Consider the following 56,688-nt stretch of genomic DNA (forward strand, 5'->3'; position numbering starts at 1 on the left):
GGCGCTGCGTTACCGCTCGTTTCCGAACAACGGCCAGGTCTGCGTTGCGCAGACTCGGATACTCATATCGCGCCGGCGCCACGATGCCTTCACCTCGGCGCTGGTGGACAATGTTACGGGTATGAAGATCGGGAATCCGGCCGACCCGCAAACTTTCCTCGGTCCGGTTGCTGCCGAGCGCCAGCGCCAGCGGGTCAGTGACTACATCCAGTCTGGGCTGGAAAGCGGCGCGGAACTTGCGACGGGCGGCCTTGGAATGCCGGAAGGCATCAATCACGGCGCCTTCGTGAAGCCGACGGTTTTTGCCAATGTCGACAACAACTCACGCATCGCCCAGGAGGAGATCTTCGGCCCAGTCGTCTGCGTCATCCCCTATGACGGGGTGGATGAGGCAGTGCGGCTCGCCAACGAGTCGGAGTACGGTCTCTCCGGTTCGGTTTGGACGAACGATACTGACCAGGGTCTGGCGATCGCCCGCCGCATCCGCAGCGGCGGGCTGACGATCAACAACGCGGCCTCGGACCTGCTCTCCCCCTTTGGCGGCTTCAAGCGAAGCGGCGTGGGACGCGAGTTCGGCCCGGAAGCCATCAATCACTACATCGAGCACAAGACTGTCGCAGTCTGAGGGAGTTCCGGAGCGATAATGAGCAACGGCCATGGAATATGGATGCATGTCGACGGTCAGGCCGGGCGCTTCATCGAACTGAGCGACAGGGTTTGGGAAACGCCCGAACTGAACTATCAGGAACATCGGTCGTCGGCCGAGCATCTGAAGGCGCTTAACGATCAGGGCTTCCGAGTTGCTACCGGCCTTGCCGGCATGCCGACGGCCATCATGGGCGAGGCAGGCGAAGGCGGCCCGGTCATCGCCTTCCTCGGCGAGTTCGATGCATTGCCGGAGTTAAGCCAGGAAGCCGGCGTAGCGGAACACCGGCGTCTTTCCGGCAATGGACCGGGACATGGCTGCGGACACAATCTGCTCGGGGCCGGCGCACTGCTCGCCGCTACGGCGACGAAGGATTGGCTGGCCGCGAACAGCCTGCCCGGGCGTGTACGCTATTATGGCTGCCCGGCCGAGGAGGGCGGATCGGGCAAGGCGTTTATGGTTCGCGACGGGGTTTTCGCTGACGTCGACGCGGCGCTTTCCTGGCACCCCTTCTCGTTCGCGGGCGTAATGGAGCCGGCCTCGCTCGCTTACGCGATCCTTGATTTTTCTTACACTGGACGGTCCGCCCATGCTGCGGGCTCGCCGCATCTCGGCCGCAGCGCGCTCGACGCCGTTGAGCTGATGAGCGTCGGCGTCAACTATCTGCGCGAACACATCCCCTCCGATTGCCGGGTTCATTACGCCTATCTCAATGCGGGCGGTCCGGCGCCGAACATCGTGCAGGCGGCCGCAATTGTGCGCTACATGGTTCGGTCGCCGCGAGCCTCCGAGGTGTTGATGCTAGTCGAGCGGGTCAAGCGCATCGCGGAGGGTGCAGCGCTGATGAGCGAGACACAAGTGGAGTCGCGCTTTGTCTGTGCGATGAACAGCCTGCTTGGCAATCGCGTTATGGAGGGAGCGATGGCGCAGAATTTCGAGATGCTGGGGCCGCCGGAATTCGATGCGGCTGACCAAGCGTTCGCGGGGCAGATCCAGGCCACGCTGACAAGGGAGCACATCCAATCAGCCTATGCGATGTTCCGGCTTCAGGAGAGTGACAGCGCTCTCAGCGACGGTATCGTCGGCGCCGCTTCCGGTGGCAAGCGGATGCTTGGATCGACTGATGTCGGCGATGTGAGCTGGGCCGTACCGACCGTGCAGGCATATGGCGCGACCTATGCCATCGGCACGCCTTTGCACACATGGCAAGTAACGGCGCAGGGCAAATCGCCACATGCACACAAGGGCATGATCCATGTTGCCAAAGCGCTGGCGGCGACGGCGGCGGACCTCTTTAGCCACCCCGATCTGCTAGCTTCAGCTAAGGAGGAACATGCAGCAAGGTTGGCGCGCGATCCCGCAGTACAGATCCTGCCGCCCCACCTCGCGCCCCCGTTGGACGGCTAGATGTATGATGCCGGGCATCGTGCTCATCTTTGTCGTCCTAATCAAAGGAACCGCTGGAGCGAAGCGACATACTTTGCCCGAAGATGGGATTTCTCCTGGAAGATGTGTGAACGATCCCGTGATAGTGACGGTTGATCGGCCCTCATCAAGCTGTTGCACTGCGATGGGCTTTGAATCACTTCTCCCGATCCTCGGGTTGCCCGGATCTCCATCACTGATGTCGTTCTCTCCTGCCGAAAGGGGACGTCTTTTCGTGCGACTGTCGGTCATCCTCAAGGGTGCGGCGCGCGGTAGCTTTCCTCACGCGCTATCGATCCGTCCTACCTTGTTGGCGAGAGCGACTGTGACCTGCCGTTCCGGTTTACGCTCAAGCAACTCGTCCGCCCAAGTGCTGACGGTCGTCACTTTTCGCCGGGTGTATCATTTCCGGCCGAGCTTGTCAGAGGGACGATCATGAGTTCGAGCGCGCCATACTCCGCAAACGAATTTCTGGCTGGGCTGAAAGGCCAGCGCGTTCTGGTGACAGCGGGTGCGGGGGGCATCGGTTTTGCCATAGCCGACACGCTGTCGCGGCTCGGCGCCCGCGTCGTTGTCTGCGACGTTTCCGACGAAGCGCTCGCCGCTGCGCCCGACAAGATCGACCTGATCGCGGCAGTGAAGGCCGACGTCTCGCGCGACGATAACGTCGACCGGCTGTTCGAGGCGGTCGAGAAAGAACTCGGCGGGCTCGATGCGCTGATCAACAATGCCGGCATTGCCGGGCCGACAGGCGGTGTCGACGAGATCGATCCGGACGACTGGCGGCGCTGCATCGACATCTGCCTGACCGGCCAGTTCCTGTGCGCCCGGCGCGCCGTGCCGCTGATCAAGGCGGCGGGCGGGGGCTCGATCGTGTCGATGTCGTCGGCGGCTGGCCGCCACGGCTATGCGTTCCGCACGCCCTATTCGGCGGCCAAGTGCGGTGTCATCGGTTTCACGCAAAGCCTCGCCAAGGAGCTTGGGCTGCACGGCATCAGGGTCAACGCCATCCTGCCCGGCATCATCGAGGGACCCCGCATCGAAGGTGTTATCTCGGCGCGCGCCAAGCAGGTCGGTATCAGCCACGAGGAGATGACCGATCGTTATCTCCAAAACATTTCGCTGCGTCGCATGACCAGCCCTTATGATGTCGCGTCGATGGTCGCCTTCCTGCTGTCGGACGCCGGCATCAACATTTCCGGGCAGTCGCTCGGCGTCGACGGCAACGTCGAAACGCTCTGAGGAGGGCCGATCCATGGCAAAGGTTGCGATTGTCGGCAGCGGTTTCATTGGGCGGGCCTGGGCGATCAGCTTCGCTCGCGCCGGCCATGACGTGCGGATGTGGGACCAGTCGCCCGCCGCGACGGGCGGCGCGCGCGACTACATAGAAGGCGTGCTTGGCGATCTTTCTTCGAACGACCTGCTGCGTGGGCAGTCCGTCGACACCGTGCTTGGCCGCATCGCCATCGCGGTCGAACTGGAGGAGGCGCTGGCTGGAGCAATCCATGTCCAGGAGAACACGCCTGAAAACCTCGATGTGAAGCGGGAAGTGTTCTCCCTGATCGACAGTCTGGCCGGCCCGCAAACGGTGATCGCCAGTTCCACCTCGGCGCTGTTGCCGTCGAAGTTCACCGACCATCTGCAGGGGCGGCACCGCTGCCTGGTCGTGCATCCGATCAATCCGCCCTACCTCATTCCGGCGGCCGAGGTGGTGCCAGCGCCATGGACGTCCGCTGAGACGCTGGAAAGAACCCGCGCCTTCCTTATCGATGCCGGTCATGCGCCGCTGGTGATGAAGCGCGAGCTCGACGGTTTCATCATGAACCGGTTGCAGGGCGCCTTGCTTGAGGAAGCCTTCCGGCTCGTCGACGGCTATGCCAGCGTCGAGGATGTCGACATCGGCATCCGCGACGGGTTGGCTTTGCGCTGGTCATTCATGGGGCCGTTCGAGACCATCGACCTCAATGCGCCCGGCGGCGTGCGCGATTATGTCGATCGCTACCAGGGCATCTACTCCAACATCTTCCCGCAGATGCTGCGCCGGGTCGACTGGGCGGGCGAGGTCATGGCAACCGTCGAGGCCGAGCGCAGCAAGCGCCTGCCAAGGAAAAAACTGGGTGACCGGCAGGTCTGGCGGGATCGCCGGCTGATGGCGCTGGCGGCACACAAGAAAAAATCGGATCAGGAGTTCGGACAATGAAAGAAACCAGCCGCAAGCCCGGCGCGACGGCGACCAGGTCATCATCACCTGTGCGGTGACCGGGGCGATCCACACCCCGACCATGTCGCCCTACCTGCCGATCACACCGGACCAGATCGCGTCGGAGGCGATCGCCGCGGCCGAGGCCGGTGCCGCGATCCTGCATTTGCACGCGCGAGACCCGGAAACCGGCAAGCCCGACCAGACACCCGAGGACTCGGAAAGACTGTAGCGCTCAACTGGATAGCCGCCCAAAGCGGAGCTGCCTATTGTGAGGTTGCGCAGCATACCAAGGCTATCAGGCCGATGTTCCTGATGCTGCACGACGCCTACGGCGTCCAAAGGGACAGCAAGCACACATACGATCTTGCGAAGGATTGCATGAATTTTTTGGGCGCCCGATACGGCCCGACGCGCCCGTTGCTGGTGGACGAATATCAGAACTTCACACCCACTGTTTTGCGGGAGCTGCTGCATCTTCAGGAGCGATGCGGCTTCGCTTTACTGCTCGCCGGCAACACTCATCGGTTAGCGGGCACGAGGCGTGATACCCATGCTATGGATCAGATCGAAAGCCGTATCGGCATGCGTTTCGAGATCGGGCAGCCGACGCGGGAGGACTGCTTGAGGATTGACGCCGAACACAACGTTGAAGGAGCCGACGCCTACGTGGCAATCGCCACCTACGGGCAAAACACCTCCCTTCGCGCGCTGTGCCATCTCCTCCAGAATTGCGCTGCGGGTACCAGCGGCTTCGGCAGCATTCGTCTTCCCCGGATAGAGACCACGCTTCGCGGCATGTCGTGCGGCAGCGATGTGCTCAAGGTTCTATACGAGTGCCGAAACGACTTCGCACACGACGTGGGCAGCCCCACTTAAATTCGGACGACGACAGATAATTCCGAACATCACACCGGAATTGGTGCAATCGCGAAGTTAGCCCGCTTGCTGATCAGCCGTATTTGCCTCGCTCCTCAATTTTTCAAGCCGTGATCGGCAGATCATTTCGATACGATCGATCAACTCGGAGACCCGCTTGGCAAGCCACTGGAGCGCTTCGCGAGTGATCTCGAAGTGCCTCGAATAGCGCGCTTTCACATAAGCCTCGTTGATGACGTTGAACCAAGCTACGAAACGCTGCTGGTCGCGGGGCCAAACTTCGGCAAGTTCCTGTGCTTGATCTTCAGCGAGGCTGCGAAGGAATTTGACGTTGTGAGAGGCAGGGCTGTAATTTGTTAGAACCAACAACAACACCGCGTAGGCCTGCTCGATTGATTGGTGAAGGAGAAAGGCCGCTTCCTTGAAATTGGATTCGCTGAGAAGAAATCCAGCTGTCTTTGCAAATACTCGGGCGTGCGGCAGCCTGTCTTCGAGGTGTTCGGCTGCTAATTGGAATGCATCGGCCGGCTTCGTAGGTGCCGGATGCGCCAGCGATTCTTCGTCGAGCTCGTAGAGGACAATTCCCTCGCGACGGATGTCGACAAAGAAGTACTGACCCTCCCTGAGGGCAGTGTTCACCTCCCGGCGGGAATGTACAATGAAGCTGACTGGCGTGCTGATTTCGCGCATCAACCGGTCTGCTGCCGTCTGCCAATAGCCGGCAAAATCGGTCAGTTTGCGATTGTTCACCACCACAAGCAGGTCGAAATCCGAACGGTAGCCCTTCCTGGTATGCGGCTCGTCGACCCAGCCACCACGTGCATAGGACCCGAAAAGTATGATCTTGAGAATGCGCCCGCGCTTTTTGAAGTCGGTCATCCCTCCCTTGAGGGCATCCTCAAACTCCTCGAGGAGCAGCTCAACCGTCTTTCTCAGCTCGCGCTGCTTTGGTGGCGGGAGGTGGTCGATGCTGGATTTCATAAACAAGGATCTGTCGTCCATCGTGTGTGCATAGCCGAGACGAGGCCCCGAATCCACACACTGCCTCGTTCGGCCGAATTGAGCAACGCACACCGTGCGACATCAAATGGAAGAGTTGTTAAGTCAGCATCCTAAACATTGCAGAGGGATTTAAGCTCATCACGTATCACTGCAATGTTGGGGGTATCGTCAATACATTGCCCCACCATTTCCCAGCGCTTTTATCTGTGGAGGGTCTGTCCCGCAGCGTCGCGCTCGGTCCTCGAATAAGCGAACAGACTTCTAGCTCGGAAGATGTCGGCGAACTCATGCGGAAGGGGGGCGGCGGTATCGGCCGCCGGATTTTCTTAAGATTTTCCCTGTCGAGCCGCGGTCGAACACCGGTATGTTCAAACCGGAGATTTCCAATGCCATTTCGATTCGTCGACACCGCCGACATCCACCTCGACTCGCCGCTGCGTTCGCTGGCGATGCGAAACCCCGACCTTGCCGAACTCGTCGGAGACGCCAGCCGTCAGGCGTTTGTCTCGATCGCTGACCTCTGCCTCACGGAACGTGTCGATGCCCTGGTCATTGGCGGCGATCTCTATGATGGCGATCAGACTTCGATGAAAACGGCCCGCTTCCTGGCGTCACAGATGACACGGCTTCATCAGGCCGGCATCAGGGTTTTCAAGATCCGTGGCAATCATGACGCCCTGTCGCGGATATCGAAACAGCTGGTGTTCCCTGACACGGTCACGATCTTCGGCGCCCAGACCGTGCTGCAGACAGCCGGCGGGCTTGACGTCATGTTCCACGGCTTGAGCTTTGCCAGCCCCAAGGCGCCGGACAGTCTACTCCCGAAGTACTCAGCGCCGCGCGAGGGCGCGGTCAATGTCGGTATCATGCATACCAGCCTGGCCGGATCGCCGGGCCACGACGTCTATGCCCCCTGCAATGTCGCTGACCTGCACGGCCACGGTTTCGACTACTGGGCGCTTGGGCACATCCATGTCCGCCAAGTCCATCCCGGGGCAAGCACCGTGGTGATGCCAGGAATTCCACAGGGCAGGGACATCAACGAGGCCGGCGAGAAATCCGTCACCCTGGTGACGATACAAGACGACCGCACCATCGAGATCGAGGAAAGGCTCACCAGTATCGCGCAATTCGAGCGGGTGAACGTCGACGTGACCGAAACGGTGGAATGGTCCGAGATCGTCGAGCGTGTCCGATCCGCGCTCGAAGATGTGCGCGCCTCCGTTAGATCCCGTCATGCTGTGGTTCGCCTCGGCCTGACCGGGGCGTCACCTCTATCGTGGGCACTGATCCGCGACCGGGATCTGCTGCTCGCGGAAGCTGAGCAGGTCGCGGACCAGGTAGGCGAAACCTGGGTGGAGAAGCTCGAACTTAACGTCTCGCCACCCGCAGCCGAAACATCCGAGGGCGTCGCCGATCCGATTTTCGAGCTCGCAGAGTCCATGCGCGCCGATGCCGGCTCGGAAGCCTTCCGTGCCGAGGCGAGGGCGTTGGTCCAAAAGATGATCGCGGATTTTCCGCCTGACGGGCGCGATTTCGCCGGCAAGGACGAGACTGAGCAGGAGTTGTTCCTGGAGAGGGTGGTTGCCAGCGGCGCCGACCTTGTTACCGCCCGCCTCAAGGCCGGTGGGTCACAATGAGGCTGCGGCGACTTGATCTCATCCGTTATGGCAAGTTCACCGACAGGACGATCGACTTCGGGCCGAAACCGGAATCCGGTCCCGACCTGCATGTCGTCTTCGGCCTGAATGAGGCCGGCAAGTCGACGGTGCTTTCCGGCTATCTCGAGATCTGCTGTTCGGCATCGAGGAGCGCAGCCGCTACAATTTCGTGCACGAGTACAGCGCAATGCGCATCGGCGGGGTGCTCGAACTTGGCGGCGCGGAGCAGATTTTCACACGCACCAAACAGCGCACCAACTCGTTGCTGAACGCGACTGGCCAACCAGTCAGCGAAATGGCGATATCATCCCATCTCGCCGGCCTGTCGCGCGACGCCTACGAGACCATGTTCTCGTTGGACGACGAAACGCTGGAAGCAGGTGGAAAATCAATCCTGGAATCGCGCGGTGACCTCGGCAAGCTGCTGTTCACGGCCAGCGCCGGCCTCGGGCATGCAAGCGATACATTGAGCCTGCTCGAGGCCGAGGCGGACAGGCTCTATCGCAAGCAGGCACACGGAACCGAGCTTGCTCTGTTCAAGAAGCGGCTTGCGGAACTGAAGTCGAGGAGGGAGGCGATCGACACCTTGGCGTCGACCTTCGAAACCCTTGAGACAGAGCGCCTGGACGCGACAGAAAACTACGACCGCAGCATCGCCGAGCGGTCGGTGCTGTCGGCCAGGCTCGATACGATCGCGAATTATCTTCGCGCGATCCCGATCCTTGCCGATATCCGACGCAAGCAAGCCCAGCTGGCCGAGTTGCCAGAGATCGCTTCACCGTCACGGACCTGGACGGGCAGCGTCGCCGACATGATCGAGATCGACGCCAGCCTGAGAACGCGTCTGCCGTCCTGATGCAGCATCATGACCCGACGAGTCGAATTCTTGCCCAGACGCCGATCGAGCAAGCCAGCTTCCCCAGCCTTTTCGTACCGATCGCGGTAGCGTCGGAATTGCCGCTCCGACATGCCAAGCAACTCGCCTGCCTCCATCATCGAAAGATCGCCGCCATTCCAGCGGCTCAAAACGTCCCGAAACTTTTGCATTCTCCGGTCCTGTAGCCATGCCGTCCGCTTCATCCCCAGCCTCCATCCGCTGGCGATAAAACCGGACAACTCACGTGCTACCTAATCCGGACAACTCATCTGCTTACGACATTGCAACCGGATGGGGTTGCGTTATTCCTTGCGGCGTGTAGGATAAAAAAGATGCTGGGAGGTCGATCGCGACGATCGTCCAACGCAGATGGCGCCCTCTGCTTCTTTAGCCTTAGTCAGCCTCACCGCGTTGATGGAACGCGGCAGCGGTAGCCCGGAAGTGAAGATCGGGCTCATCGATGGACCTGTCGTTACCCAACATCCCGATCTGACAGGCGAACACCTCCACGAGATCCTCGGAAGCAGCGGTGGCACATGCACCCAAGCTAACAGCGCGGCGTGCCTACATGGAACGTTTGTGGCCGGCATCTTATCGGCCCGGCGGAGTTCCGCTGCGCCCGCCATTTGCCCCGATTGTACCCTACTCATACGCCCTATTTTCACCGAGACGACCGCCGGGCGCGAACATATGCCCAGTGCAACACCCCGGGAGCTTGCCACGGCGATTGTCGAATGCATTGGCTCAGGCGCGCGAGTAATCAATTTAAGCCTCGCCCTTGCGCAACCTTCGGTTAAAGACGAGCAGGCGTTGGAAGAGGCGCTCAATCTCGCCGTCAGCCGCGGCGTCATAATCGTTGCAGCTGCGGGCAACCAAGGCACGCTTGGAAGTTCCGCCATCACCCGCCACCCGTGGGTCATCCCGGTGGTGGCCTGTGATTTTCGAGGTAGGCCGATCGACGAATCGAACCTGGGTAGTTCCATCGGCAGGCGGGGTTTTCGCGCGCCCGGCGACAGCATTACCAGTCTCGGCAGCGAGGGCCAGTCGCTTGCGCTCGGTGGAACAAGTGTTGCGGTGCCCTTTGTGACCGGTGCGATTGCACTTCTATGGTCGGAATTTCCTTCTGCGACCGCGGTACAAATCAAGCTCGCCCTGACCCAAGCCTCCACCTCGCGACGTGCTTCCGTCGTTCCACCTTTACTGGATGCCGCGGCGGCCTACCAAGTACTATTGGTGACAAATGGGAGGAGGCGAACAGCGTGACAAAGGCAAATGAAGGCAACGACTCGCCAAACCAGAGCGAACATCCGCCTTACCGGGTACGCCTGCCTGGATTTATCACCGACGAGGAAATCGGGTTAGGCGATGCGGTTGGACGAGCTACCTCCTATCTGGGGATACAATCCTGCGGAGGCTGTGAACGCCGGGCGGCCGCGCTAAACCGCCGGTTTGTCTTCACCGGCCGTGCCCATTAACCCAGATCCATTGATCTGTGATGTGATGAATGAGGATTACTATGGAACAAGAATCGACAGAACGGTCGACAGGTCATGATGAGGCAAGATGCGATGCCGCTGTGTTCACGGCCGCCTACGGTCCCGCTGGGGAGGAAAACCTCCGATCGTCGTCGACCTCTCCACTCTCGAGGGAGACGCCCTGCCCAACCTGCGCAGGAGGCGCGAACTCCATGTCCCTCTCTTATGTTTACGCCATTGGTCGGGTCGAAGCGCGTTTCCCGAACCTCGCCGCGGAAAAGGAATTTGCCCAGGCGACAGGACGCACGGAGACCGCCGGGAAGACCGATCAACAGACCTTCTACGCCGTGCTATCCAAGCGCGAGCACCGCTACCTAGTGCGCCAACTATGCTGGGTCCTGACCATCCAGGGGCTGGAAACTTACCTACTGCAGCCACGCGATCCGGCGGACATTGATCTGCTGGTGGAAGCCACTCGTCCCGCCCCTAGCCCTAATGACATCGATGTTGTCATCGGTATGCGCGGTCCCATCGCGCCGCCGCAAATGTGTAATGGCCTGATGGTACCCATCGTCGCATTCGATCAAATCTACTCCTTCGACCGCGACGCCCTTATCAAAGCCATCCCGAAGCCGGAGAAAACCACTGCCCAGCAGTTCGGACCGGCGGCCGAGGAACTGTTCGGCAGGATCATGCAGCTGACGGACAATGCCGGCGCGACCGACGAGCACCGCGCCTTGAACTACCTGGCCATGCGCTATCCCGCTATCTATGGCAAGGCCGCTGAGGAATTTGGGCGGGACTTTTCGTTGACCGGGGTGGAAGTGCGCCCCTCGCCCTTGAGCGCCACCCGCAACATCGTTGACGTGATCTTCTCTTATACCAACCGCAACAGCGATTTTACAGAGAAGTTCTCTACGCGCTGCGACGTAACCGAAGAATTTCCGTTCCTCGTCGCGAAGATGTCGCCGTACTATGACCGTTAAATCTAGCTAAGTGTAAGGAGATACAAAATGAATATGCCTGGATTTACTGCAGAAACATCGCTATGCAAGACGAGAGGTCACTACCAATCTGCAATAAACCAACCCTACAACAATATTGGAGAAGGAGTGATGGCTCAATTGCGCGGCGGCGGCGGAGGCATGATTGGGGGAGGTGGTGTGCTCTTTGGGTTTTGGTCATGCCTTGCATGTACTACTGCTTGTTCAATACTTACTGCTGGCGATATACCGGCATGTTTGACCGCATGTTATGCGTCTGGCTTCTGCTAAGCGCAATTCAGAAGGTTCGTTCGCAAGATCCGGATCGCCCGTTCATGCGGGCGCTCCTTGGTTAAAGCGTTCCTGCATGTTGGCGGACTGAAGTTTGTGTCGACAAATCGGGAGTTAGTCTGGTCAAATGCTATGATCGATAAAACCAACAAAGGAGGCGATCAAAATGAATATTCCTGGATTTGCTGCAGAAGCCGCTCTCTTACAAGAAAGAACCGGGCGCTACCGACTCATGCGATTTCCGATTCAAGCAGGGCCAATTACGCCGAGTCATGAAGGACGTTTGCGCAAACCGGTGAATCCCCAAGCGCTGAATTGGGGAGGAAGTCGACCAGGGAGCTGTGTGGACCGTTGTTTGGCGTCGTGCCCAAGGGACTCCGTCGGTGGAATCGAGGTCGCGTGTGCCCTCAACTGCCTTTGGATCTGCTCCGGATCTCGAGTTCTTGGGTATGCTTCCTTTGCCGCCACCTGAGTGCCGGTGCCCGTGGGCAAAGTTGGCGTCCGCGGACCCCACCCTAGTGGCAATCCGCATCGACATTTTCTTTTGAGGTATTTTGATAGTCACTTCCTCCTCTCGGCCAGCCAAACCGGTTGAGAACCGCTTCTCCATGCCGATCTCGATGTCGACCATGTTGAGCCAACTGGCGTGCTTGGGCGCATAGTGGAATTCGATGCGCCTGAGCAGGCGGCGCGCTTCCGATGACGGGAAGGCCGCATAGAGGACGGCGGGCGTGTGTCGACAGATTGACCAGCACGATCTGATGTACTCGGCCTTTGGGAAGTGGAGATCGACGAGTGCATGCAGAGCGCGAAGTCATCGGAGGTTCGCCGCTCGGTCACCTTGACGTTCCCCCATGACCGATGGGCATCGAGGCAAACGAAGAGATTGGCGGTGCCGTTGCGGCGATACTTCGTAATCGATACGCTGCGGCTTTCGCGATGCGGCGCCGTTCGGCTGGCGAAGTTCGCCGATGAGCTGGATCGGGCTCTTGTCGAACAAACGACCGGTCGTCGGGGGATCGGGAGCTGAGACGCTCGAGGCGCAGCGCCAGATGACGCATGATCCCGTCCGGTTGCAGATTTCCGACGCCGAATTCCACCACGCCATCTGTCGGGCCGGCGGCAATCCGCTTCTGGCCGATTTTCTGCACAAGATGTATTCGTTCGGCCTGGAATTCCGCCGCCGGGGCTTTTGGCGAAGGGCGCCGTGTCACTGAGCGTCCGCGATCACACCCGAATACTCGACGGCCTTGAAAAGCGCGATGCCGCCGCAGCCGTTGGAGCAATGGAGAAACACCCTTATCAGAATCCGCCGCAAGACGCTGGATGGGATGAACTCCTGATCGGATTACGGCCATTTTCCTGGCGCGATGGATCGGCACCAAGTTCAAGGCCAGGATACTGCGCGTCGACGCGCTTCATATCGGTGGTGAATTCGGTATCTATCCAATCGCAGATCTCGGAAACTACAGGAGTCTCCTGCTTGCGGGCGATGACCAGTTCGCAGGTCCGGCCGGTCTTCATGACCGGGCCTACCGGCACCAGGACACCGCGCGCCAGGTGATGCGACACGACGTTGAGCCAGCCGAGAGCGACGCCCTGCCCGAGCAGGGCGGCCTGGACCACGACTGTATAGTCCGAAAACTGCAGCCCGCCCGCCGTGCCATTTGCCGTGTTCTCCGAAAACAGGCCCGACCAGTCCGGTTCTGCCGTGCTGAGATTGATGATCCTGTCGAGCGCCGGCATGAACGTGCCGGTGGGCGCCTGTTTTTCCGGCAGGTGAGGAGCGCGGATCGGCACCAGCAATTCCGGCATCAGCTTGCGCGCGACGTGCCGGGCGTTGCTGCCATGATCGAAGCGCATCGCAATATCGACACCGTCCACGGCTCCGCCAAGCGGTCCGCTGATCAGCTGAAAGCGGATATCGACTTTCGGGAATCTCGACTGGAACAGCGCTAGCCTGGGCATGAACCAGTGCGTGGCGAAGGCAGACGACACCGAAAGAACCACTGTCCGCATTCCCGACTGCCTTGACTGCTGCACCCGCAGGACTGTTCGCTCGATTTCGTCGAAGCTGCCCGAAATTCCCGAAAAAAGCACGCTGCCCTGCTCCGTCAGGACGGCGCCGGAAGCGGTCCGGTGGAAAAGCGCGACGCCCAGATGGGCCTCCAGCCGCCCGATCGTGCGACTGACAGCCGGGCCGGTGACGCAAAGTTCCTGTGCGGCACGAGCAAAGGTCCCGCAGCGTACGGCCGCCTCGAAGGTCACGAGCGCATTGAGCGAAGGAAGCAGGTGTCGAAGGCGGGACATTACAAAATGTAAGCTCCCCGATCAGCATTTGTGGAATTGCGGCGACGCATCCTCTTCTGTTCATTGAACGCAAGCTTCCGCCGGTCGGAAGCCGGTTTCAGCGAGGAAGAGAGGCAGGTCTGATGTCCTTCAAGCAATTCAAAATTTTGACATTCGACGTCGTGGGGACGCTCATCGATTTCGAGAAAGGCATTCTCGACGCGTTCCGCTCGATCGGGGGAAAGGCTGCCGAGGGGCTGAGCGACGACGATCTCTTCGCCCCCTATCTTGAAGGGCGCGTCGATCATCCCGGCCGCTCCAGCCAGGTGATGGCGGACGTCTACCTCCATGTGGCCCATAAGCTCGGCCTGCCTGCGGACCAGCGCTCGGCCGACGCTTTCCAGATTGCCGTGCTGCGCTGGCCGGCATTCGAGGATTCCGCCGAGGCACTCAAGCGGCTGCGCCGGCATTTCCGCCTGGTCGCCATGACGAACGCCGACCGCGTTGCCTTCAGCGCCTACTCGCACACGCTGGGGACCCCTTTCCACGACGCCGTCACGATGGACGACGCCAGATGCGCCAAGCCTGACCCACGCTTCTTCTCGCATAATCTCGGGCGGCAATCCGCCTTCGGCTATCGCCAGGAGGACATGCTGCACGTTGCACAGAGCCAGTATCATGATATCGGCGTTGCCCGCTCGCTCGGTTACAAGGTCTGCTGGATCGAGCGGCGGATGCACCTGGAAGGCTATGGCGGCACACCGCATCCGGGCGAAGTGACGAAGCCGGATTTCCATTTCGCCACACTGCGCGACCTCGCCGACGCCGTCGAGCGGGAATAGCTCCGCCGGCGCCCAAGGGAGGACGATGCCGATGCAGGACCTGGCACATCCACGATCGCAGTGGCTGGAAACGGCCTCGCCGGCGCCGCCGCCGGTCGCGCTTGGAAACGCGGTCCAGGCCGATATCGCCATCATCGGCGGCGGATATACCGGCCTCAATGCCGCCTTGCGCGCCATCGAGCGCGGCCTGCATCCCGTCGTTCTGGAAGCGGTCGAAATCGGCTGGGGCGCTTCCGGCCGCAATGGCGGGGTCGTTTCCACCAAGTTTCGCGCCTCGCTAAGCGACATCGCGGCGCACCATGGGCTTGAAGCGGCGCGGCGCATGCACCGCATCGGCCATGATGCGATGGATCGCGTCGAACGGAATATCCAAGAACTGGGTATTGCCGACGCCGGCTTCATCCAGACCGGCAATTTGCGTTGCGCCCACAACGAACTTGCCCAGAAAAGGCTCGTGGCCGAAGCGGAGACGGCGCGGGGTATGTTCGGCGATGCCAGCCTGACCATACTCAACGCCAGCGCGGTGCGCGAGGAAACCGGTTCGGCCGATTTCGTCGGCGGCGTGCTTTCCACCCATGCCGGCATCGTTCATCCGCTGAACTATGCGCGGGGGCTTGCCGGCGCAGTGCGCAGCGGGGGCGGCGAGATCTTCGAGAATTCGGTCGTGGTGGCACGCCGGAAGGACGGCGACCGCACCGTTTTGACGACGGCGCGGGGCCAGGTCGCAGCCAGGCATGTCTTGATCGCCACCAACGGCTATTCCGACATTACCGCCGCCACTGCGCCGGTGCGCGGAACGGTGATCCCCTTCCGCAGCGCCATGATCGCGACCGAGCCGCTTGGCGCCGACCTCAGGGCCACGCTGATGCGGCACTGCCGCAGCTACAGCGAGACGCGGCGCATGATGCGCTGGTTTCGACCCGCCGGCGACCGGATGCTGTTCGGCGGGCGCGGGGCCTTCGGGCGCGAAGATTCCGCCTCCGCCTTCCAGGCGCTCGAAAGGGCGCTGAAGGAGATGCTCCCCCAGCTTGCCGGCACCGCGATCACCCACCGATGGTCGGGGCTCGTGGCCATGACCATGGATAGCCTGCCGCAGATCGGCATGCTCGACGAGCGGACCGGTTTCGCGCTCGGCTACAACGGGGCCGGCATCGCCATGTCGGGCCTCATGGGCCGCCGCGCCGTCGACCTGATGCTGGGAGACAGGCCGGAACTCAGCCTGATGCAACGCAACGAGCCGCAATCCATCCCCTTCTATTTCCTGCGCGAGCCGGCGGTGCGCACAGTGGCGGGCTGGTATCAGTTTCTCGACCGCATCGGCCGCTGACACCGCCGGCGCGCGCACCGTCACAGCGCGCTGCATATGCGCAAGGCGTCCAGCACCGCGGCATGGATGTTGCGGCTCGAAACCGCGTCGCCGATACGGTGCAGTTCGAAGCCGCTTTCCCGCAGGCGCGGTTGCGGCGCCGCCTTAACCATGGCGTCGAGATCGGTGACGCCATCATTCGCCGAGTGGCTGCGCAGCGCAAAATAGGTTTCGTCCATGGGAATGCTGCCCTGCTCGACGATGACCTGGTCGACAAGGATACTCGTCACCTCCCGCGAGATTTCATTGACAAAGCTGGCTTCCAGCCGGTTGTCCTTGCGCTGAACCGCGAAGAGTCGGCTCTCGAAGACTGGCCTCACGCCAAGCTGCAGGAAGCGCTTCTTCCAGCGCAGCCGCTCGGCATAGGTCAGTTCCTCCGAAAGCTGCGCGTCGATCGAGACATAGGCGACCTCCGCACCTGCATCTCTGGCTTGTTCGGCGGAAAGCGGGCCTGGATGCCGTCCGGTTCCGTCGTAAATCAGCACTTCGCCATGCAGCGGCACCTGTCCGGTCAGGACGTCCCATGTGTTGAGACAGAGTTCCGCGCCCTCCTGCAGGTCGATCTGCGGCAGGCCGCCCGTGGCGAGGATGACGACATCCGGTTCAAGCGCGGCGATATCGGCGCTTTCCATATAGGCGTTGGTATGGACGGCAACGCCGAGACGCTGCAGTTCGGCTTCGCGCCACTCCACAATGCCCATGAGGTCGCGACGCCAGGAGCCGGTCGCGCCGATCCGGATCTGCCCGCCGAGATCGCCAGCCGCCTCGTAGAGCGAAACGGCATGGCCGCGCTCGGCGCTGATACGCGCCGCCTCCAGGCCGGCCGGTCCGCCGCCGACGACGACTACCTTGCGGGCAGGTCCGTCAGTCTTCTGGATGATGTGGCGCAGCGTCAGTTCGCGGCCCGTCGCGGCATTGTGCAGGCAGGAGGGGCGATACGGCGACTGGCAATGCGTGGCGCCAACGCAAGGGCGTATCTCGGCCTCGCGGCCGCCGGCGAGCTTCTCCACCAGATGGGGGTCGGCGATCTGGGCGCGCGTCATGCCCGCCATGTCCAGCCTGCCTTCCGCCACCGCGAAGCGAGCCGAAGCGACATCGGCAATGCGCGCGGCGTGAAAGACGGGCAACCCGACCTCGTGGCGGAAGGCGCCGACCGGTTCGATCCATGGAGCCAGCGGCGAGCCCATGCCGGGCATGTTCTCCTCCGCAAGCGCGCGTGTCGTATCCATCGTGCCGTAAATGGCATTGAAGAAGTCAACGCCTCCCCCCGCCTTGAGCATCAGGGCCGCCTTGACGCATTCCTCGAAGTTCAGGCCGCCATCGGGGCCTTCGTCGACGACAAAACGTATGCCGACGAGGAAATCATCCCCCACGGCCTTGCGGATCGCTTCGTGGACCATCAGGCCGAAACGCAGGCGGTTCTCAAGCGCGCCGCCGAAACGATCCGTGCGGCGATTGGTCAACGGCGACAGGAATTGGCCGATCAGGTGCCCGGCCGCCAGGGTCTCGATCCCGTCCAGACCGCCTTCCTTGCAGCGCAGGGCAGCCTGGGCGTAAGCCTTCACGACACGGTCTATGTCGTGCTCGTCCATCTCCTTGGGGATGCTGCGGTGGAGCGTCTCGCGCACTGGCGAGGGTCCGATCGTAGAAAGCCGGTCGCCGGCATAAGGATCGCCGCGGCGGCCCAGATGGGTGATTTGGCACATCAGCGCCGCACCGAGATCATGCATGCGCGCGCTGAAGCGCTGGAAGTGCGGGATGATCGCGTCGGTGCCGACATTGAGCTGCCGGAAGATGTTGGGGGAATCCAGGTCGACGTTGGACGAGCCGCCGAACATCGATAGCGCCAATCCGCCGCGCGCCTTCTCCTCGTGATAGCGCTGATAAGCTTCCTCGGGCATGCCGCCGACTTCCAGGCCACAGGCATGACTGGTGCTTATGATACGGTTGCGCAATGTCAGCTTCTTGATGGTCAGCGGCTGCAGCAGCGGATCCCTGGTAATGGTCTTGACCGGCCCGTTCATTTCATTCTCCTGCCGAATTCCGGCCGAGCACGATCGCTCGCGCAGACGGATCGGTCCGCGCGTCGCCGTTGCCGGCCTGTTGGTTCAATTTCCGAGGCCCAAGGGTCTTGGGCCTAAACTCCTAGTCCGAGGGCCTGCGGCCCTAAAGAACCTGACTCAGGAACTGCCTCGTCCTGGGATCCTTCGCCTTGGTGAAAAACTCGTCCGGTGGGCCGTGCTCCACGATCACGCCCCGGTCGGTGAAATAGATGTGGTCCGCCACCTCGCGGGCGAATCCCATCTCATGGGTGACGAGGATGCAGGTCATGCCCTCTGCCGCCAGTTCCCTGATCGTGAGCAGCACCTCCTTCACCGTCTCGGGATCTAGCGCCGCCGTGACTTCGTCGAACAGCATGATGTCGGGGCGCATGGCCAGGCTGCGCGCAATGGCGACGCGCTGCTGCTGGCCACCCGACAGTTCTCCCGGATAGGCGTTTTCCTTGCCCTGCAGGCGGACTTTGGCGATCAGCGCGCGGGCCCGCTCCTCGACTTCCCTCTTCGGCTCCTTCAGCACCAGGACCGGCGCCATCATGACGTTCTGCAGGGCCGTCTTGTGCGGGAAGAGATTATATTGCTGGAACACGATGCCGACTTTCTTGCGCAGCGCGAGAAGATCGAGCTTGGTGTCGTTCACCTCCTGCCCTTCGACCTTGATCGAGCCCTTCTGGACAGGACTGAGCCCGTTGATGCAGCGGATCAGCGTCGATTTACCCGAGCCGGACGGGCCGATGACGCAGATCACCTCGCCTTTGCGGACATCGAAGCTGATCCCCTTCAGCACCTCCAGGGCGCCGAAGGACTTGTGCACGTCGCGCAGCGATATGATCGGCATGTCCGGCGACCAGCCTGATTTCAGCTTTGCTTCGTCGGTATTCGATTTAACTTGCAACGACATATTTTCGCTCGAGCTTCCGCGTCCAGATTGCGATCGGATAGATGTAGGCGAAGAACAGGCACAAAAGAAAAAGATAGAACGGAATGAGGAATTCCGGCCGCGCGCCCGCCGCTTCCATGGCGGCCTGGGCATTGCCGACCGCCTCGTGCACACCGAGGATCGAGGCCATCGGCGTCGCCAGCGCCAGCAATGCGTACCAGTTCATCCATGGCGGAATGGCGCGCCTGACGCATTGCGGCAGGATGATCCAGCGCAAGGTCTGGCCACGCGTGAAGGCAAGGCTCTCCGCCGATTCCCACTGACCCTTCGGGATGGAGTTGATGGCGCCGCGCAGCACCTCGCTGATATTGGCCATCACCGGTAGCGAAAAGGCGAAGGTGGCCTTGATCCAGTCCGGTATCGCCACCGTTCCGGCGCCGGGCAGGCGCATCTCGAACGGCACCAGCAGCATGACCGTGAACAGGATCACCAGCCACGGCGAATTGCGGAACAGATGCGTCACGAACCATGCGGGCGTTCGCAACAGCTTCGAGCGGCTGACCCGCAGCAATCCCAGCCCGATCCCCAGAAGGGTTGCGACCGCCATGGCGATGAAGCTCATCAGGAGATTGAGAGCGAAACCCTTGAGAATGAAAGGCAGCCACAGGATCAGCGTGGCGATGGCCGACGGGGCCTGCTGCTGGGGGTCCGATTGGGCATAGGCGAAGGCAAGCGAGCCGAAGAAGGCGAGCACCAGCCACAGCCCGTGCCGCCAATGGATGCGCGAGCAGAAGCTTTCTTCTGCGAAGCGGCCCCTTTCGATACGGAAAGCCGCGCCGCTCATTGGCCGTATCCCGGCAGGGTCAGCCTGTGCTCGATGAAATGGAGCCCGGCGGCCAGGAGCGAGACGACGAGCACATAGAACAGGAACAGGAGCAACATCATCTCCGGCACGTTCACATTGTCCGACCACACCTGGTTCAGCGTATAGGTCATCTCCGGGACGGAAATGACGTAGGCGAGCGATGTCGTCTTGGCGAGACTGACGAGATTGTTGGTGAGGGCCGGCAGGCTGATGCGGAAGGCCAGCGGTAGGGTGACATACAGGTATATCTGCCACTTGCTCATGCACAGGCTCTCGGCTGCTTCCTTCGTCGATCCCGGCACCGCCTCCAAGCCGGCGCGGAAGATCTCGACATTGAAGGCGCCGCCGAAAATGCCGAGCGAGATGATCGCCCAGGCGAAGGACGAGATCAGCGGCTGGTAATAGCCGCCAACATCGACCTGCGGCGTGAAGGCGCCGAGAGCGAAATAGAAGAACAGGAGCTGGATCATCGGCGGCGTGTTGCGGAATGCCTGGATATAGGCATCCATCAGCACCCGCAGGACGGGAGACCGGGCGCTTTGCGCCCAGGCCCCCAAGACGCCGATCACCAGCGACACGACGATCGACCAGAAGATCAGCTGTAGCGATATGCTGATGCCGGACAGGAAGCGCCCATATTCATAGCTGTCGTAGAAGACGATGAAATTGAGGCCCGTGCGGTCGTAGAGATCCTGGAAGAAGGGCGCGATCAACTGGAACATTTTAGCTCCGGCAGCCGGTCATCGATCAGCGTTTCGCAGAGCATCGGCTCAGTTGCCGCCCTTCAGGTAGCTCGTGTCCCACTCAGCCTTCTTGTGCTGCTCGGCGATCCACTGCGACGGCTTCACCTTCCATTTCTTTTCAAGCTCGACCAGCTTTCCGGACGCTTGCCAGCGATAGGCCATGCCTGCCATGAACACGCCCAAGGCCTTGTCCACTTCCGCCACGGGCACCGCGGCCGCCCAGGGATTGTCGAAGAGAACGGAAACAGGCATCTCATAACCCTTCCACTCGCCCGAAGCGAGGTCGGCCATAATGCTCGCATCGTCATAGACCCAGGCGATGCACTTGCCGGAGCGCAAGGCTTCCTTACCCTCCGTGTTTCCGGTGAAGGCGACGACCTTGGCGTGATATTCCGTCTCCACCAGCTTGTTGTAGTAGACGCCCTGCTTGGCGCAGACCGGCTTGTCGGCGATGTCCTTCCAGTCCTTGATGACACCCTCCTTGGCCAGCAGGGTCGGACCGGACGTCCAATAGGCCGGCTCGATGATGCCGACCGCCTTGCGCCGCTCAGTGGTGTCGTACATGCCGCCGATGATGACGTCGATCTTGCCCTGCTGCAGGAACTGCATGCGGTTGGCGGACGTGACCACGACCGGCTCAAGCTTGACGCCGAGCGCATCGGCTACCGACTGGGCGAGGTCCACCTCGATGCCTTGCATCGAACCATCCGGCGATGGGAAGGACCAGGGCTTGAACGCGCCGAGAACGCCGACACGCACGGCGCCTCGTTCCAGAATCTGCTGCAGATGCGATTCGGCCGCCTGCGCGCTGCTGGCGGGAAGGATCGCACTTGCGGCCAGCGTGACTGCAAGGGCGGCGATGGTTTTCAGTGCTGATCCGATTTTCATGCTTCTACATCTCCCATTTTGTGTGTTGTCGGCTGAATTGGAAGGTCCGATGCGGCGCGGAACGCCGTCTTCTGGTATCGGATGAACCCGTCGATTTCACTGACGGTCCGCTCCGGCGCCCAGCCGACCAGATCGGCAATGGCATCGGCAGCCTCCTCAACCTCGGCGCGGTCGAGATGGCGGCGCCAGGCGAGGCCTGTCCTCGTATAGAGAATACCTTTCAGGTCGCGGGCATGCTCGACCGAAACCGCTGTGCGGAAAGCGGCGCGCCTGCCTTGCGAAAGCGGCCTCGAAATTGCGAACTCCGCACCGCTGTCGCCTGTCTCCGGGATCCGCCTCGCCACGGACTTGCGCGTCGGCTTCAGTTGCTTCTCGACGATCCGCAGCATCTCGCGCCCTGCGCTCAGATGGCTCATGACCGGCCCTGCCGTCATCGCGAAGATACCCGGCCTGCCGGCAGATGCGAGATCGTGGATCTGACGCGTGCGCCGCCCCATCGGCTCGGCTGCATCGAAGGTGAGCGGCCGCACGCCGGCCCAGGTGAATTCGACGTGGCGGCGGCCGAGCCGCAGGCCGGGAAGCATGTGACTGGCTTCCGCAAGCAGGAAATCGATGTCTTCGTTGGTGGCTGCGGCACCGGCGGCGTCGCCGTCGAAAGGCGTCTCCGTCGGCCCGAAATAAAAGCAGTCGTCATGCGAAGGCAGACAATAGAACGGCATACCGCTGCGGTTGATCGTGGCGATGCCGTAGCCGCGATAGGAATCCGGCAGCCTGACCGCGATATGAGCGCCCTTGGTGCCGCGAACAAGGCAGGGCGCTGGCTTGCCGGCGACGGGATTGGCGTTCACCGCGTCCACCCAGGTGCCGGCCATGTTCAGCACGACGGACGCGCGAACCTCGGCCGCTTCCCCCTTACCGTCGCGCAGTTCGACGAGCCAGCCTTCCGGCTTCCTACGTATAACGGAAGCTTCGCAGAACAGGCGTATTTCGGCGCCGTTTCGCTCGGCGTCGAGGGCGGCATCCACGCACAGCCTGTCCGGCCAGTCCATGATGTATTCACGGTAGGTGGCAATCGACCGCAGACTTTCGGGGTCCCGCATGTCGTTTGCGAATGGCAGGTGGGTTTCGAAATCACTCTTCAGCCGACGATAGGCGAGCGCCGGTTCCGGTGGCCCGAGACGGCGCAGGATGCGGAAACCGAGATCCAAATGCCAGCCGCGGACGGGGCTCTCCGGATAAATCGGAAAGCACATGGTGAAGGGCTTGCACCGTTGCGGGCTCCGCCCGACAAGTTCGGTTCGCGCTTCCATCCCCGCCCGCGCCATGCGCAAGGCCGCGGCGAAGCGCTGCGGATGAAACGCAAAGGTGCGGATCGGGTTGGGCGTTTCGAAATATCGAAGGCCGCAATGCAGGATGCGCGAGGATCGGCTGGAGGCGCCGGCGGCGAAATCGCTCCTGTCGACCAGGAGGACGCTGTAACCCGCTGCGGCCAGTTCTCGCGCCGCGCTCGAACCGTTGATGCCGGCGCCGACCACGACGACATCGTAGTCCCGGCCCTGCATCTCGATAATTCTAGGCGACATTGGCGGCCTGTTTTCCTGGACGGTCGATCACGCCAATAAAGCGCTGATACCGAAATGTTCAAAATAGAATTATCGGCGATTGATATGCGTAGTGTGCATATCGTCCTGGTCCGGCAATTGTCTCAGGATCCGATCGCGCTTTTGCGCCATCAGCTCCAGCAGGGCATCGGCGGCGGGGTTGGGCCCGCGCGACTCCGGGCGCAGCAGGGCAACGTTAAACGGGATCTTCGGCGCGAAGGGGATCAGCCTGACCCGGTCGTCCAACTGCTCGACCGCGGTGTAGGGATCGATGATCGCAATACCGATCCCGTGCTTGACCATTTCATAGGCCGACACCGAAAAGGTCGTCTCATAGGCGGCATCCACCTTGACGCTACTGGACAGCAGCGCCTGATCGAGGAGATGCCGTGCCGAGACGAAGGAAGTCCAGGAAATGAATGGCCCCTGGCGCAGGTCGGCCGGGCCGAGCCGGCTGCGCCCGGCGAGCGGATGATCGCGCGGAACAGCCGCGATATAGGGCGCGTCACTGAAGACTTCGGTCCGGAACCCGGAGCGCTTGAACGGTGTTTCCGCCAGTCCGAAATCAATCTGCTGCGCGGCCGCCCATTCCTCGATCTTGACGGACATGCGCACGTTCAGCGTGACCTTGGTCTTCGGCCAGTTCTTCCTGAAATCGGCCAGCAGATGCGGCACGAAATTGATGCCCAGCGCCGGCATGACCGCAAGGCTGATCTCGCCGCCTTCCCCGCTTGCCAACCGTGCTGCGAAGCTGCTCAACGCGTCCAGCGAGACATAGGCTCGCTCGATCTCGTCGAGTAACAGGTGTGCCACGGTGGTCGGCGTGATCAGGCCCCTGCGGCGCTCGAAAAGCGAAACGCCAAGCTCGTATTCCAGCTTGTCGAGAAGCCGGCTGACGGCCGGCTGGCTGCGCCCCAGCAATTCGGCCGCGCCGCTGACGGTGCCGGTGAGCATGACGGCGCGAAATGCCGAGTAGTGCAGAAGGTTCAACGTACTTGTCATGGCGCACCGGTCTTCCCCGGACTCCCTGCAAAGCCATTCGTCCCGTAATCGCGATTCCCGCGATCGCGTACCGGCTGTGTAGCATCTATCCATCAGCAGGCTGTCATTATCTTTGACGGCTTCAAGGCGCGGACTGTCCTGCAAAGAGGGCATGAAACACTGCCTCTGGTGGCAGGTGGGCCCGATATTGGGTCAAGCGGGCGGATCAATGTGCAGCCGATGGGCGATAGCCTCCCGGGCGGAAGCAGCCTCCTGCCGCTTCCTCTGCGCCGACCATGAGCGCGCCTTGGCAAGCACCTCGGCTGCCAGGTCCACGTCTTCGCCAAGCGGGTCGTCGTTCCAGACGAGGCCGCTGCGGCGTACCAGCAGATCGTCGATGGTCTCGGCATGCTCGCTCTCCACGCCCCGTTGCATGATCGAAAGCTTGTCCTCGCGTGAGCTGTTCCCGGTTTCGCGCGGAACGCTCCTGGAAGCGAAATCCGGCTGCTGGCTCGGCCGTGACGGTGCCAGTCCCTTGCCCAGTGCCGTCAATGCGAGCTGCCCTGCCGAGCGATGGCTCATGATCGGCCCTGCCGTCATGGCGAACAGGTTGGGCGCTCCTTCAGGACCGAAGTCATGCAGTTGCCGCGAACGTGCGCCCATGGGCTGCGCCGGATCGTAAGTGAGCGGCCGCACGCCCGCCCAGCCATAGAGAATGTCGGACCGCCTGATATCGAGCGTCGGCAGGAGATGATTGGCTTCGCCGAGCAGGAACTCGAAATCCTCCTCGGTCGGATGGATGTCGTCGGGATCGCCGTCATACAACGTTTCGGTCGGTCCGAAATAATGCAGGCCACGCCACGGGATACAGTACAGCCCCTCATTCAGCCGGTTGAGCGTTGCGATGCCGAAACGGCTGCATTCGGGCGGCAGGCGGACCACGATATGCACGCCCTTGGTGCCGGTGATGCGACGACCGATCCGCCCAGCCTCGACGCGCGCATTAATGCGGTCGATCCATATCCCGCCCATGTTGAAAACACTGCGCGCGACGACGTGAACGGGCCGGGCGGCAGCATCCAGCGTATCGCCGAGCTCCAGCTGCCACAGATCGCCCTGCTGCGCCGCATGGGTGACTTCGGTATAGTTGCGTACCGACGCACCCAGACGCTGCGCTTCCAGCACCGCATCCACCACCACCCGTTCGGGCCAGTCGAACTGGTATTCGTCGAACATGGCGACCGACTGGAGCGCCTGCTTGTCGCGCAGATGCTGGAGAAGCGGCATCTGCGCGACTTCTGCGCCCGATAACCGGCGGTAATTCAGCGGCACCTCGCGGCCGCCCAGGGATTTCAGGATGCGGAACGCCGCATCGATCTGCCACCCGCTATAAGGGCCTCCACGGTAGACGGGAAAGCAGAACCTCATGGAGCGTATACGGTCGGGCGTGTCGCGGACGAATTGCGCCCGTGACTGCATCGCCGCCCGGGCCATCCGGCACGCGGTCAGGAAGCGCTGCGGCTGGCGCACGAATTCCCAGACGGATTTTCCGGGCGCGAGATAACGCAGACCACAATGAAGGAGCCGCGAAGACCGTCCGCTGGCGCCGGCGGCGAAATCACTCTTGTCGACGAGCAGCACCGAATAGCCGGCAGCACTGAGGCAACGCGCTGTTTCGGCGCCGTTGATGCCGGCACCAACGATGGCGACGTCGAAGACTGATCCGGAAAGTTCATCGAGTGAAAGGCGCATGATATCCCTGCTTGTTTGCAACTATGGATCCGCTTGGCGCAGGCGCCCGCGCCGGGCCGATCGAACCAAGAGTTGAAAAAAATCGACCGGAGGACCGCGTCCACCGGTCTCAAAATGGAGCTTTTCCGTCTCCGGCCGGCGGCTCGACAAAGGCTGTCTGTCGACCGCCAACCGGCCTGGCGGCGCGCCTGTCGCGTTGAGACTACTGGCTGTCCATTTTCGTGTTGTCAGCCTCAAGCAGCTTTTCGTGTTCGGCTTCGAACCACGGATCCGCGACCACTTTCCATTTCTCGGCAAGTTCGATGAGCTTGCCGGAGGCATGCCAGCCATGGCTCATGCCGGTCATGAATTTTCCCCAGATGCCGTCGCGCTCCTCCAGTGGAACGCCTGCCGCCCAATAGCTGTGATAACGGGATTTCAGGGGCATTTCGTAACCATCCCAGCCTTCGGTTCTCAACGACTGCTGGATCGCCGTATCGTCCGACAGCCACGCTGCGCATTTGCCGCTGCGCAGGGCCTGTTTGGTTTCCGTATTGCCGGAAAAGGAAATGATCTTGGCGTCATAGGCCTGAGCGATCACGGTATTGTAGAAAAGGCCTTGCTTGGCGCAAAGCGGCTTGCCGCTGAGATCCTCCCAACTCTTGATCAGTCCGGCCTTGGCCATGACATTGGCGCCCGATACCCAATAGGCTGGCTGCACCATCCCGACGACCTTGCGTCGCTCCGGCAGGTCGGACATCGCCCCGAGGATGAGGTCGATCCTTCCCTGCTGCAGGAGTTGCATGCGGTTGGCGGATTCGATCTGAACCAGTTCCAGCTTGACGCCCAGCTTTTCGGCGACATCCGCAGCGAGATCAGGCTCGATCCCGACGAGCCTGCCATCGGGGTCACGATAGGACCAGGGCGGATAGGCACCCTGCACTCCGACCCGCAGCGTGCCGCGTTCAAGGACTTCCTTGAAGCGATCATTGGCCGCGTCCGCCTTTGCGGCAACTCCCGCAAGGACCGCGCCAGCCACGACGGCGATCGACGTGAACTTCACCCATAAATCCATTGCCCAATCCTCCCATTGCAATTATTGGCGACAAATGTCGCGGTCCGGCGATTGGTCACCGCCTCATCAATCGGACTTCGCGCCGATCCCATTGTCAAATAAGGGGAATTATGGACGCTATGCAGTTCCGTTATAGGCTGCAAAGGAGAGGCGGCTTGAACATCAGGCAACTCGAAGCCTTCAAGGCAACGATGACTGCAAAGACCACCATCGGGGCCGCGGAGCTTCTCGGCGTTTCCCAGCCGGCCGTAAGCCGGCTTCTGGGTCAATTGGAAACATCTTTGTCAGTGACCCTGTTCGACCGGTCCGGCGGGCACCTCAATCCCACGCCGGAAGCCCTCCTGCTGCATGAGGAGGTTCTTCGTGCCTTCGTGTCGATCGACAAAATCCGCGAGATCGCCCGCGAAATGCAGGTCGCCAATTCCGGGATGGTCTCGGCGGCGTCGCTGCCGATGCTGGCAATGGACTTCATGCCTTCGGCGATCGCCCGCTTCACGGCAAGCCGGCCGGAGAGCCGCATTTCGCTGCGTATCCAGATGTCGCCGCGCATAGAAGAACTCGTCGCCAGCCAGCTTGTGGATGTCGGCATCGCCGAATATCCCTTCGACCGCTCCGGCATCGAAATCGAGGAATTCTGCTCCGCGCATTATCTGATGGCGGTTCCAAGCCATCATCGGCTGGCGCAGAAGGCACGGCTGACGCCGGAAGATTTACGCGACGAACGCTATATCTCCATCACCCACAATCATCTGGGGAGGCAACTCGCCGACCAGATTTTCGACCGCTACGGCGTTAAGCGCCGCATTGTCCTTGAAGCCCAGCTTTTTAGCACCATCGCCAACATGGTGGCCAAGGGGCTGGGAATCGGATTGATCGACCCCTTCACGGCGTTCGATTTTCGCGAGCATCCGGGAGTGCGCTCCATTCCCTTCGAGCCCGCGGTCAGCCTGCGTCTCGGCATGCTTTATCCGACACACCGTTCCCCCTCGCGCGTCGCGCGCGAATTCATTTCCAGCCTCAAGGCATCGCGCCGCGATGTCCTGCGTCAGATCGACGATATCTTCCACCGCAATTGAAGCCGGGCGCGCATCTATGCCGATCCGGCATAGCCCTATGCCACGCGCGGCTGCCTTCTCCTGTTATTGTCGCGGCGAAGGATCGGGCAAGGAACATAGATGGGCACCTTTCAAACGGACGTGGCCATTGTCGGTGGAGGAATTGTCGGCTGCTCGACCGCTCTTTCCCTAGCCCGCAAAGGGAGGTCGGTAACAATCTTCGAGCGCGGCAAGATCGCTTCCGAACAATCCAGCCGTGCCTGGGGTTTCATCCGCCGGCAAGGACGGCATGAAGCCGAGCTGCCGCTCGCGGTCGAAGCCTTGGAACTGTGGGCGGACTTGACCTCGAGATACGGCACACAGGCGACGCAGTTCACCCGCAGCGGAATCCTGGTCCCCGCGGAAACCGCTGCCGATGAGGATCGGATCCGCAGCGGCCACGATATTGCGCGCAGCTTCGGCCTTTCGACGCGCCTGCTGGATGCCGCGGACGTTCGTCAGACAATCCCCGAATTGGCTGGGCAATGGCGCGGCGGACTTTTCACCGCCGACGACGCCCATGCCGATCCGGCTCTTTCGACCCGGACCATCGCGGCTGCGGCACGCGAAGCCGGAGTCACTATCCTGGAAGATACACCGGTTTTCCGGCTCGACCTCGACAGGCAGGACAGACCGAGGCTCCTGGCGTCTAACGGGATCTTCGAAGCAAAAACCGTCGTTTTGGCAAACGGCATCGGCGCACCGGTGCTGGCCGCTTCGGCCGGCCTGCACCTGCCTATCCAGATCGTCAAATCCTCCGTCGGCCGCACCCGGAAGGCAGCACCCTTCACCCGCATCGCGATGTGGGGTCCCCGCGTTGCATTCCGCCCCTCTATGGGCGGCGATTTCATTATCGGTAACGGCTATCGCGGCATGGGAGTCGATTACGAAATCACCGTCGACTCATTTCGCTGCATGCGCCATTTCATACCCGCCTATCGCAACAACTGGCGTCAACTGCACCTCAGCATCGGAGCCGATTTCCGTCATCAATTAGCCGCGCGCTTCAGCCGCCGCAATGCCGTGCAGGCGCTGCCGGAGCCGAAGCCCAATATGCGCAAGGTGATGGCCAACCTTGCTGGCTTCCGGCAGATCTTTCCGCATCTGAATACGATCGAACTGCAGAACGCCTGGGCCGGCAGGCTGGATATCACGCCCGACGTCATTCCAATCATCGATCGGCCCAAGCCAGAGCTCGAACTCTTCGTGGCGGCCGGCTTCAGCGGCCACGGCTTTGCGCTTGGACCTTCCATCGGCAAACAACTCGGCGAATGGGTCACACAGGGCAGCCCCTCGATCAATCTTTCCGCCTTTGCTCTTTCCCGGTTCGAAAAGGGCATCGTTCACAAAGCGCAACAGGCGCTTTGAGATCGTGTTCGTTCACGCGGCCTCGCCTTAGACTTAACGGCGGAGCCGGGCTTGACGGACTTGTCAGACAGGCCGGAGCCGAGCTCACCGCGATAGGAAGCGCGGCCGGCAGCATGCGGCTCGCCGGCCGCGCCGAGGACGCCCTGCGCGACCCCTGGTACCTGCGCCCGGCCGGCGCCGATCCCGGCCCCGCCGGCGCGGTTCTTGGCGCCTGGCGGCAGCTGTCCGTGCAGCCGCCCGCTGGCAGCGCCGACCGACTCGAAAAGATCGTCGACCAGCTCGGGCTCCATTGCCACCGCGCGGCGCTCGCCGACCTTTGCACGGAGATCGAAAAACTGGCGGGATCGCAGCGGCCGGTGCCGTTCGCTGCAACGGCAATCGCCGCCCGCGTCGCCGCGATTCGGCCCGACCCCGAGCTTTTGGCCTGGTGGCTTGCCGACCTGGTGCTGGCAGCACCAGCCCACCCTGGAGGCTGTCGTTTCCTGTGACAACTCAAATCGCTTGCAGTATCGTTCCCGGCGTCGGCTGAAGCCGATCCGGACCCGCAAGAGTAAATACCTGAGTAACCGGATCGAACAGGACCATCGGCGCATCAAGCGCCGCATCGGGTCAATGCTCGGCTTCAAATCACCGGGATCAGCCGCGATCATCCTAAACGGCATCAAAATGGTTCACATGATCAGCGGCGGTCACGCGGTGCCTGATTGATCGGCGCGGCTCCAGCATCGTTGGCGGTAGCATTGGCCAAAGCCGGGCGCATCGATCGCCATGTGTGGCATGACGGGTCTGCGTGAACCCTGGATGATGCGGCGGCGTTATAAGATTTCTGCAACTGTCTTATAACCACCGCTTGCGTCGCTTGAGTTCATCCTGTTATAAGAGAAACTCATTTTTCTTATAACGGAGCCGGCGCATGAAGACGGTCGATCTCGTTTATCGCACGATGTATGCGGAACTCGTTCAGCGCTGCCTTGGTGCATCGTTCGAAACCGACTTCTCAACGGCGGGAAATTTCGTTCGGGTTCCGGTGAAGGGGCGGGATTATTGGTATTTTGAGGAGACCCAACCCAAGAAGACGCGGAAGTATGTCGGCCCGTCCGATGATCCCGAGATCGCGAAACGCGTTGCAGCCTTCCAAGAGATCAAGGAAGACCTCCGCGGGCGACGGAAACTCGTCTCCACGCTGACTCGCCAAGCAGGGCTGACTGCACCGGACCGGTTCACTGGCGATGTCGTTGGAGCAATGGGAGCAGCAGGAATCTTCCGCCTGAGAGGCGTGCTCGTCGGTACGGTTGCCTTCCAGACGTATGCGGGACATCTCGGCGTGAGATTGCCCGGTGCCTCATTGCAAACCGGCGATGCCGATTTCGCGCAGCACTACTCGATCTCCTCGTCAGTCGACGACAGCCGGCCGCCGATCTTGGAAATCTTGAGAGAGATTGACCCGACCTTCAGGGAGATCCCGCACAGATCGGATCCCGCACACGCGACGCAATTCGAGAATGCAACGAGATACAAGGTCGAATTCCTCACGCCGAACCGGGGATCCGATCACTACACCGACCATGCCACTCCGATGCCAGCACTGGGCAGAGCTTCGGCGCAGCCCTTGCGTTTCCTTGATTTCCTCATCCACGAGCCCATCCGGACCGTGATGCTGCATCGGTCAGGGGTGCCTGTAACCGTGCCGTCGCCGGAACGCTATGCAGTTCACAAGCTCATCGTCGCCTCTCGCAGGCAATCAGATGCAAACGGCGTCGCCAAGCGCGAAAAGGACGTCTATCAGGCCAGCCTCCTTATCGAGGCACTGGAGGCCACCCGTCGCCAGGACGACCTTGCAACAGCGCTCGCGGAAGCGTGGGGCAGGGGGCAGCACTGGCGCGAGGCGATGCTGAAGGGGCTGAGCCTGATGCCGCCGAAGAAACGACAGGAAGTTGAGGAGACAGTCAGAAAGGCCCTTGTCGAGATCGGCGAGGAGTTGGACGGCTTCAACTCGGCCGTGAAGTCGTCGCCAGAAAAAAGTGCGACCCGAAAGCCGCCCTGTCGCTTGGACTGAGGAATATCCTCGTTGATCAGGATCGCGTACGAGGGAATATACCGTAGCTGAGGTCTGTTCGCCGTGTTCGTCTAAAACAAGGCACTAAGGAACTATAAGCTGGATTGCCTCGGGCGATCGCTTGCCTACCTGGCCAATACGGTAAAGAACCCTGCCTGACCAGCCGGAAAAGTGCGTAGATCGCACCACGACCGCAGCGGCCGTATGGTGGTTTTGCGTCTTCACCACGCTGGCGAGTTGGAGCGCGACCTGACCCGTGAATGCGCCAGCTGGTCTTCCTACCGCCAGAGCACGCGGCCGCAAAGGCGGACGGAAATTCGCGCTCACCAAAGCGCGGATACGCCTCGCCCAAGCTGCCACGGGCCCGCCAGTTCCGCAATAGCATTCCGAACAGCCCGATCGACGAGAATGCTGCGCTTCGGTGGAGACGAGCGTTTGCTTTTTTCAACCCATAGCCGTGCCAGACAGCTCTACCGACCCTGCGGGGAGCCGCGCAAAAGTGTACCAATTATAGATCTGCTCGCCCGTCCAGAATGCCACGTCGCGATGAGAGGAGATATAATCCAGCAATTCCTCCAGATAGCCAATCCGATGCGGAACACCGCTAAGATAAGGATGGACGCTGATGGACATGATCCGGGGCGAGGTCGCGCTCTCCCGATACAGCCGGTCGAACTGGCGCTTGCCGCGCTCGAGCAGTTCCGCCGACGAGTGCTGCGCCACAGCCATTATTGCGACATCGTTAATCTCCACCGTATAGGGGAGTGTCACCAGCCGGCCGGCCGTCGTCTTCAGTTCGCAAGGCAGGTCGTCCATTACCCAATCGGCGACGTACCGAATTCCTTCTTCAGCGAGGATGTCGGCCGTGTCCGAGGTCTCCGTAAGCCCTGGGCTTTCCCATCCCACCGGCGGCTTACCGGAAATCTTGGACAGCGCGCCGATTGTGCGCCGAATTGCAACGCGCTGGTCTTCGAGGTTGTGCATCGGCCCTTGGAGCCAACCGTGACCCATCAGTTCCCATCCGGCGTCGTGCGCGGCATGCGCGATCCTGGGATAGACCTCGCACACTGATCCATTGATGGCCAACGTCGGAACAATTGTTCGGGATGTCAGGCTCTCGTGGATGCGCCAGAAGCCGACCCGCATGCCGTATTCGTGCCACGACCAATTCGGAATATCGGGTAGCATCGGCATGCCCATCGGCGGCGGCAAGACGGTGCGCGGCATCGGCCGCCTCGCGTCCCAATGTTCGACATTGACGATCAGCCACACCGGCATCCTGACGCCGTCAGGCAATTTCAGCGGCTGTCTATCGACGATGGCCTGGTAGTCTATTCGTTCGCGAGGGCTCAGCGGCATGCGACGGTCCTAAGGGCTTGGAACGCACTTGGATTGATCAGCTTCATAGGGTGACTCGCCGTCAACCCAGTCGCACCACCAGTGGGCCGATACGTATAGACCTCCACCACGCCGCCGCCAAGCGGATGCAACGTGGGGCGCCTTGGCTTGGCACAAAGGACGACCAGTTGCACAAGCAAGCAGACGCATGATGATGTTTAGCCTTGTTTGATCGTCAGCCCGCCGTCTACCAGCAAAGTCTGGCCCGTCACGTATCGCGCTGCGTCGGAAGCCAGAAACAGGATTACATCCGCCACCTCGTCGGGTTCGCCGATGCGACGCAATGGAATGGAAGGAGCCTGAGCCACCAGCCGCGCTTCACCCATCGAGTGCTCCTCGGAGAGGGATTGTGCCGTGCGGATGAAACCGGGCGCGACGCCGTTGACCCGGATCCCGTCGCCGCCCAACTCGGCGGCCAAGCCTCGCACCAAACCCAGAACGCCGGCTTTGGCGGCGGAATAATGGACATGCTCGGCCCAGCCATAGCTCATGCCTGAAATCGACGATACCGCCACGATGGCGCCTTTGCGACGCTCTCGCATGCGCGGCGTGGCAGCGCGTGCCATCCGGAACACGCCTTTTAGGTCAATGTCGACTGTGATGTCCCACTTGGCATCGCTCATCTGCGCCAGCGGCACCTTGTGGGCGATACCCGCATTGGCCACCACGACGTCCACGCCGCCATACTGCTTGTCGATTTCCCCCACGACGTCGTCGACCTGATCCGATCTGGTCACATCGAGTTTGCGGAAATAAGCATCCCCGCCGCCCGCCTTGATCTCTTCGGCCACCTGCTTGCCTTCGGTCTCGAGAATGTCGGTCACGCAGATTCTGTAGCCAACCCTGGCGAAAGCGAGGGCCGTGGCGCGGCCAATGCCGATGCCGGCGCCGCTGATGATTACGGTAGGCTTGGTCATGACGATCTCCCGGACACTGCGTGGTTCGATGCGATTGTGGACATGAGGCGCATCACTCGATGACGCCGATCTTGCCGTGTTCCAGCGAAAGAAACACCGCAAGGATGAGAATTAGGCCGGTGATGATCTTCTGCTTCTCGCACGAGATGCCGAGAATGATCAGGCCATTGCTCCGCATGGCCATTATGAGGGCCGATATCACACTGAGTTCGAAGGAGGTTGCGGTTGTCGGCGTCGCCGCACCCAATCTTGCGGCGACGACGCGCGAAGTCACCGAAGCAGTCTGCAACGCCATAGGCGGGTGCAACGTCCTGACAGGCTGAAAACTGTCGTTCGGCACGGCCGGCGTCTCGCTCACGGCTGGTGCAATTGTCGGAACAGCTTGAACAGTTCGGCTTTCTTCTCGAAGCCGACACCGGGAACATCGGGTAGCCCGACATAGCCATCTTCGACCGCGATGTCGTCGGCGAAGCCGCCAAAGGGCTGGAAAACGTCGGGATAGGATTCGTTGCCGCCCAGATGCAGCCCTGCGGCAATGTTGAGCGACATCTGGTGTCCACCATGCGGCACCACGCGTCGTGACGACCAGCCAAGCGCCTTCATCACCTCCAGCGTGCGCAGGTATTCCACCAGGCCATAGGAGAGGGCACAGTCGAACTGAAGATAGTCGCGGTCGGGCCGCATGCCGCCGTAGCGCAAGAGGTTGCGCGCATCCTGGTGCGAGAACAGGTTCTCGCCTGTCGCCATCGGCCCACCGTAGTGGTTCGCCAGTTCCGTCTGCAACGCATAGTCCAGCGGATCGCCGGCCTCCTCGTACCAGAACAGGCCGTATGGCTGCATCGCCTTGGCATAGGCGACGGCGGTCTTCAGGTCGAAGCGTCCGTTGGCATCGACAGCCAGATACTGGCCCCCACCGACCACCTCCAGCACGGCCTCGATGCGGCGCAGATCCTCATCCAGGGGCGCCGCGCCGATCTTCATCTTCACGACCTTGTAGCCGCGGTCGAGATAGCCCCGCATCTCCGCCTGAAGCTTCGAGTGATCCTTGCCGGGATAATAGTAGCCGCCTGCCGCGTAGACCCAAACTTTCTCGTCCGCCACGCCCGCCCGGTAACGGTCCGCCAGCAGGCGCCACAGCGGGACGCCGGCGACCTTGGCGACGGCATCCCAGACGGCCATGTCGATGGTGCCCACCGCCACGGACCGTTCGCCGTGGCCTCCGGGCTTCTCGTTGGTCATCAGCGTCTTCCAGATGGCGAACGGGTCAAGGTTGTCGTTCTCATGGTCGATCAGTGTTTCGGGATCGGCCTCGAGGACGCGCGCGAGGAAACGGTCGCGCATCAGCGCGCCCTGCCCGTAGCGGCCATTCGAGTTGAAGCCGTAGCCAACCACCGGCTTGCCATCACGCACCACGTCGGTGATCACGGCGACGGCCGAGCAAGTCATCTTCGAAAAGTCGATATAGGCGTTGGCGATGGGGGAGGCGATCGAGACGGTCTTTTCCCTGATGTCGACGATGCGCATGCTTGGTCCTATCCTTCGAGTGCCTCCGCCACCGCCTTGCCGCAGGTGACGGTATCGGCCTTGCCCCCGAGATCACCGGTGCGGGTGGCTTCGCTCTTCAGCGTGGCTTCGATGGCTTCCACGATCGCGCGGCCAGCCTCCTCGTGACCAAGATGGTCGAGCATCATGGCGGCCGTCCAGATCTGTCCGATCGGATTGGCGATGCCTTTCCCGGCGATGTCCGGAGCCGAGCCGTGTACCGGCTCGAATAGCGACGGAAAGCGGCGTTCCGGGTTGATGTTGGCCGACGGGGCGATGCCGATCGTGCCGGTGCAGGCGGGTCCGAGATCCGAGAGAATGTCGCCGAACAGGTTCGATGCCACCACAACGTCGAAACGGTTCGGATTGAGCACGAAATGGGCTGCCAGAATATCGATGTGGTACTTGTCCCAAGAGACATCCGGGTATTGGGCGGCCATCGCCTCGACGCGCTCGTCCCAATACGGCATGGTGATCGAGATGCCGTTGGATTTGGTGGCCGATGTGAGGTGCTTGCGCGGACGCTTCTGCGCCAGATCGAACGCATAACGCAGGATGCGATCGACGCCGACGCGCGACATCACGGTTTCCTGGATGACGATCTCGCGCTCCGTGCCCGGATACATCCGGCCGCCGATAGATGAATATTCGCCCTCGGTGTTCTCGCGCACGACGTAGAAATCAATATCGCCGGGCTTGCGGTTGGCGAGCGGCGAGGGCACGCCCGGCATCAACCGGACGGGGCGCAGGTTGACGTATTGGTCGAACTCGCGGCGAAACTGCAGCAGCGATCCCCAAAGCGAGATATGGTCGGGAACCATGGCCGGCCAGCCCACCGCGCCGAAGAAGATGGCATCATGGTTTCCGATCCGGGACTTCCAGTCCTCCGGCATCATGCGGCCATGCCTGGCATGGTAATCGCACGACGCAAAGTCGAAATGGTCGAGCTGTAGGTCGATGCCGAAGCGCCTTGCCGCCACTTCCAGTACACGAAGTCCCTCGGGGACGACCTCCTTGCCGATCCCGTCACCGGGAATGACCGCGATCCTGTGCTTCTTTGCTGACATCATGGTTCCTCGGCTGCAGGAATGGGACGGCGGCGATGGACGGCCGCCTTACGGAAATCAGGCGGTGGAAGAGCGGGCATCAGCCGCCGAAATATTCGATCTCCTGGCGCAGGCGTTCGCCCTCGATGCCCATGCCGAGCAGGACGGCCACGAGCACTCGTGCTTTCTGGCCGCTCAAGTCGCCGGCAAAGATCACGCCCCCGTCGGAGAGTGTCTTGCCGCCGCCATTGCCATAAATCGGCTTGACCCGGCCGCGCTGGCAACGACTGGTCATGATGACGGGAGTACCATTGGCGACAAGCGACGTCGCGGCGGCAGTGACGGCGGGCGTCGCGTTACCCCGCCCGAAACCCTCCAGAATGATGGCCTTGGCACCATCCTGGGCGGCGAAGCGGATGTAGCGGTCACCGATCCCCATGACCAGCTTGATAAGATCGACATCAGCGACAATGCCTTTTGCGTCGTAGGTGCGGCGCAGGACCGGCTTGCGGTGCAATACGATGCGGTCGCCGTCCACTTCCCCGAGCTTGCCGTGCTCGTAGGAGATGAAGGTATCGGTGCGTGAACTGTGCGACTTGCTCACGTCACGCGCAGCATGGAATTCCTGCTCGAAGCAGATCATCGCGCCCAGGCCCCGCGCAGTTTCGGACGCGGCTAGCCGGATGGCATCCGTGAGGTTGCGTGGGCCGTCGGGGTTCGCCTCATCGGCCGCGTGCTGTGCGCCGGTGAACACTATCGGCTTGTTAGTCGCGACAAGGAGATCAGCCAAAAAGGCGCTTTCCTCCATCGTATCGGTCCCGTGGGTCACCACGACCCCATCGAAGTCACCTTGAAGGTGGTGTGAAATCCGCTGGGCCAGTGCAAAGCCGAGCGGGAGGTCGATGGCATAGCTGCCGACGTTGCAGAACTCGTCGATGGCGATGTCAATGCCATCGAGCGGATCGTGCAGCATGGCGCGCAACTCCGATCCTGTGACGCTTGCGGTGACATGTCCGCTCTCGGCTTCCAGCTTGGATGCGATCGTCCCTCCTGTTGTCATCAGACAGATTTTTCGCATTTCGGTTCCTCGCTGCCGTACCCGACGTTGAATAATTTGGTCAGACCAAGAAATCAAGAAGCTATTTTTTTGTGCATGAAATGCACGAATTTTTCGCATTTTTTGTGATTGACGGTCAGGCCAATTTGTCCATTAATGTCAGTTACGCTCTTTGGTCTGTCCAAAAGCGGAAAGATAACGAAGCGTATTCGCGCAACCAATGGGGAACGAGAGATGGTTGATGATTTTACCAGAATTCGGTTGGCGCCCACGCGCCGTCAGTTCCTGAAAACGACTGCCGCCTTCGGCGGCGCCGCACTTGCTGCATCGACCGGCCGCTTGGGGGAAGCCTTCGCGCAGGACGCAAACAGTACGCTGGTGATCGCGGCGCCCGCGACGCCCCAGGGCCTCGACATCGAGTTCGACGTCAGCCTGGGCTCCATCGATTCCCTCGGTGCGCTCTACGAGTACATGCTTGGCTATGAGAAGATGGATGATCCCAATGCACCCGGCGTGCTGCGGGAGGATACCGGCGTCCATACCGACAAGCCGAACAACCTCGCCTTGCGCGGCCGGTTGGCGGAAAGCTGGGAAGTGGCCCCCGATGGCCGCAAGGCGACCTTCAAGCTACGCGAGGGTGTCGTCTCCAACTGGGGCAACAAGTTCACGTCCAAGGACGTAAAATGGACTTGGGACCGCAAGTTCAACCTCAAGGGGCAAGGCCTGTTCCAGACCGCGGTGCTCGGTCTCAAGACGCCTGACCAGATCAAGGTGGAAGGCGACTATGCGGTCTCCTTCAATCTCGAACAGCCAAATCCATTGCTTCTCAAGCAGCAGTGTAACCTCGCCAACCCGATCTACGACGCCACCAAATGCGCCGAAGCCGGTGGCTCCGACGACCCGTGGGCGGTCAATTTCCTCAAGAACGATAGTGCTGGCTTTGGCCCATATCGCCTTGCCCAGCTCGTGCGCGGTCAACAAGCCGTGTTCGAGGCGCGCGAAGACTACTGGGATGAAAAGCCCTTCATGAAGCGCGTCATCATGCGCGAAGTGCCGCAGTCGGCCAGTCGTTTCTCGCTGCTGCAGGGCGGCGCGGTCGACATCGCACAGTTCCTGCAGCCGCGCGAACTGGAGGCGCTGAAGAAGCAGCAGAACGTGGCGGTGGATGCCGTCAATTCGTCCTACATGATCTGGCTGGAGCTCAACTCCAAGATCGCTCCATTCGATAATGTCGACGTGCGCCGTGCCATCAACCTCGCTATCCCGCGCGACGAGATCATCCGCACCATCTACTACGGCTATGCCGACGAGCAGAAGGCGCCGATGCCCTATATCTACCCGATGGCGGATGAAAGCTTCTTCGCGTACGGCTATGATCTTGCCAAGGCCAAGGAGCTTCTTGACAAGGCAGGCGCCAAGAACCTGGCGACCACCTTGTCCTACAACGCCGGCGACCCGACGCAGGAGCCGATCGCATTGCTGATCCAGACCGCGCTAAAGCAGATCGGCGTGGAGCTGACGTTGGAGAAGCTGCCGGCCGGCGTGTTTTACGAGAACGTCACCAAGCGCGCCAAGCCGATGATCTTCTATCTGGATTCGCCGTGGACGCCGGATCCGGGCTACTCGACCTACCTCTACTTCAACTCCGAAAGCTACGTGAACTATTCCAATTATGACAACAAGAGCGTCGATCAGATGATCAAGGACGGTCTTGCCACGCTTGATGACAATGTGCGTAAGCAGAAATACTCGGAGGTGCAGAAGACGTTGATGGACGAAGCGCCCTGGGGCTTCATTGCTTATCCGAAATACACGCTGGCGCGTAAGGCGAACCTCAAGGGTTACACTTACTACACGTCCAATAATCTTCGGTTCCAGGATTTCAGCCGCGGCTGATGAGGTCTTGTCCCTGGAGGCTGCCGCCTCCGGGGACAAGTTAGTGTATCGGAAAGATCTTAGATGTCTTCGAAGCTTAGCCTTCTCCTGAGGCTGGCGGTCATCCGGCCGAGATTTGCGATCGGCTATCTGATCGTCATCGCGATCACCCTGCTGGCGATCTTCGCGCCGGCCATTGCACCCTATTCGCCGACCGAGGCGGATTCGGCCAGCTTCCTGCAGCCGCCGGATGCCACCCATCTCTTTGGCACCGACAATGTCGGCATGGATATTTTCAGTCGTTCCATCTACGCGCCCCGCATCGACCTGACGATCGCGATACTGGGCACGCTCCTGTCGGCGCTGATTGGCGGCTCGATCGGTGCTGTTGTTGGTTTCTACAGCAGCGGGCGCGGCATTCGCGTGTGGCTATCCTTCGCCGTCATGCGCGCGGCCGACGTGCTGCAGGCATTTCCCATTTTCGTCTTCGCCATCGCCCTGGTTGCCAGCCTCGGTCAGAGCATCCAGACGGTGGTTCTGGCCATAGCCTTCGTCAATGCGCCGATCTACTTGCGTCTCATGCGCTCGCAGGTGCTCAGCATCCGCTCCATGCGCTATGTCGAGGCTTCGCAGGTCAATGGCCTGTCGGACATGCAGACCATTCGGCGCCACATCATTCCCAATGCGATGGCGCCGGTGCTGGCGCAGCTATCGGTCAATGTCGGCTGGGGCATCCTGCTGACCTCGGCGCTGTCCTTCGTTGGTGCCGGCGTGCGCGCGCCGACACCTGAATGGGGCAGCATGATCGCCATGGGCTTTCAAAACGTGGTGACCGGCCAGTGGTGGCCGTCCATGTTCCCCGGCGCGATGCTCGCGATCACCGTATTCGGCTTCTCGTTGGTCGGCGCGTCCATCGAGGTCCTGGCCGATCCGTCCAAGCGCCGGCAGCTGCTGAGCGATGCACGCGAGCATCGCCGCCGGGTCGACCGGCCGGCGGAGGGCGCCTGATGCGCATCCTGGCCTATCTCGCCAAGCGCCTGATTTTCGTGATCCCGCAGTTGCTGGGCATTGTGCTCGTGAGCTTCCTGCTGGTGAAGAGCATTCCGGGTGACCCCGCTGTGCTGATGCTCGGGCCCACGGCGACGCCTTCGGCCATCGCCTCACTGCGCCAGCAGCTCGGGCTCGACCAGCCTCTCTACATGCAGTTCCTGATCTATGTGCGCAATCTCTTGCATGGCGACCTGGGAACCTCCTGGCAGACAACGCGGCCGGTGCTCGAGGATCTGCTTCAGCGCTTCCCGGCGACCCTCGAACTCGTCACGCTTTCGCTGCTCCTGGCTATCATCGTTGGGGTAACGCTGGGCGTCCATGCGGCGCGCAAGCCAAACGGCTGGATCGCGCGCCTGTCCGATCTCTATGGCTTGAGTGCCGGTGCGCTACCGGACTTCTGGTTCGCCCTCGTGCTGATCTTCATCTTCTATACCGTGCTCGGCTGGGCGCCTGCGCCTCTCGGCCGTATCGACATGATCGTCATACCGCCGGCGCCGGTCACCGGAGCCCTCACCATCGACGCGCTTCTCGCCGGCGACCTGCAGGCCTTCTGGTCTGCCTGCGCGCATCTGGTCCTGCCGGTGATGACGCTCGGGCTCCTGAATGCCGGTCCCATCCTCAAGATGACGCAGGCGACGATGGAGAAGATGCTGGACTCCGATTTCAGCCGCTTTGAAGTTTTGTGCGGGGTGCCGCAGAACCTTGTCGTGCGCCATGCGCTGCGCAATGCGTTGCCATCGATCGTCACCATTATCAGCGTGCTCTACGGCTTCCTGATCGGCGGTGCGGTGCTCGTCGAGATCGTGTTCTCGTGGGGAGGGGCGGGGCAATACGCGGTGCAAGGTGTGCTGAATTCGGACATCTATCCGGTTCTGGGCTTTGTGCTCTTCTCCGCCATCTTCTCCCTCATCGTCTACATCGCGGTCGACCTCATCTATTTCCTGCTCGACCCGCGGATCAGCAATTAATGTGAGAATGTCATTGGGCGCAGCAGAAATCATAAGCAAAACGCGCAACGCGTCCGGCGGCGACAAGCCGCCGTTGATCGACATCAGGAACTTGCGCGTGACGTTCCCGTCCGGAAGCGCCGAACCGAAGGCGGTGCTGAAGGGCATCGACCTTGCAGTACAGCCTGGCGAGATCGTTGGCCTGGTCGGTGAGAGTGGCGCGGGCAAGACGACGCTCGCCCGCTCCATCCTCGGGCTGCCGCCATCGCCGGGCCGCATCGCCGGCGGCGAAGTCCACTTCGAGGGCCGCCAGATCCTCAGCCTGTCCGAATCCGAACTCCGCCGTCTTCGCGGCCGCCGTCTCTCGGTCGTGGTGCCGAATCCCCGCGCTGAGCTCAATCCGCTGCTCAAGGTCGGCGACCAGATCGCCGCGATGGCGAGGATCCATCTCGGCGTCGGCGGCAAGGAGGCGCGGCGCATGGCGTTGAAGATCCTGCACGACGTGCAGATACCGGACCCGGAACGGCGCATGGATGCCTATCCTCACGAACTGTCCGGCGGCATGGCGCAGCGCGTCGTCATCGCCATGGCGCTGATCTGCAGCCCGGCCTTTATCATCTCGGATGACGCCACCAGCGGACTCGACGTCACGGTGCAGGCGCAGATCCTGGCCCTGCTGACCAAGCTTGCCTCGGAGCATGGCAGCGCCATGCTGTTCATCACCCGCGACGTCGGCATCACCGCGCATTTCTGCAATCGCATCGCTGTGCTGTTCTCGGGCGAAATCGTCGAAATCGCGCCGCGCGAGGCTCTCTTCCTCGCGCCCGCGCATCCCTACACATTGATGCTGCTTGCAGCCTTCTCCCATAGCCCCAGGCTGCGCGACAGCTGGAGCGTGCCGGACACTGGCCGGCGGCGCGAACCGCCCACCGGCTGCCAGTATGCCAACCGCTGTCCCATCTCTCAGCCGGTTTGCCGCGCACAGCGGCCACCTTTCGCCGAGATCGGTCCGGGCCACTTCGTCCGCTGCCATTTCCCCGTGAGGCACGCATGAACGCCGTCCTGACCATCGACAACCTCTACAAGCGCTTCCCCATTGCCGGCTCCAAGCAGGTGGTACAGGCGATCAACGGCGTCAGCCTGACCATCGAGCCGGGTGAGACACTGGGGCTCGTGGGCGAGAGTGGCTCAGGCAAGACCACGGTCGGCCGCTGCATCGTCGGCCTGATCGAGCCGACCGCCGGAAACATTCGCTTCCGCGGCACCGACCTGGCGCAGCGCCATCAACACAAGAGCAAGCTGGCTGGCAAGATTCAGCTTGTATTCCAGGAACCGAACGAGTCGCTCGACCCGCGCATGAAGATCGGCGACACGATCTGCGAGCCGCTCCTGCCGCTAAAGCTCGACCGCGAAACGAGGCGCCGCCGCACGGCCGACGCCTTGCGCCTGGTGCGGCTGGATACCGACTTGCTCGACGCCTATCCTTCCGAGCTGCCTTCCGGGCAACAGCAGCGTGTCGGCATAGCGCGCGCCATGGTCACGGAGCCCGAACTCGTCGTCCTCGACGAACCGACCTCGGCGCTCGACCCGACCGCCCGCGCCGAGATCATCGATTTGCTGCGGCGCATCCAGAGCGAACGCAACACCGCCTATCTGTTCATCTCCCACGACCTCTCCACGGTGCGCTTCATCAGCCACCGCGTCGCGGTGATGTATCTCGGCATGATCGTTGAGCAGGGCAGCGCCGAAACGGTCTTCAATCGCCCGCAACATCCCTATTCCAGTGGTTTGCTGTCGTCGGTCATGCTGCCGCATCCGCATCTCAAGATCGAAAGCAGCGTCAGCCTCAAAGGCGAGATCCCGAGCCCGATCAATCTGCCCCAGGGCTGCTTCCTGGCATCGCGCTGCCCGTTCGTCATCGATCGCTGCCGCCGTGAGATGCCGCCGGCTGAGACGGTCGGCGAACGGCACACGGTCCATTGCTTTCGCCACAAGGACGTCGCCGCTTCGGTGCCGGCCTCCGACACCTTCAACGTGTTCATGAAGGAAGCCGAACGCATCCTCGGCCGGCCGGCGCCCGGTGGTCTCGCGTCTTCGCTACGATAGTCAATCAACCAGGAAATGGGAAACCAAGCATGTCAGGACGTCTCGCTGGAAAGAAAGCACTGGTCACGGGAGGCGCACGCGGCATCGGTGGCGCGATTGCCACGGCCTTCGCGCGCGAGGGCGCCGACGTGGCCGTTCTCGACCTGAAACTCGAGGCCGCCGAGGCGCGCATCTCCGCCCTTGCTGATTTCGGTGCAAGGACCTTCGCCGTCGCGGCCGACGTCAGCGACGAGGCGCAGGTCGAGGCAGCCGTCAAGAAGGTGGAGGCGGCGCTCGGCCATATCGACATACTGGTCAACAATGCCGGCATCGACACGACGTCCGTCGTCGCCGAAATGAGCACCGGCATGTGGGACCAGATGATGGCCGTCAACCTGCGCAGCGTCTTTCTTTGCACGCGCGCGGTGCTGAAGCCGATGATTTCCCGCAAGTTCGGCCGCATCATCAATATCGCCTCGCAGCTCGGTCACAAGGGCGCGCCGGAAATGGCGCACTATGCGGCCGCCAAGGCCGGTGTCATCGGCTTCACCCGCTCGCTCGCCTATGAGGTGGCGCGCGACGGCATCACCGTGAATGCCATCTGTCCCGGCCCGATCGAAACGGAGCTATTCAAGGCGCTGCCGGAGGAATGGAAGAAGCGCAAGCTCGGCGAACTGCCGATCGGCCGCGCCGGCCATGTCGACGAAATCGCTCCCACCGCCGTGCTGCTGGCGTCGGAGGAGGGCGCTTACTACATCGGCGCGACCATGAATCCGAACGGCGGCGATGTCATGCTCTGATCAACCGCGGGCTGAATGGTTCCATCCAAATGTATCTTGTTCTAGCTATGTGGCGACAATTCCTGCTGACGCTGGGGCCTAGCCATGATGAAACGCAATCTTAGTGATGATGGAAAGACGGCGGCCTTACAGCCGCCCGACCTGCGGCGCGAGCGCCGGGAAGCCAGCGGCGGTGTGGCCCAGGCAACGGTGGCCGCCTTGCAGTCGATGATCCGCGACGGCAGGTTGCGACCAGGCGATACATTGCCGCCGCAGCGCGACCTGGCCCGCGACCTCAATGTGAGCCGCGCCACGCTGCGCGAGGCTCTGTCGATCCTCGCCACCATCGGCGAGATCGTTGCGCGCGAGGGAGGGCGGGGCTTCGTTTGTGCCGACCCTTCCGGCGCACCGGCAACTCCGTCCTGGCGCTTCGCGGCGCGTTATTCGCTGAGCGAGGTCTATCAGTTCCGCTACATCGTCGAATCCTACGCCGCCGAGCTCGCGGCGCTGACCCATACCGATCAGGAGATCGCCGACCTGAAGGAATGCACGATCGCCTTTCGCAACGCGGCGCGCGAAAAGGACCTCAATTCCTACGCGCAGACGGACTTCGATTTCCACAACCTCATCATGCGCATCTCGCGCAACAAGCTGCTGGTGGACATGCACCAGACATTCGCGAGCGTGCTGCTGGAGAGCCAGCGCCTGCCCACCGAGCGGCGGGGCAATCTGCTGTTCGCGGTGCAGGAGCATGATCGCATCCTGGAGGCGATTGCCATGGGCGATCCCGATGGCGCCAACTACTACATGCGCAAACATATCAGCATGGCGGGAAGCCGGGCCGGTCTTCCACCCTCGCAACTACCCTAGACGCCCTTCGGCCGGGGACATGAACAACGAAAGGAAGAGAGATGCCGAAAGAAATGTTTGTATCCTACGGAGTGGACGTTGACGCTGTCGCCGGCTGGTTGGGTTCCTACGGCGGTGAGGACAGCCCTTGCGACATCTCTCGCGGCGCCTTCGCAGGCAAGGTCGGCAGCCTCCGGCTGCTTCGGATGTTCGAAAAGTGGGGGATCAAGACGACATGGTTCATCCCCGGTCATTCCATCGAGAGCTTTTGGGACGAAATGAAGGAAGTGGCGGACGCTGGCCACGAGATCGGCATGCATGGCTACAGCCACGAGAACCCGATCGCCATGTCGCCCGAGCAGGAAGAGGCCATCTTCAACAAGTGCGTCGACCTGATCACCAAGCTTTGCGGCAAGGCGCCTCGCGGCTATGTCGCTCCCTGGTGGGAGTTCGGCTCGAAAACAAATGAGCTTTTGAAGCAGAAGGGGCTGCTCTACGACCACTCGCTGATGCATAACGACCATCACCCCTACTATGTGACGGTCGGCGACCAGTGGACGAAGATCGATTATTCCAAGCATCCATCCAGCTGGATGAAGCCGTATTCGCAAGGCGAGGAGACCGATCTCATCGAGATACCGGCATCCTGGTATCTCGATGACCTGCCGCCGATGATGTTCATCAAGGCCTCGCCCAACAGTCACGGCTTCGTCAACCCGCGCGATATCGAGCAGATGTGGCGCGACCAGTTCGACTGGGTCTACGAGAACTACGACTATGCCGTGTTCCCGCTGACGATCCATCCCGACGTGTCGGGCAAGCCGCATGTGCTGAAGATGCACGAACGGCTCCATGACTATATGAAGGGCTTCGAGGGCGTGAAGTTCGTCAAGATGGAAGAGATCGCGGCCGATTTCGGCAAGCGCTTCCCGCGCAGCGGCAAGGCACGTCCCAAATCCTGAGCGGCTTCGGCGTACTATGCCGGGATCGCCGCGCGGTCTCCGGCCCGGTTCGCTTGAGTGGTCAGACCCGATCGATCGGATTGATTATACTTTCTGTGTCATCTCGCCGATGGCAGCTCCCGTCAATTCTGCTGGAAACAGCAGAATTGATGGTGGATTTGGTGCCCTTCGCATTGCTTTTCGACCACCCATTTCCGGTCAGACCAAATGTGCTGAAAATTCAAGCTTTCTTGCAAGTTTTCTTAATTGTCATGGCGGGTAAGGCGTGCTAGCTCCAATCTTGGTCTGACCAAATAGGGAAGACTGGGAAGAGGTGGAATGAAGGATAGAACGCACAACGTCCTTGATTTCCGATCCGTGTCCAAGCGCTACGGTGCCACGATTGCGCTTGAGGATATTTCGTTTGAAATGCGCTCCGGCGAAGTGTGCGGTCTGCTCGGCGAAAATGGCGCCGGCAAGTCGACACTCGTGAAGATACTGAGTGGCGTCGTCACACCTGATACCGGCTCCATCGAATTGCGCGGCGCTCCTTTCAAGCCGCAGGGCATTGTGGACGCCCGCTTGGCCGGCATAGCAACCGCCTTCCAGGAACTCAGCCTGATTCCGACATTGTCAGTGGCCGCGAACCTGTTCCTGCCGCGCCCGGCACTCAACCGCCTTGGTCTGGTGTCGGCGCGCAACATCGAGCGTGAGGCGGCTGAGATTCTTCAAGCCCATGACGTGGCGGATATCGCGCCCCGGCGGCTGGTCGAGGATCTGCCGCTCGGCATGCGCCAGAAGGTCGAGATCGTGCGTGCGCTGCGGCACCGCCCGGCCGTGCTGGTGCTCGACGAAGCGACCGCCGCGCTCTCCGACCGTGAATGGCTTTTCAAGCTGGTCGATGCCGCTGTTCGTGGCGGCACGTCAGTGCTCTACATAAGCCACAAGCTCGACGAGATCCGCCGCTTGTGCCAGCGCTGCGTTATCCTGCGTAACGGCCGCAAGGTGCTGGAAAGCGATGTTGAATCCATGAGCGACGAAGCGATATTCAGCAGTATGGCCGGTCGCTCCGTGGTTGAATCCGCGGAGAAGGCGCCGTCGGCGGTTCGCGTCGGCGCCACGCCGGCGCTGGAGGTCGGTCACCTGATCGGCCCTGGCGTCAATGATATCAGCTTCTCGCTGGCTCCCGGCGAGATTCTTGGTGTGGCGGGTCTGGAGGGTCACGGGCAGTCCAGTCTCTTCAAGTCGCTGGTGGGCTTGTCGACGCTGCGAGAGGGCACGATCTCGATCGCAGGCAAGGCGACTTCGGTCGGCTCGCCTCGCGCGGCGCGTAGGCTCGGCATGGTGCTGGTGCCGGAGGAACGAAAGTCCGAAGGACTGTTTCACGATCTCACCACGCAGGCGAATATCTCGCTGCCGGTGATAGACAAGGTGAGCCCATTCAAGCTCGTAAACAGATCTTCCGAGCTGCGGCTGGTGGAGCAGGTAACCCCGGCAGTGAACCTTTCGAAGCAGCTCCTGCCCCTCAACGTCGGCGCGCTTTCGGGCGGCAACCAGCAGAAGGCGGTGCTGGCGCGGGCGCTGATAACGGGCGCGCGGTGCCTGCTGTTGTTCGATCCCACGCGCGGTGTCGATGTCGGCGCCAAGCGCAACATATACGCCATGATGCGCGCGTTCGTGCGCGATGGCGGCTCGATCCTGTTCTATTCGACTGAACTGGACGAACTCGTTCAGCTCTGTGATCGCTGCCTCGTTCTCTACCGCAATTCGATTGCCGGCGAGCTGGGCCGCGACCATCTCTCACAGGACCGTATGCTGTCGCTGGCATCCGGTTATCGCGACGGGTCGCGGCGGCCTGCCGCCCAAGGGGCGTAACGATGGCATCCGATACGCCTCGCGGCCGCTTGACAATTCTAGGCAACGGAGCGGTCGCCGCCATCGGCCTGCTTATCGTCATGTTCGCCGTCTATGCCGCCCACGAGCCTTCGGCACTCTCGCTGTTCGGCATCGGTAACCTCCTCAACAACGCCATCGTACTCGCCCTCGCCGCAACGGGACTGACGCTCGTCGTGGTATGCGGCGAGCTGGACCTTTCGGGCCCCGGTGTGATCGCCATCGCGAATGTGGTGGTGGCGACGGTGAGTGGCGGCGATGCGGGCGCCCTTGGCAGCTTCGGCCTGGTTCTGTTGGTCGGCCTCGTGGTCGGTGGTCTCAACGGCATACTGGTCGCCTATTTTGGACTGCAGTCGCTCGCCGTGACGCTCGGTTCTCTGATCGCATGCCAAGGCATCGCGCTCCTCATCCTTCCGGCACCTGGCGGCGAGGTGGTGGAATCCATCGCTTATGGCATCACCGGCGACATTCTACGCATTCCCGTGCCGGCGATCCTGTTGGTGCTGGTGCTCGTCTTCTGGTTTCTGCTCAAGCATTCGCGCATGGGCATAGCAATGTACGCGGTCGGCACGGATCAGACGGCCGCGCGGCTCTCGGGGCTCAATATCCGCGCCACCAGGCTATTCGCTTTCGTGGCCGCCGGCCTGTTCTATGCCATGGCCGGCTTCGTTTTCAGCGCCGAGATCGGTTCGGGCGATCCACGCATCAGCGATTCCTTCTTGCTGTTCATGTTCGCGGCGGTCGCGATCGGCGGCACGTCCCTGTTCGGCGGTCGCGGCGGGGTGGTCGGCACGCTGGCCGGTGCAGGTATTTTGACGGTGTTGCAAAAGATGCTGTTCGCGCTCGGCGTGGCTGACTTTTACACCAACATCTTCAACGGACTTATCATGATCTTGGCAATCCTTTTCGGCCAAGCCTCCGTCTATTTGGCGCGCCGTTCCGCGAGAAGGGAAGCCTGATGACCGACAAGGACATTACGACCCCGGCACAGACGTCCGAGCACGGCGCGCAGAGCGCGCGCCGCGCACTTGTCTCATCGGACCTTGTGCCGCCGATCACCGTGTTCGCCGCCACGGCGCTGCTGGTCATCGGCACGAAGATCGCCAGTCCCAATTTCGGTTCGTTCGACCAGCTCACCGCCATACTGGTTACCGCCATCTTCCTGGTGGTCGCTTCGTTCGGGCAGGGGCTGGTGATCCTTCTGGGCGGCATCGACTTGTCACTGGGCGTGGTCATCGGTGTCGGCGGCATGATGATCGCGGAACTTACGCGCGGCAGCAACGACGCGCTGCTGTACGCCATTCCGCTTACCCTCTTGTGCTGTCTTGGCATCGGTCTCATCAACGGCATCGGTGTGGCGATTGCCAAGATCCCGCCCTTCATCGTGACGCTGGCGTCCGGCATCACATTCTTCGGGGTGGCGCTGGGTTTCACCGCGGGCAATTCGCAACAATCGGTCGCTCCTGCGATCCAGCAGTTCATGAGCTCCCGCTGGCTGGGGGTACCCTACCCCGTCTATTTCATAATCGTCTTTGCGGTGTTCGCCTGGCTGTTCCAGAACAAGAGCGCGGAAGGCCGCAAGCTCTACGCCATTGGCAGCAGCCCTGGCGCGGCCAACGTGCTGGGCCTGCCGATCGCCGCGCTCACCATCGCAGTCTATGCCATCAGCGGCCTTTGTGCCGGAATGACCGGCATCCTCTTGGCCGGCTATTCCTCGAGCGCGACGCTTGACATGGGCGATGCGCTGCTGATGCCCTCCATCGCCGCCGTCGTCATCGGCGGCGCACGGGTCACCGGTGGCTCCGGCATCTATCTCGGAACTCTTGCCGGCGCGCTCTTCCTCAGCACGTTGTCCACCGTCATCACCACGCTCAGCCTCTCGCAGGGATTCCGCGACCTGGTGCAGGGCGGGATCATCATCATCGCTTTGCTGCTCCAGCGTGGGCGGCTCAATCTGCGAAGCCGTTAGTCGGCGGTCGCTTCAAATGGGAGAAAGAACATGAAGAACGCTTCGCGTAGACTGACTTACGGCCGGGCGGCCATCGCCGCCACGTTGCTTGGTCTGGGGACATCCAGCGCGAATGCCCAGGATACCTACAAGGTGTTCCTGAACATGAGCTACAGCGGCAACACCTGGCAGGCGAGCGCCGCCAACGGCATCAAGGCACTGGCTTCGACCCCGCCTTACGACAACCAGGTAGAGTTCAAGACCATTATCTCCGGCACCGACGTGCAGAAGCAGATATCTGACCTCCAGAGCATGATCGCGGCAGGCGCCAACGCCATTCTTCTGTATCCGCTCTCGCCGACTGCGCTCAACCGCACCATCAAGCAAGCCTGCGATCAAGGCGTCGTGGTGTTCACATACGACAGTACGGTTACGGAGTCCTGCGCGCACAACGTCTCCAACATCACCGCCCGTTACGGCGCCAATACGGCGCAGTGGATGGTGAACCAGATGGGCGGCAAGGGAGAGCTGATCTTCAACCACGGCGTCGCCGGCACGACCGTGACCAAGACCTATGACGAACAGGCCTATGGCGTGTTCAAGAAATATCCCGACATCAAGATCGTCGGCGATTTCTATGGCAACTGGAACGACGCGACCTCGCAGGAGGAGGTTGCCAAGATCCTAGCCGCGCACCCCAACGTCGACGGTATCTGGACGGTTGACGGCACCTTTGGCTCTTTGCAAGCCGTCATCAACAGTCGTCCCGACAAGCTGGTCGTGATTGCCGGCCAGTCCAACAACGGCTATCGTCTCGCGATGGCGGATCCGGCAATGCAGGCCAAGGGCCTGAAAGGCGTCTCCTCGAGCGCGGGTCCGGCCGTTGGCGGCTACGCCTTCAAGCTCATGATGGAAGTCGTGACCGGCAAGAAGAAGCTAACCGCTAACAACATCGAATATCCGCTGCCATGGGTTGAGCCGCAGGATGTGAAGCTCTGCCAGGGTGAGACCTTCGTTGACGGCTGCAACACTTTCCCTGCCGACAAGGTGCCACCGCTCTTCATCGACACCTCGCTGAACGGCGATCTGCTGCCCGAACTCAGCTTGAAGTCGGTGCAAGATGGTACGCCCACGCCGGGCGCAACCATCAAGGATCTGCCCGACGTGACCTACGCCGACAATTTGCCCGGCATCAACTGCGGAAAATGTGAGCCGACCAAGGGCTGGCTGGAGCCAAACAAGGTTAAGCCGATCCCGGCCCCTTGAGTTCCTCGACAGAAGAACGCGGCCTCGGCATTTCCGAGACCGCGTTCTTCTTCTGGTCGAAGCCTGCGGTAGACCAGGCAGGGGGGACTTGGCATCGCCAGGCAGGGCAACCACCTACAGAGGAACTGTAAGGCCCTGTCGGGGTCAAACGGTCTCCGAAGACGGTCATCCAAGGAGCAGATCATGTGCTCGCTATGCGGCGTTCTAGGCAGCAACGAACATTGGACCGATGCCGTGGCCCGGCCCGGCGTTTACACGCGCAACGTCGAAAACGTTGACCGGCGCCGTGAGCGCGCCAATCGCGTCAGGATAGCTAATCTCATCCTGGCCTCCTTCGGCATGCGGCTGGCGGACTGGCAGGGGACGGCCTTTGTCATTTCAACGCGAACGGGCAAGACCGAGATCATCAACGATCTCGGACACCTATGGCAGGCTGCGGAGCGTCTTTCGGGCAGGACTTGCGATCCGTTGGAGGCCGATGTCATCGCAAGCTTCGAAGCCGGTCGCGATGGCTGAACTACCGCCTTTCACCCCGGTCCACCTGCTGACAGGTTTTCTCGGCTCGGGCAAAACGACGCTTCTGAAACGGTTGCTTGATGACCCTGATCTATCGGACGCGGCCGTGCTCATCAATGAATTCGGCCAGGTTGGGCTCGACCACCACTTGGTGGAACGAATTGACGAAACCATGGTACTGCTTCAGTCCGGCTGCGTGTGCTGCACCGTGCGCGGTGAACTGGCCGACGCGATCCGCGATCTATATTCGAAGCGGGAGCGAGGCCAGATATCCCCGTTCCGGCAGGTAGTGGTCGAAAGTACGGGGCTGGCTGACCCATTTCCGATTCTTTCGACGCTAAAATCCGATCCGATGCTGAAGCACCATTTCATCGTGGGAAATGTGGTGACCACCGTCGACGTCATGAACGGGATTGCCAACCTCGACCGATATATCGAATCCAATCGTCAGGTGGCCATTGCCGACAGGCTGGTCATGACCAAGACCGATCTCGCTGACGACGCCAAAATCGGGCGACTTGCAGATCGGCTGGAGCGCATCAATCCGGATGCCCCGATACTGAATGTCCGCTCCGGGTTCTGCGCACGAGATCTGTTCGAGCAGGAGACTGTAGCCCGTGCAAGCCAGCTGCAATCGCAGTCAGGCTTCTTCTGCGAGGAGGCTGCCGTGTTGGCGACTGCCGACGGACAGGCGCATCAAGCGGCGATCGCATCCTGCGTCCTGGTCTGGGACGAGCAAGTCGATTGGACCGCGTTCGGCTTATGGCTCACCATGCTGCTCAACAGACATGGAGAGCGTGTCCTTCGGGTGAAGGGCATCCTGAACATCGCAGGTGAAGACCGCCCGGTCGCGGTCCACGGTGTGCAGCATCTCGTTCATCCTCCTGTACATATGGAGGCGTGGCCGAGCCAAGACCGCACATCGCGGCTGGTCATCATTGCCGACGGCCTCGATTTAGAACGGGTGCAGCGCTCATTCGCTGCATTCGCATTGGCCAGCCAGCCCAAAGTCATGGTGATCGGCGGCGCGTAGCCGAGCGCCAATGTACCCCACACGGACCAACCGACCGCGGCGATGGTCATTGGCATGCCGATCATGATGATCATCGTGGCGATGCTGGTGCTGCTGATGATCATGCGTCATCGGCGACCGAAGCGCGGCGGCGATGATCAGCATCACGCTGCCTTCGTCCCAAGCGAAAGCCGCTCCCCGCTCAGAAGACACAAACCGCCAAGCGCGGCGCGGCCGACGCGATGTTGAGCGCCTCTCATACACGCTGCGGCTCGGTGCGGCATCCCAGAACCACGATCACGCCCAACTGCGTCGGCATCTTGCCGATTTGGTCGCGGCCTACAATTTCGGTCGCAGACTCGAAACCCTCAAAGTCTCACCCCCTACGAGTTCATCTGCAAGGCATGAGCTTCCCAGCCCGAGCGCTTCACTCTCAATCCGCTCCAGCAAATGCCGGGACTTCTCTATTCGGTGTGTTGAAGTCAATCGCTTTCAAGCTTCCTCTACCATGGGCATTTGATGTCTTTCGCGAGGCCCTGCTTCTCTTCGGGATCGGCGCTTTGGCCCTCCCAGCATGGGATCAGTTGGAATGAAGGGGACAATCTAAACAGCGTTCTCACCACGTTGCCGCGGTGGAAACGAGTCCCGGCACGTCCTCTCTTCATCCTCCGTCCCGCGAAGGACATGTATCCGCCCTTGGCGGATCCCGTTATCGGATCTTCTCCCTTTCGTTTGGTGGACCCGGCTATATCACCCCCGTCGCTTCCTCTCGCGCCCAGCGGAACTCACCGCCGTCGGACCATATTCTGTGCATGATGACAGCCATTCTGCGAGCAAGGGCAACGGTCGCCCTTTGCCGGCCTCGACGTTTGGCGATGTTCATCCCCAAGTTTTCAGCCATGACCACTTTTTCACCACCGTCAGCAAGACTTGCGCGGCTTCATAAAGCAGCGTCCGCATCATGGCGTCACCGCACAGGGAAACACGTCCGACGCGATTGTCCTCGCCTGATTGATGCAACCGCGGCGTCAACCCGAGAGCCGGACCTACGGCTTTCGAGTTCTTGAAGCGTGCAGGAACGTCGACCGTGGCATTGAAAGCCAGCGCAACGACAGGGCCGATACCAGGCACGGTCATCAACCGCCTGCAGAACCGTGTCATCCTTCACGATCGACAACAACCTTTCATGCAGCACCGTGAACTGCTCGCGAAGTTTCTGTCGGGCGGCAAGCAACGCCTCCATAATGTCACATAGCTCCGGAATGTCGTTGGAAAGGTCCTGGATGCGATCTGCAAATTTGGCAGCGCCGACAGACTGGTGCAGCCATGGGTATCTCCCCTCGACAACCCCCTTCAGAAAAAACGCATCCAGCGGCCATTTCTCCTGAATTCCCGCACTTTGGCTTTCCAGCGATAAACTGGCCTTGGGCGATGAATGGAAACGGTCAGGTGTCTGTGCTCGAGAAGGTCCACATAATTGGCACTGTTGAATTTCGATTTCGGTCTCGAATTAAGAAAGCTGGTGCAAATCCAGCTTGATCGGCCTCTCGGGCTTCCGGACGAAAAGCGCAGATCCTGTTGCATTGCGCGCTGGATCGCCGATCGCGCTATCGCCCAGGCCCTAGCGAAGTAAGCAAAGGTACGTTCGCCTCCTGCAATCTGGGAGTTCTTGCCGACATCGGCGCGAAGGGCACTTGCGCCTTCGTAAAGCGTTCTCCTGTCAGAGATGCGGTGAAGGCTCCATGATCATGAAGAGAACGGATGGATCAGGTTCGAATGACAATGTCTCAACGGGCGTGCCGGCGTCCTTCCCCTTTGATCGGACCACCGTCGAACGCTTCCGGAAGAGTTTTCCCCGGGCCCGCTGGAGCGATCAACTCAAGGCCTGGTTTGTCCCGGGAAAGACCGCAGCTCGGCGCGTCAATCGTTGGATGGAGCAAGAACTCGCCGGATCGAGCGTGCATGCTGACAGCAGAGGACGCGACGCCTACGCCTTCGATCCTATCGTTTCCAAGTACCTGTTCGTGCACCAGGATCGGCTGGAGGTGCAAACACCATATTCTCGCTCGGTGGTGAAGGTGATGCGCGACGTGCCGTTTGCGTCCTGGGATCCCGACAGGCACGCTTGGAAAGTGCCATATCGCTCCTATGAACAACTGCATCGACGCTGGGCGGAAATTGAGGCTGCCGCTCTTCGCAACGAGCCCGAAGCGCGAAAACAGCGCGCGGCGCAGAGGCAGGGGTCTCCGCAAGAACTGGCGTCTCGCGCCCATGCCACGGAACGCCGCCGCAGGCGCTATCCGCTGGATCCAAACGATCTTCCGCCGCTTGGCCGGCCGGTAATGACACGGGGCTACGGTGTCATCGTCTTCATCGGGTGCGATGGCGAGCCCGTCGATGGCGACATTCTTGGTACCCAGTACGCCGACTTTCCAGACCACCATGACTATGTCTGGGGTCGGTGGCGTCCCGCCGCCTTCGATGAGCTCATCAAGACCTGGCCCTCGCGAACCAAGACGGAGATTGGTGACGCGCTTTGGTGGCAGCCAACTCTCGATGACCTCAGGGTCGCACGAAAGGCGGCGCGTGGGTTGGAAAGACGGCGAGGTCGAGTGTGACCCTGTTTGCCACCGTTGAGGCTCTTCTCGATGCCTCCACCGAAGTCTGCAAAGTCGGCGGGTCCATACCTCGTCGGGTTTGGACTCGATCCGTGCAAGCACGCGCGTACGGAAATTGCTGTCAGGCTCAACCAAGGACATGTCCGAAATATGCGACAAGTTTCGGACAAAGGCGTGAACCTGCTGACATCTGAACTTGGCCCCGTCAAAATCGACTAGTCGAGCTCTATCCAAGCCGGCGCATGATCGCTGGGCTTTTCCCACCCTCGCGTCCCAACATCCACGCCGGCATCGCGAAGCCTGGGCGACAACGATGGACTGACGAGCAGATGGTCCATTCGCAGGCCAGAACTCTTGTCGTAGCCGCCGCCATAGGAGTGATTCCAATAAGTATAGACCCCCTTCTCCGGGCGGATGCGCCGGACCGCATCGATCCAGCCATCCTCAAGCATCTCGGCATAGGCTTGCCGGCTCTCGGGGAAGAAAACCGCATCGCCGAGCCATCGTCGCGGCACCACGGCGTCAATCGGAGTTGGAACGACGTTGTAGTCTCCACACAGCACTGTCGGCGCTCCCGCTTTGAGCAAGTCCTGGCCGTGGCTGATCAAGCGGTCGAACCAGCGCAGCTTGTAGTCGAACTTGGGACCAGGCGCTGGATTCCCATTGGGCACGTAGAGACAGCCGACAACGAGCCGGTCCACCTGGGCTTCGATGTAGCGGCTGTGAGTGTCATCAGGATCGCCAGGCAAGCCGCGCCGGCGTTCAACCGGGTCCATCCCTCGAGTTACAATGGCCACTCCGTTGTAGGATTTCTGGCCATGCCAGATGGCGCCGTACCCCGCCTCGCGGATGGCCTCGATCGGAAATTTCTCGTCGGACGTTTTTAGTTCCTGGAGGCAGACGATGTCGTAGTTGGTGGCCGAGAGCCACTTGAGGAGCACGGGCAGCCGTCCATTGACACCGTTCACATTGAAGGTGGCAATCCGAACCATTTGTCGTGGCTCATTTCTTTCCGAGTTTGTCCTTGACCTTCTTGCGACTGTTGCCGACCGATTTCACGGCCGATTTGACGTCGGCTTTGCTTGCCCCACTCTTGCCCGCCTCGTATTTCACCTCATGATTCTGCCCGCCAGCGACCTTTGCGCGGTCCTGGCTGCGCCCGCGAGTTGTTTGAGTAGCGGCCATTTCTTCCTCCAAGGATTACGTTTCGATTTCCCAACAACGCGGCCGGACTCTTCCGGTTCAATTCATCGGCGCGTAGTGTGGAACTGAAAGTCAGGGCCGGCTATTGGATCGAACTATGTGTTCGGGTTCCGCATGCCGGCCGTAGAGGCCGCCCTCTACCCGGACATTACCCCCTGCCTCAGTTTCGTCCGTTCCAGCGCTGCGCGCTGATCGACGACATACCGGTCCATACGGGAATGACGAAGTGCAGGTGAAATGAATAGGAGATCGCGGCGATCTCTCCTCGATATACACATGGCGAGGCGAGCGACCGCGAGAAGCACGAATGTCCTCTTTGGAAATCCGGTACCCATCCGGTGAAGCAGCCTTGCTGACATAGGCTGAAGGGCTGCAAGTTCTAGTGCCAGCACTAGGAGTAGCCCTATGACGAAGCATCAGATTGAAGTGATCACCTCGGTCGAGCGGCGCCGGCGCTGGGCCGGAGGAGAA

General features: G+C 61.3%; 52 protein-coding genes and 4 pseudogenes (1 of these 56 cut by a window edge). 35 read left to right on the plus strand and 21 right to left on the minus strand.

Annotated features, from left to right (window positions below; genetic code table 11):
• The 6 genes and pseudogenes from FJ490_RS25070 to FJ490_RS25095 all read left to right on the plus strand — a co-directional run.
• Positions 1-625, plus strand: partial view of an aldehyde dehydrogenase gene (locus tag FJ490_RS25070; protein ID WP_140523199.1) — the 3' end only. The gene continues 812 nt to the left of window position 1, outside the view; only the last 625 of its 1,437 coding nucleotides appear in the window; its start codon lies off the left edge, out of view; its stop codon occupies positions 623-625.
• Between the two features lie 18 nt (positions 626-643).
• On the plus strand, positions 644-2,053 hold the full coding sequence (locus FJ490_RS25075) for an amidohydrolase (RefSeq protein ID WP_140729073.1): 1,410 nt from the start codon (positions 644-646) through the stop codon (positions 2,051-2,053).
• Between the two features lie 453 nt (positions 2,054-2,506).
• Complete coding sequence (locus FJ490_RS25080) at positions 2,507-3,313, plus strand: SDR family oxidoreductase (protein ID WP_140523201.1); 807 nt, start codon at positions 2,507-2,509, stop codon at positions 3,311-3,313.
• A 13-nt stretch (positions 3,314-3,326) separates the two neighbouring features.
• Positions 3,327-4,271, plus strand: a complete 945-nt coding sequence (locus FJ490_RS25085; RefSeq protein WP_140523204.1) for a 3-hydroxyacyl-CoA dehydrogenase — start codon at positions 3,327-3,329, stop codon at positions 4,269-4,271.
• Positions 4,268-4,485, plus strand: a pseudogene (locus FJ490_RS25090) (3-keto-5-aminohexanoate cleavage protein); the annotation flags it as partial. The gene FJ490_RS25085 and the pseudogene FJ490_RS25090, both read left to right, overlap by 4 nt.
• A 29-nt stretch (positions 4,486-4,514) precedes the next feature.
• A complete protein-coding gene (locus FJ490_RS25095) occupies positions 4,515-5,150 on the plus strand; it encodes an AAA family ATPase (protein ID WP_140523207.1) in 636 nt (211 codons plus the stop codon).
• A gap of 57 nt (positions 5,151-5,207) precedes the next feature.
• Here FJ490_RS25095 and FJ490_RS25100 read toward each other — a convergent pair whose 3' ends face one another.
• Positions 5,208-6,131 carry a nucleotidyltransferase and HEPN domain-containing protein gene (locus FJ490_RS25100; RefSeq protein ID WP_140523464.1) on the minus strand — a complete coding sequence of 308 codons (924 nt, stop codon included), beginning with the start codon at positions 6,129-6,131 and terminating at the stop codon, positions 5,208-5,210.
• A 407-nt stretch (positions 6,132-6,538) separates the two neighbouring features.
• On the opposite strand from FJ490_RS25100, the gene FJ490_RS25105 reads away from it, so the two are divergent.
• From FJ490_RS25105 to FJ490_RS25130, 5 genes are all read left to right on the plus strand, one after another.
• Positions 6,539-7,792: a DNA repair exonuclease gene (locus FJ490_RS25105; RefSeq protein ID WP_140729074.1), complete on the plus strand. Its 1,254-nt coding sequence runs from the start codon at positions 6,539-6,541 to the stop codon at positions 7,790-7,792.
• On the plus strand, positions 7,789-8,082 hold the full coding sequence (locus tag FJ490_RS33570; protein WP_246674848.1) for an AAA family ATPase: 294 nt from the start codon (positions 7,789-7,791) through the stop codon (positions 8,080-8,082). Before FJ490_RS25105 ends, FJ490_RS33570 begins: the two co-directional genes overlap by 4 nt.
• Positions 7,983-8,669 (plus strand): AAA family ATPase, encoded by a 687-nt coding sequence (locus FJ490_RS25110; RefSeq protein ID WP_246674846.1) that lies wholly within the window; start codon positions 7,983-7,985, stop codon positions 8,667-8,669. Before FJ490_RS33570 ends, FJ490_RS25110 begins: the two co-directional genes overlap by 100 nt.
• A 435-nt stretch (positions 8,670-9,104) precedes the next feature.
• Positions 9,105-9,953: a S8 family serine peptidase gene (locus tag FJ490_RS25120; RefSeq protein WP_224656360.1), complete on the plus strand. Its 849-nt coding sequence runs from the start codon at positions 9,105-9,107 to the stop codon at positions 9,951-9,953.
• Between the two features lie 424 nt (positions 9,954-10,377).
• Positions 10,378-11,151, plus strand: coding sequence for a hypothetical protein (locus tag FJ490_RS25130; protein WP_140499601.1), 774 nt, complete (start codon positions 10,378-10,380; stop codon positions 11,149-11,151).
• An 895-nt stretch (positions 11,152-12,046) separates the two neighbouring features.
• On the opposite strand, the pseudogene FJ490_RS33270 reads toward FJ490_RS25130, so the two are convergent.
• Positions 12,047-12,436: pseudogene (locus FJ490_RS33270) on the minus strand (transposase); the annotation flags it as partial.
• On the opposite strand from FJ490_RS33270, the gene FJ490_RS25135 reads away from it, so the two are divergent.
• On the plus strand, positions 12,411-12,656 hold the full coding sequence (locus tag FJ490_RS25135) for an FCD domain-containing protein (RefSeq protein WP_140523216.1): 246 nt from the start codon (positions 12,411-12,413) through the stop codon (positions 12,654-12,656). The pseudogene FJ490_RS33270 and the gene FJ490_RS25135 sit on opposite strands and share 26 nt — an antisense overlap.
• A gap of 85 nt (positions 12,657-12,741) precedes the next feature.
• Here FJ490_RS25135 and FJ490_RS25140 read toward each other — a convergent pair whose 3' ends face one another.
• Positions 12,742-13,749 (minus strand): LysR family transcriptional regulator, encoded by a 1,008-nt coding sequence (locus FJ490_RS25140; protein WP_140523218.1) that lies wholly within the window; start codon positions 13,747-13,749, stop codon positions 12,742-12,744.
• A 122-nt stretch (positions 13,750-13,871) separates the two neighbouring features.
• Here FJ490_RS25140 and FJ490_RS25145 point away from each other — a divergent pair, with 122 nt between their 5' ends.
• Positions 13,872-14,570, plus strand: coding sequence for an HAD-IA family hydrolase (locus FJ490_RS25145; protein WP_140523221.1), 699 nt, complete (start codon positions 13,872-13,874; stop codon positions 14,568-14,570).
• Between the two features lie 31 nt (positions 14,571-14,601).
• Positions 14,602-15,897: an FAD-binding oxidoreductase gene (locus FJ490_RS25150; protein ID WP_140729075.1), complete on the plus strand. Its 1,296-nt coding sequence runs from the start codon at positions 14,602-14,604 to the stop codon at positions 15,895-15,897.
• Between the two features lie 20 nt (positions 15,898-15,917).
• Here FJ490_RS25150 and FJ490_RS25155 read toward each other — a convergent pair whose 3' ends face one another.
• The 9 genes from FJ490_RS25155 to FJ490_RS25195 all read right to left on the minus strand — a co-directional run bounded on the left by FJ490_RS25155 (position 15,918) and on the right by FJ490_RS25195 (position 26,757).
• A complete protein-coding gene (locus tag FJ490_RS25155; RefSeq protein WP_140523226.1) occupies positions 15,918-17,960 on the minus strand; it encodes an NADH:flavin oxidoreductase in 2,043 nt (680 codons plus the stop codon).
• A 142-nt stretch (positions 17,961-18,102) separates the two neighbouring features.
• The gene (locus FJ490_RS25160) at positions 18,103-18,894 is read right to left on the minus strand and encodes an amino acid ABC transporter ATP-binding protein (RefSeq protein WP_281405127.1); all 792 of its coding nucleotides are present in this window, start codon (positions 18,892-18,894) and stop codon (positions 18,103-18,105) included.
• Complete coding sequence (locus tag FJ490_RS25165) at positions 18,878-19,717, minus strand: ABC transporter permease subunit (protein WP_140523229.1); 840 nt, start codon at positions 19,715-19,717, stop codon at positions 18,878-18,880. The genes FJ490_RS25160 and FJ490_RS25165 overlap by 17 nt, the downstream gene beginning before the upstream one ends.
• A complete protein-coding gene (locus tag FJ490_RS25170) occupies positions 19,714-20,460 on the minus strand; it encodes an amino acid ABC transporter permease (RefSeq protein WP_140499588.1) in 747 nt (248 codons plus the stop codon). Before FJ490_RS25170 ends, FJ490_RS25165 begins: the two co-directional genes overlap by 4 nt.
• A 48-nt stretch (positions 20,461-20,508) precedes the next feature.
• A complete protein-coding gene (locus FJ490_RS25175) occupies positions 20,509-21,369 on the minus strand; it encodes a transporter substrate-binding domain-containing protein (protein ID WP_140523232.1) in 861 nt (286 codons plus the stop codon).
• Positions 21,366-22,952: an FAD-dependent oxidoreductase gene (locus FJ490_RS25180; RefSeq protein ID WP_140729076.1), complete on the minus strand. Its 1,587-nt coding sequence runs from the start codon at positions 22,950-22,952 to the stop codon at positions 21,366-21,368. Before FJ490_RS25180 ends, FJ490_RS25175 begins: the two co-directional genes overlap by 4 nt.
• A gap of 69 nt (positions 22,953-23,021) precedes the next feature.
• Positions 23,022-24,116, minus strand: a complete 1,095-nt coding sequence (locus tag FJ490_RS25185) for a LysR substrate-binding domain-containing protein (RefSeq protein WP_224684691.1) — start codon at positions 24,114-24,116, stop codon at positions 23,022-23,024.
• A 48-nt stretch (positions 24,117-24,164) separates the two neighbouring features.
• Positions 24,165-25,703: an FAD-dependent oxidoreductase gene (locus tag FJ490_RS25190; protein WP_140523237.1), complete on the minus strand. Its 1,539-nt coding sequence runs from the start codon at positions 25,701-25,703 to the stop codon at positions 24,165-24,167.
• 202 nt (positions 25,704-25,905) lie between these two features.
• On the minus strand, positions 25,906-26,757 hold the full coding sequence (locus tag FJ490_RS25195; RefSeq protein ID WP_140523240.1) for a transporter substrate-binding domain-containing protein: 852 nt from the start codon (positions 26,755-26,757) through the stop codon (positions 25,906-25,908).
• Positions 26,758-26,912: 155 nt separating this feature from the next.
• Here FJ490_RS25195 and FJ490_RS25200 point away from each other — a divergent pair, with 155 nt between their 5' ends.
• The 5 genes and pseudogenes from FJ490_RS25200 (at position 26,913) to FJ490_RS25220 (ending at position 31,275) form a co-directional block, all read left to right on the plus strand.
• Positions 26,913-27,833 carry a LysR substrate-binding domain-containing protein gene (locus tag FJ490_RS25200; protein ID WP_181165427.1) on the plus strand — a complete coding sequence of 307 codons (921 nt, stop codon included), beginning with the start codon at positions 26,913-26,915 and terminating at the stop codon, positions 27,831-27,833.
• A gap of 99 nt (positions 27,834-27,932) precedes the next feature.
• The gene (locus FJ490_RS25205) at positions 27,933-29,219 is read left to right on the plus strand and encodes an FAD-dependent oxidoreductase (protein WP_140523245.1); all 1,287 of its coding nucleotides are present in this window, start codon (positions 27,933-27,935) and stop codon (positions 29,217-29,219) included.
• Positions 29,123-29,707 carry a DUF1403 family protein gene (locus tag FJ490_RS33575; RefSeq protein WP_140523247.1) on the plus strand — a complete coding sequence of 195 codons (585 nt, stop codon included), beginning with the start codon at positions 29,123-29,125 and terminating at the stop codon, positions 29,705-29,707. Before FJ490_RS25205 ends, FJ490_RS33575 begins: the two co-directional genes overlap by 97 nt.
• Positions 29,688-29,927, plus strand: a pseudogene (locus FJ490_RS25215) (DDE-type integrase/transposase/recombinase); the annotation flags it as partial. The gene FJ490_RS33575 and the pseudogene FJ490_RS25215, both read left to right, overlap by 20 nt.
• Positions 29,928-30,132: 205 nt before the next feature.
• Positions 30,133-31,275, plus strand: a complete 1,143-nt coding sequence (locus tag FJ490_RS25220; RefSeq protein WP_140523249.1) for a GSU2403 family nucleotidyltransferase fold protein — start codon at positions 30,133-30,135, stop codon at positions 31,273-31,275.
• Positions 31,276-31,719: 444 nt separating this feature from the next.
• On the opposite strand, the gene FJ490_RS25225 is transcribed toward FJ490_RS25220, so the two are convergent.
• The 6 genes from FJ490_RS25225 to FJ490_RS25250 form a co-directional block, all read right to left on the minus strand.
• Positions 31,720-32,634 (minus strand): polysaccharide deacetylase family protein, encoded by a 915-nt coding sequence (locus FJ490_RS25225; protein ID WP_140523252.1) that lies wholly within the window; start codon positions 32,632-32,634, stop codon positions 31,720-31,722.
• Between the two features lie 197 nt (positions 32,635-32,831).
• The gene (locus FJ490_RS25230) at positions 32,832-33,590 is read right to left on the minus strand and encodes an SDR family NAD(P)-dependent oxidoreductase (protein ID WP_140523255.1); all 759 of its coding nucleotides are present in this window, start codon (positions 33,588-33,590) and stop codon (positions 32,832-32,834) included.
• 52 nt (positions 33,591-33,642) lie between these two features.
• On the minus strand, positions 33,643-33,948 hold the full coding sequence (locus tag FJ490_RS25235) for a hypothetical protein (RefSeq protein WP_140527984.1): 306 nt from the start codon (positions 33,946-33,948) through the stop codon (positions 33,643-33,645).
• Positions 33,945-35,114 carry a mandelate racemase/muconate lactonizing enzyme family protein gene (locus FJ490_RS25240; protein ID WP_140523261.1) on the minus strand — a complete coding sequence of 390 codons (1,170 nt, stop codon included), beginning with the start codon at positions 35,112-35,114 and terminating at the stop codon, positions 33,945-33,947. The genes FJ490_RS25235 and FJ490_RS25240 overlap by 4 nt, the downstream gene beginning before the upstream one ends.
• A gap of 8 nt (positions 35,115-35,122) precedes the next feature.
• A complete protein-coding gene (locus FJ490_RS25245) occupies positions 35,123-36,199 on the minus strand; it encodes a tartrate dehydrogenase (protein WP_140523264.1) in 1,077 nt (358 codons plus the stop codon).
• A 79-nt stretch (positions 36,200-36,278) separates the two neighbouring features.
• A complete protein-coding gene (locus FJ490_RS25250) occupies positions 36,279-37,256 on the minus strand; it encodes an asparaginase (protein WP_140523267.1) in 978 nt (325 codons plus the stop codon).
• A 213-nt stretch (positions 37,257-37,469) separates the two neighbouring features.
• Between FJ490_RS25250 and FJ490_RS25255 the strand changes: the two genes are divergently transcribed.
• The 15 genes from FJ490_RS25255 to FJ490_RS32820 all read left to right on the plus strand — a co-directional run bounded on the left by FJ490_RS25255 (position 37,470) and on the right by FJ490_RS32820 (position 52,645).
• Entirely contained in the window at positions 37,470-39,131 is a 1,662-nt protein-coding gene (locus tag FJ490_RS25255; protein WP_140560030.1) for an ABC transporter substrate-binding protein, read from the plus strand.
• Positions 39,132-39,194: 63 nt separating this feature from the next.
• Positions 39,195-40,118 (plus strand): ABC transporter permease, encoded by a 924-nt coding sequence (locus FJ490_RS25260; protein ID WP_140523273.1) that lies wholly within the window; start codon positions 39,195-39,197, stop codon positions 40,116-40,118.
• Positions 40,118-41,128, plus strand: coding sequence for an ABC transporter permease (locus FJ490_RS25265; protein WP_210239472.1), 1,011 nt, complete (start codon positions 40,118-40,120; stop codon positions 41,126-41,128). The genes FJ490_RS25260 and FJ490_RS25265 overlap by 1 nt, the downstream gene beginning before the upstream one ends.
• A gap of 97 nt (positions 41,129-41,225) precedes the next feature.
• Positions 41,226-42,161, plus strand: coding sequence for an ABC transporter ATP-binding protein (locus FJ490_RS25270; protein WP_181165428.1), 936 nt, complete (start codon positions 41,226-41,228; stop codon positions 42,159-42,161).
• The gene (locus FJ490_RS25275) at positions 42,158-43,213 is read left to right on the plus strand and encodes an ABC transporter ATP-binding protein (RefSeq protein ID WP_140523278.1); all 1,056 of its coding nucleotides are present in this window, start codon (positions 42,158-42,160) and stop codon (positions 43,211-43,213) included. Before FJ490_RS25270 ends, FJ490_RS25275 begins: the two co-directional genes overlap by 4 nt.
• Positions 43,214-43,242: 29 nt before the next feature.
• Positions 43,243-43,992, plus strand: coding sequence for a 3-oxoacyl-ACP reductase FabG (fabG, locus tag FJ490_RS25280; protein WP_140523280.1), 750 nt, complete (start codon positions 43,243-43,245; stop codon positions 43,990-43,992).
• A gap of 84 nt (positions 43,993-44,076) precedes the next feature.
• Complete coding sequence (locus tag FJ490_RS25285) at positions 44,077-44,841, plus strand: FadR/GntR family transcriptional regulator (protein WP_224656196.1); 765 nt, start codon at positions 44,077-44,079, stop codon at positions 44,839-44,841.
• Between the two features lie 41 nt (positions 44,842-44,882).
• The gene (locus tag FJ490_RS25290) at positions 44,883-45,782 is read left to right on the plus strand and encodes a polysaccharide deacetylase (RefSeq protein ID WP_140523283.1); all 900 of its coding nucleotides are present in this window, start codon (positions 44,883-44,885) and stop codon (positions 45,780-45,782) included.
• 318 nt (positions 45,783-46,100) lie between these two features.
• A complete protein-coding gene (locus FJ490_RS25295) occupies positions 46,101-47,636 on the plus strand; it encodes a sugar ABC transporter ATP-binding protein (protein WP_140523285.1) in 1,536 nt (511 codons plus the stop codon).
• A gap of 2 nt (positions 47,637-47,638) precedes the next feature.
• Positions 47,639-48,613, plus strand: coding sequence for an ABC transporter permease (locus FJ490_RS25300; RefSeq protein WP_140523288.1), 975 nt, complete (start codon positions 47,639-47,641; stop codon positions 48,611-48,613).
• Entirely contained in the window at positions 48,613-49,623 is a 1,011-nt protein-coding gene (locus FJ490_RS25305) for an ABC transporter permease (protein WP_140523290.1), read from the plus strand. The genes FJ490_RS25300 and FJ490_RS25305 overlap by 1 nt, the downstream gene beginning before the upstream one ends.
• A 30-nt stretch (positions 49,624-49,653) precedes the next feature.
• Positions 49,654-50,868 (plus strand): sugar ABC transporter substrate-binding protein, encoded by a 1,215-nt coding sequence (locus FJ490_RS25310; RefSeq protein WP_140523293.1) that lies wholly within the window; start codon positions 49,654-49,656, stop codon positions 50,866-50,868.
• A 183-nt stretch (positions 50,869-51,051) separates the two neighbouring features.
• Positions 51,052-51,384, plus strand: a complete 333-nt coding sequence (locus tag FJ490_RS25315; protein WP_140523295.1) for a hypothetical protein — start codon at positions 51,052-51,054, stop codon at positions 51,382-51,384.
• The gene (locus FJ490_RS25320) at positions 51,377-52,417 is read left to right on the plus strand and encodes a GTP-binding protein (protein ID WP_140523298.1); all 1,041 of its coding nucleotides are present in this window, start codon (positions 51,377-51,379) and stop codon (positions 52,415-52,417) included. The genes FJ490_RS25315 and FJ490_RS25320 overlap by 8 nt, the downstream gene beginning before the upstream one ends.
• A 54-nt stretch (positions 52,418-52,471) precedes the next feature.
• Positions 52,472-52,645 carry a hypothetical protein gene (locus tag FJ490_RS32820; protein ID WP_181167739.1) on the plus strand — a complete coding sequence of 58 codons (174 nt, stop codon included), beginning with the start codon at positions 52,472-52,474 and terminating at the stop codon, positions 52,643-52,645.
• Positions 52,646-53,141: 496 nt separating this feature from the next.
• Here the strand turns inward: FJ490_RS32820 and FJ490_RS25330 are convergent.
• Positions 53,142-53,579 (minus strand): annotated as a pseudogene (locus tag FJ490_RS25330) (transposase); the annotation flags it as partial.
• A gap of 559 nt (positions 53,580-54,138) precedes the next feature.
• On the opposite strand from FJ490_RS25330, the gene FJ490_RS25335 reads away from it, so the two are divergent.
• Positions 54,139-55,014, plus strand: a complete 876-nt coding sequence (locus FJ490_RS25335) for a hypothetical protein (protein WP_224656195.1) — start codon at positions 54,139-54,141, stop codon at positions 55,012-55,014.
• 215 nt (positions 55,015-55,229) lie between these two features.
• Here the strand turns inward: FJ490_RS25335 and xth are convergent, their stop codons facing one another.
• Together xth and FJ490_RS25345 are read right to left on the minus strand one after the other, a co-directional pair.
• The gene (gene xth, locus FJ490_RS25340) at positions 55,230-56,006 is read right to left on the minus strand and encodes an exodeoxyribonuclease III (RefSeq protein ID WP_140523301.1); all 777 of its coding nucleotides are present in this window, start codon (positions 56,004-56,006) and stop codon (positions 55,230-55,232) included.
• A 10-nt stretch (positions 56,007-56,016) separates the two neighbouring features.
• Positions 56,017-56,199 carry a DUF3606 domain-containing protein gene (locus FJ490_RS25345; RefSeq protein WP_140523303.1) on the minus strand — a complete coding sequence of 61 codons (183 nt, stop codon included), beginning with the start codon at positions 56,197-56,199 and terminating at the stop codon, positions 56,017-56,019.
• Between the last annotated feature and the right edge of the window lie 489 nt (positions 56,200-56,688).

It is taken from the genome of Mesorhizobium sp. B2-5-11 (genome assembly GCF_006440835.1).
GTDB lineage: Bacteria > Pseudomonadota > Alphaproteobacteria > Rhizobiales > Rhizobiaceae > Mesorhizobium.

What these genes read in the sequence shown, in the direction of transcription:
- FJ490_RS25165 (WP_140523229.1), bottom strand. Translation starts at nt 19,717, where the DNA reads ATGAGCGGCGCGGCTTTCCGTATCGAAAGGGGCCGCTTCGCAGAAGAA.
- FJ490_RS25225 (WP_140523252.1), bottom strand. Translation starts at nt 32,634, where the DNA reads ATGCCGCTGAGCCCTCGCGAACGAATAGACTACCAGGCCATCGTCGAT.
- FJ490_RS25250 (WP_140523267.1), bottom strand. Translation starts at nt 37,256, where the DNA reads ATGCGAAAAATCTGTCTGATGACAACAGGAGGGACGATCGCATCCAAG.
- FJ490_RS25335 (WP_224656195.1), top strand. Translation starts at nt 54,139, where the DNA reads ATGATCATGAAGAGAACGGATGGATCAGGTTCGAATGACAATGTCTCA.
- FJ490_RS32820 (WP_181167739.1), top strand. Translation starts at nt 52,472, where the DNA reads ATGCCGATCATGATGATCATCGTGGCGATGCTGGTGCTGCTGATGATC.
- FJ490_RS25265 (WP_210239472.1), top strand. Translation starts at nt 40,118, where the DNA reads ATGCGCATCCTGGCCTATCTCGCCAAGCGCCTGATTTTCGTGATCCCG.
- FJ490_RS25255 (WP_140560030.1), top strand. Translation starts at nt 37,470, where the DNA reads ATGGTTGATGATTTTACCAGAATTCGGTTGGCGCCCACGCGCCGTCAG.
- FJ490_RS33575 (WP_140523247.1), top strand. Translation starts at nt 29,123, where the DNA reads ATGGGTCACACAGGGCAGCCCCTCGATCAATCTTTCCGCCTTTGCTCT.
- FJ490_RS25085 (WP_140523204.1), top strand. Translation starts at nt 3,327, where the DNA reads ATGGCAAAGGTTGCGATTGTCGGCAGCGGTTTCATTGGGCGGGCCTGG.
- FJ490_RS25175 (WP_140523232.1), bottom strand. Translation starts at nt 21,369, where the DNA reads ATGAAAATCGGATCAGCACTGAAAACCATCGCCGCCCTTGCAGTCACG.
- FJ490_RS25345 (WP_140523303.1), bottom strand. Translation starts at nt 56,199, where the DNA reads ATGGCCGCTACTCAAACAACTCGCGGGCGCAGCCAGGACCGCGCAAAG.
- FJ490_RS25240 (WP_140523261.1), bottom strand. Translation starts at nt 35,114, where the DNA reads ATGCGCATCGTCGACATCAGGGAAAAGACCGTCTCGATCGCCTCCCCC.
- FJ490_RS25305 (WP_140523290.1), top strand. Translation starts at nt 48,613, where the DNA reads ATGACCGACAAGGACATTACGACCCCGGCACAGACGTCCGAGCACGGC.
- FJ490_RS25290 (WP_140523283.1), top strand. Translation starts at nt 44,883, where the DNA reads ATGCCGAAAGAAATGTTTGTATCCTACGGAGTGGACGTTGACGCTGTC.
- FJ490_RS25135 (WP_140523216.1), top strand. Translation starts at nt 12,411, where the DNA reads ATGAGCTGGATCGGGCTCTTGTCGAACAAACGACCGGTCGTCGGGGGA.
- xth (WP_140523301.1), bottom strand. Translation starts at nt 56,006, where the DNA reads ATGGTTCGGATTGCCACCTTCAATGTGAACGGTGTCAATGGACGGCTG.
- FJ490_RS25150 (WP_140729075.1), top strand. Translation starts at nt 14,602, where the DNA reads ATGCAGGACCTGGCACATCCACGATCGCAGTGGCTGGAAACGGCCTCG.
- FJ490_RS25300 (WP_140523288.1), top strand. Translation starts at nt 47,639, where the DNA reads ATGGCATCCGATACGCCTCGCGGCCGCTTGACAATTCTAGGCAACGGA.
- FJ490_RS25155 (WP_140523226.1), bottom strand. Translation starts at nt 17,960, where the DNA reads ATGAACGGGCCGGTCAAGACCATTACCAGGGATCCGCTGCTGCAGCCG.
- FJ490_RS25285 (WP_224656196.1), top strand. Translation starts at nt 44,077, where the DNA reads ATGATGAAACGCAATCTTAGTGATGATGGAAAGACGGCGGCCTTACAG.
- FJ490_RS25220 (WP_140523249.1), top strand. Translation starts at nt 30,133, where the DNA reads ATGAAGACGGTCGATCTCGTTTATCGCACGATGTATGCGGAACTCGTT.
- FJ490_RS25080 (WP_140523201.1), top strand. Translation starts at nt 2,507, where the DNA reads ATGAGTTCGAGCGCGCCATACTCCGCAAACGAATTTCTGGCTGGGCTG.
- FJ490_RS25170 (WP_140499588.1), bottom strand. Translation starts at nt 20,460, where the DNA reads ATGTTCCAGTTGATCGCGCCCTTCTTCCAGGATCTCTACGACCGCACG.
- FJ490_RS25120 (WP_224656360.1), top strand. Translation starts at nt 9,105, where the DNA reads ATGGAACGCGGCAGCGGTAGCCCGGAAGTGAAGATCGGGCTCATCGAT.
- FJ490_RS25140 (WP_140523218.1), bottom strand. Translation starts at nt 13,749, where the DNA reads ATGTCCCGCCTTCGACACCTGCTTCCTTCGCTCAATGCGCTCGTGACC.
- FJ490_RS25105 (WP_140729074.1), top strand. Translation starts at nt 6,539, where the DNA reads ATGCCATTTCGATTCGTCGACACCGCCGACATCCACCTCGACTCGCCG.
- FJ490_RS33570 (WP_246674848.1), top strand. Translation starts at nt 7,789, where the DNA reads ATGAGGCTGCGGCGACTTGATCTCATCCGTTATGGCAAGTTCACCGAC.
- FJ490_RS25190 (WP_140523237.1), bottom strand. Translation starts at nt 25,703, where the DNA reads ATGCGCCTTTCACTCGATGAACTTTCCGGATCAGTCTTCGACGTCGCC.
- FJ490_RS25130 (WP_140499601.1), top strand. Translation starts at nt 10,378, where the DNA reads ATGTCCCTCTCTTATGTTTACGCCATTGGTCGGGTCGAAGCGCGTTTC.
- FJ490_RS25160 (WP_281405127.1), bottom strand. Translation starts at nt 18,894, where the DNA reads ATGTCGTTGCAAGTTAAATCGAATACCGACGAAGCAAAGCTGAAATCA.
- FJ490_RS25315 (WP_140523295.1), top strand. Translation starts at nt 51,052, where the DNA reads ATGTGCTCGCTATGCGGCGTTCTAGGCAGCAACGAACATTGGACCGAT.
- FJ490_RS25230 (WP_140523255.1), bottom strand. Translation starts at nt 33,590, where the DNA reads ATGACCAAGCCTACCGTAATCATCAGCGGCGCCGGCATCGGCATTGGC.
- FJ490_RS25075 (WP_140729073.1), top strand. Translation starts at nt 644, where the DNA reads ATGAGCAACGGCCATGGAATATGGATGCATGTCGACGGTCAGGCCGGG.
- FJ490_RS25260 (WP_140523273.1), top strand. Translation starts at nt 39,195, where the DNA reads ATGTCTTCGAAGCTTAGCCTTCTCCTGAGGCTGGCGGTCATCCGGCCG.
- FJ490_RS25310 (WP_140523293.1), top strand. Translation starts at nt 49,654, where the DNA reads ATGAAGAACGCTTCGCGTAGACTGACTTACGGCCGGGCGGCCATCGCC.
- FJ490_RS25205 (WP_140523245.1), top strand. Translation starts at nt 27,933, where the DNA reads ATGGGCACCTTTCAAACGGACGTGGCCATTGTCGGTGGAGGAATTGTC.
- FJ490_RS25100 (WP_140523464.1), bottom strand. Translation starts at nt 6,131, where the DNA reads ATGAAATCCAGCATCGACCACCTCCCGCCACCAAAGCAGCGCGAGCTG.
- FJ490_RS25245 (WP_140523264.1), bottom strand. Translation starts at nt 36,199, where the DNA reads ATGTCAGCAAAGAAGCACAGGATCGCGGTCATTCCCGGTGACGGGATC.
- FJ490_RS25145 (WP_140523221.1), top strand. Translation starts at nt 13,872, where the DNA reads ATGTCCTTCAAGCAATTCAAAATTTTGACATTCGACGTCGTGGGGACG.
- FJ490_RS25295 (WP_140523285.1), top strand. Translation starts at nt 46,101, where the DNA reads ATGAAGGATAGAACGCACAACGTCCTTGATTTCCGATCCGTGTCCAAG.
- FJ490_RS25180 (WP_140729076.1), bottom strand. Translation starts at nt 22,952, where the DNA reads ATGTCGCCTAGAATTATCGAGATGCAGGGCCGGGACTACGATGTCGTC.
- fabG (WP_140523280.1), top strand. Translation starts at nt 43,243, where the DNA reads ATGTCAGGACGTCTCGCTGGAAAGAAAGCACTGGTCACGGGAGGCGCA.
- FJ490_RS25195 (WP_140523240.1), bottom strand. Translation starts at nt 26,757, where the DNA reads ATGGATTTATGGGTGAAGTTCACGTCGATCGCCGTCGTGGCTGGCGCG.
- FJ490_RS25320 (WP_140523298.1), top strand. Translation starts at nt 51,377, where the DNA reads ATGGCTGAACTACCGCCTTTCACCCCGGTCCACCTGCTGACAGGTTTT.
- FJ490_RS25275 (WP_140523278.1), top strand. Translation starts at nt 42,158, where the DNA reads ATGAACGCCGTCCTGACCATCGACAACCTCTACAAGCGCTTCCCCATT.